This window comes from Streptosporangium sp. H16 (genome assembly GCF_051918855.1).
In the GTDB taxonomy this organism is placed as follows: Bacteria; Actinomycetota; Actinomycetes; order Streptosporangiales; family Streptosporangiaceae; genus Streptosporangium.
Genome location: NZ_JBPXMD010000005.1, coordinates 113,670 through 170,695 on the forward strand (window position 1 = coordinate 113,670; position 57,026 = coordinate 170,695).

The following is a 57,026-nucleotide window of genomic DNA, read 5'->3' on the forward strand; positions in this document are numbered from 1 at the left end:
AGGCCCGTGCGGCCCTGCGCGCGATCCTCGGTGCCGAGAAGACGGCGCGCTACTTTCTCGGCCTGCTCCGGAACAGGTTCGCCCAGGAGCTCACCGAGGAGAACGTCAACGGCTGCCCCGGTCTGGTGAGTCATGTCAACGGCGAGGTCAACGGCCTCCTGGCCTTCGCCGTCCGCGGCGGCCGCATCACCCAGATCTGGGTGATGGTGAATCCGGACAAACTCCATGCCTGGCGGGAATCCGGCCGCTGAAGGTCACGACCCTCCGCGAGCCGCCGGCGGTTCGAGCCCGGTACGACCGAACGCCCTGTTTGAAGAACAATCCACCCGGATTATCACATTCGCCCGACCTATCTCGTCTTGATAGCAAGACGTGGTCAAGGCAAAGGTGGAAAGACGATGAGGACGGACTCGCTGGCGCGAGCACTCGACGAGAGGGTCGGTGGGGCCGGCTTCGCGAAGAAGGCCATGCGGAAGGTCTTCCCCGATCACTGGACCTTCCTGCTCGGGGAGATCGCGCTGTACTCCTTCGTGATCGTCCTGGTCACCGGCGTCTTCCTCACGCTGTTCTTCAAGCCCTCGATGCATGAGGTCGTCTACGAGGGCGTCTACGTGCCGCTGCGCGGGGTGACGATGAGCCAGGCGTACGCCTCCACCCTGGAGATCAGCTTCGAGGTGCGCGGCGGTCTGATAATGCGGCAGATGCACCACTGGGCCACCCTGCTCTTCCTGGCCTCCATCGTGGTTCACCTGCTGCGCCACTTCTTCACCGGCGCCTTCCGCAAGCCGCGTGAGCTGAACTGGCTGATCGGCGTGGCGCTTTTCGCACTGGTGATGCTGAACGGACTGTTCGGCTACTCGCTGCCCGACGACCTGCTGTCGGGCGCCGGGTTGCGCATCCTGCACGGCGTGATGATCTCCATACCGCTCGTGGGGACGTACCTGGCGACCTTCCTGTTCGGTGGCGAGTTCCCCGGCCACGACATCGTCTCCCGCCTCTACAGCCTGCACGTGCTGCTCATCCCCGGCCTGCTGCTCGTGCTCATCCCGCTGCACGCGGTGGTGATCACCTGGCGGCAGACGCACACCCAGTTTCGCGCCAAGGGGTTGAACGACCGAGTGGTGCGCGGCGCGCCGTTCTTCCCCACGTTCATCGGCAAGACGACGGCGTTCTTCCTGTGGGTGGTGGGCGTGGTGGCGCTGCTGGCCACCTTCTTCCAGATCAACCCCGTCTGGCTGTACGGGCCGTACGTGTCGAGCGCGGTGAGCGCGGGCTCCCAGCCCGACTGGTACATGGGTTTCCTGGAGGGCGCACTGCGGATCATGCCGCCGTGGGAGCTCACGGTCTTCGGCCACACGGTGTCGATGAGCGTGCTGCTCCCCGCGCTGGGCGCGCCCGGGCTGCTCTTCACCGCCATCGCCCTCTACCCGTTCGCCGAACGGTGGATCACTCGTGACCGTGCCGTGCACCACCTGCTCGACCGGCCGCGCGACGTGCCCACCCGCACCGCGCTCGGCGTGGCCGGCATCGTCTACTACGGGGTGCTGTGGCTGGCGGGCGGCAACGACCTGATCGCCGTGCACTTCCAGATCTCGTTGTACGCCACGACCTGGATCTTCCGTGTCGCGATCGTGGCCGGGCCGGTACTGGGGTTCGTCGTCACCCGGTGGATCTGTCTGGGCCTGCAGGCGCGTGACCGGCACACCGCCGAGCACGGCGTGGAGACCGGCGTGATCGTGCGTGATCCCGAAGGCGGGTTCGCCGAGATCGAGCGACCGGCCACGGAGGAGGAGACGGCCGTACTCGTGCCGCCGGCCTCCCCGGCGCCCCCACCGCTGCCGCCGGCCGGTGGCGCCCCGCCCACGGTCGCGCGCCGGGTTCGCGACGAGTTGCAGCGCTCCTGGCACCGCTGACCGGCATGCGGCGGCCGGATCACGCCTCGTCGAAGGCCTGTCTGCCCGAAGGGCCTGCGCGGCCGGCCGTCCTCTGGCGGCGAACCGCCACAGCGGTGCTGAAAATCCATGGCGACGGCTACCTGGGTGCGGTCGATCCGCTCGCGGCTAAATCATTCTGTCCCGCGTCGGCTCTTTTCGGGCTTCGTAAACGGCGACGCGTTCGGAGAGTATGTCTCCGACGATTCAGCGAGACGAAATGTGAGGTCCGGCGACTATGAGATATGACCTACTGACCGGCTAAGGGAAATGGTCAGTCATTTCCTATACTGAAGACATGAACACTGAAAACAACCGGCGCGTGCTAATCGTCGGAATGGGAATCAGCGGTATGGCGGCGGCGATACGGTTGCGGCAAATCGGCTGGGAGCCCGTCATCGTCGAACGGGCGCCGCAGCGCAGAAAGGGCGGCTATTTCGTGCTGCTGTGGGGAGCGGGACGCGCCAGCGCGGAGCGGCTGGGGCTGGGACCCGGCGTAACGGATCACACCTCTCCCAATACCATCCACTACGAAGTCGACCGGCACGGTAACAGGACCAGCATGGCCATTCTCGGCAATCTCCCGGACGGTCCGCGCATGATGCGCCGGGGCGAGGTCGAGGACGCCGCGTTCGAGGCGCTGCCCGGCGACGTCGAGATTCGCTTCTCCACCGTCCCGACCGAAATCGCACAGGACGGCGACGGCGTCGACGTGACCCTGCACAACACCTTGAGCGACGAGACCGTGACCGAACGGTTCGGACTGGTCGTCGGCGCGGACGGGCTGCGGTCGACCGTACGCAGGCTGGTGTTCGGCCCGCACGAGCGGTACATGCACCCGATGGGCGGGATCACCTGTGCGTTCCAGCTGTCGAAACCCCTGCCCGGCCTCGCGCAGGAGGACACCGCCGTGCAGTTCGACCCGGACCGTGGCCGCGCGATGTGGGTGTTCGGGTTCCGGGACATCATCCCCACGGTGATGCTCACGTACCGCACCGACGACATCGACGCCGAGTTCCGGCTGCCTCCGGCGAAGCGACTGCGCCAGGTTTTCGGTGACCAGCCGACGGGCAAGCTGCTCGGCGCCGTCCTCGACGAGGCCGACACCGTGGAGGACATCCTCTTCGACTCGGCCGAACAGGTGCGGATGGACTCCTGGCACCGGGGCCGGGTGGTCCTGATCGGTGATTCGGCATGGTGCGTCACCCTCTACGCCGGGATGGGCGTCTCGGCGGGGCTGGCCGGATCGGACCTGCTCGGCACCATGTTGCAGCGGCATCCGGACGACCTCGCAACGGCGATGACCGAGTGGGAGCGCAAACTGCGGCCGGTCATCAACGAATGGCAGGAATCGGCCGAACCGATGCGGCAGTGGTTCAATCCCTCGGGCCGCCGCGAGGCTCTCGTGCGCCACTTCTGGACCCGAGGCGAGGAATGGCCGGTCGTCGGCCACTACGTCCGGCAGTTCTTCATGCGCGGCAGGATCGCGAAGAACGCGGACATCGCCGCGGCCTGAGCTTGACCCCGAGCCTGAAGGAGTCGCGGTGACCGAGCTCGTGCGGCACGACCCGGCCAAGGTCGCACGCATCCTCAAGGTGACGCGGGAGCTGGTGCTCCGCCACGGAGTGCGGAGCATCAGCATCTCGGAGATCACCCGGCTGGCGCACATCGGGAAGGGAACGCTCTACCTGTACTGGCGGACCAAGGAAGACCTGATCGCCGAGCTGATCGTCCGTGACTTCCTCGACGCGGCCGAGCACCTCTCCGATCTCGGCACCGACGTCGACGCCGTGTGGCCGCACCGGCTGTGCTGGGGGATGATGCGGACCACCCTGCTGGGTCACCCGTTCGTGCGTGCGGTGCAGGAGGCCGACGTGCACATGATCGGACTGCTCACGGAGCGGGAGGAGACCCGGCGCCTGCTCGACCTGCTCGGGCCCGGTGTCCTGTCCCGTGACCTGCTCGAAGTGTGGCGTGCCCACGGCCTGGCGAGGGACGACTGGACTTTCGCGCATCAGACGTACGCCATGCGTGCGCTGGTGGGCGGCTTCTTCGCACTGATGACGGGGGCCGACGCGGAGGCGCTCGACGATCGGCGGGAAGTGTTCGAGGCGAGCGTACGCGCTCTGCTCTACCCGCCCGGCCGGACCGGGGCCGATGTTCCCGATGTCGCCGATGTCCCAGCCGCGGCGGCCGCGGCGCTCCGGCTGCTGAACGAGCGCCGCGCCTTCGTGCGGCGCCTGCTACCCCCGGACCGGTGACGCGTGAAGACCGTGCCGACGCGGACTATCGCCGGAGAGTACGTGGAACAGGTCGGCGGCGCGCAGCCGGTCGGTCTCGATCGCGTGGCGGGCCTGAGGCACGCGCCTATGCTCCCCTGCGAGGCTCACAGCGGCCACCCGGGCAGCGGGCCGCTGTGGCGGTAATCACATCGCGATCCTGTCACAAACGGAGGCTCGATTTCTTCATACCTGTGACGCACCGACCCCGACGACAAGGAACGGCCAATGACGAACACCCGGACCGCGCTGCTTCGCGACCTGCACAGATCCGGCGACCCGCTCATCCTGCCGAACGTGTGGGACGCGGCCTCCGCCACCGTGGTGGCCGAGGCGGGAAACCCCGCCCTGGCGACCGCCAGCGCGTCCATCTCGGCCATGCTGGGGTACGACGACCACGAGGGCGCCCCCGTGGACGAGATGCTGGACATCGCGGCCAAGATCATCCGTGCGGTGGACGTACCGGTGACCGTGGACGCCGAGGCCGGATACGGCCTGCCGCCCGCGGAGCTCGTCGAGCGGCTCACCGCCATCGGCGCGGCCGGGTTCAACTTCGAGGAGAGCGACCATCGCGCGGGCGGCCTGCTCGACGTGGACACGCAGGCCGCCCGCATCGCGGCGCTGCGGGCGGCGAGCCCCGACCTGGTGATCAACGCCCGGATCGATCTCTTCCTGACCGGTTCGGCCTCGGTGGAGGAGGTCGCCGAACGCGGCCGCCGCTACCTCGAAGCCGGCGCCGACTGCGTCTTCCCCATCCTGGCACCCTCGGAGGAGGTGATCGCCGACCTCGTCAAGGCCATCCCCGGTCCGGTCAACGTGACCTTCCTGCCCGGCATGGATCTGGGCAGGCTGGCCGCGCTCGGCGTGGCACGGGTGTCGTTCGGCCCGATGACCTACCTCACGGCGCTGGAGGCCCTCAGGTCCATGACCGGCCGGATCCTCTCGGGCCAGGACCCCTACAACGCCTGACGGCCACACGAGACGCCCTCGCGGACGCGGCCCGGCCTCCGCCGGCCGCCATGGCCGACCTCGCGTTCGCCGGGGCGATGGTGGGCCCGGCCAAGAGACCGGCGAGCGGCCCGCTATCGTCCGACGACGTGCTGGAAGAGGAGAACAAGCAGCTCAAGGCCCGGATCCGGGAGCTGGAGCTGGAGCGCGACATCCTGCGCCGGGCGGCCAAGTATTTCGCGGGCGAGACGAACTGGTTACGGGCCGTCCCCGCTGACTGAGGGATGCCGGGGAAGTCGCGCTGTCCCACGACACACAGCCCGTCCCAGCGTTCGGTCGTCGCGTCCGACGTACGATGACCGACCTGCTCATCCGCGCTCATCCGGTCACCGCCGAGACGATCATGTCGGCCGTGTTGTCCGCCTCGGCCCAGACCCACTCGCCGCGCCGCCAGAGCACCGACCGCCAGGGACGCCAGACGAAGGCCCAGCCACAGGCACGGCGGGTGACCTGAATCCGGACCCGCACTTCGGCGGCGGACATGACCTCCAGGACGGGTGGTCCGGTGGCGGAGATGACGAACGAGGTGGACACCCCGAGAACCCGCAGGTCCCAGCCGAGTCGTACGAGATGGATGTACTGCTCTTGTTGCGGATCACGTGGCCCATGACTCACCCTTCCGGTCGAAATTAGTGCTCATTGCCCCTGGGAGAGATTTAATGGCTTGTCCGTTCGCAGTCGGGGTGGCGGATGAGATATTGCTTTTGACCTTTATGGTGATCAGCCCTGCGCTGTGTCGGAGAGGCACGCTTCAGCTACGGTGATCAGCTCTGAGCGGTCTCGTCGTGGTGGCTTCAGCGGCGGCGGGGTCGATGAGCGGCCGGAGAGTGAGCGGCTACGGTCCGCGCGGGGTACGGCGGGGCGGAAGGCGCGGAGGTGGGCGGGTGCTCCGGCCGGCTTATGAAAATCCGTAACCATCGCGCCCGCCAGGCCGGAGGTCTGACTGACGAGACGGTCACTGAGACGGCCGGCCGGAGCACCCGCCCACCGGAGCGCGCACGGACAGCGCAACGCGCACGGACAGCGTGGTCGCCACAGTCGGACCGCGCGAGTTCGTACGGGGTCCGGACCCGTCCAGCCTGGAGATGTGCGACATCCCGCCCGTAATCCGGCAGACGCCCTAGGTAAGGTGCCTTCTATTGATTTGGTGCTGACGTAAGGGGCTTCCGTGGGTGTTTCCGTGGCGTACGTGACCTTCGCCGACCCGGACGGGGTCGACGACGAGAAGGAGGTCGCCGTCGCGGCGTGGGCCGAGGAGGGGATCACCGGGCGGATCGCGCGCTGGGACGATCCCGAGGTCGACTGGGCCGCGTTCGACGCCGTCGTGGTCCGTACGCCCTGGGACTACGTGGAGCGGCGGGCGGAGTTCCTCGCGTGGGCCCACCGGACGGAGTTGGTCACGCGGCTGCTCAATCCGGCGGCCGTGCTGGAGCGCAACACCGACAAGACCTACCTGCGGGAGCTGAGCGTGCCGTCCATCCCGACCTACTGGGTCGGGCCGGGGGAGGCCGTGGACTTTCCCGTCCTGGGCGAGTACGTGGTCAAGCCCTCGATCTCGGCGGGGGCCCGCGACACAATCAGGACCGGGGACCGGCAGGAGGCCGAGGTCCACGCGGCCCGGCTGGCCGCCGGGGGCGGACCGCGATGATCCAGCCGTACCTGGACATGGTCGAGACCGAGGGGGAGACCTCGCTGCTGTACTTCGGCGGCCGGTTCAGTCACGCCGTCCGGCGCAACGCGATGCTGGTGGAGGGCGCGGGCGAGCCGGAACAGGGCAACGACCACGGGGAGCTCCGTGTCCCCGAACCCGACCAGCTCGCCCTCGCCGAGCGGGTGCTGGGCGAGTTTCCCGAGGTGCTCTACGCCCGGGTGGACCTGGTCCGCCTGGCCGACGGGGCCCCGGCTCTCATCGAGGTCGAGCTCACCGAGCCGTACCTGTTCCTGCGGTACGCGCCCGGCGCCGCCGCCGACCTGGCCCGTGCCCTGGCCGGGGCGCTCTGAGCGTCCCCTGCGAAATTCCCGCGAAACGCGACGGCGCGCGTCCCGGGGAAGAGGACGCGCGCCGCATCGTTGCCGGAACGTGTTACTGCGGCATCACCACCGCGAGCGGGGAGACCCCGGCGGTACGCAGGGCGCCGGGGAGCTTGCGGGCCCAGGAGTGTTCGTGCAGGTCGAGCTCCTCGGGGTTGGCGACCGTGAACCGGACGGCCCCGCCGGTGGCGGGCTGCTCGGTCCAGGTGGCGCCGAAGCCCTTCAGCGCCGCGGCGACCTTGTCGCGGTCGGCCGCGGGGACCGTGACGCGGATCGGCGACCCGCGGTCCGGGATGGCCGCGGCGGCCCGCGAGGCCTCGGGAGCGGGGGCGAGCGCCCGCGCCCGCGCGGAGGCGGACGGCAGGTCGGCGGTGATCGCGTTGGACACGATCTTCGCCGTGCCGTCGGTGAAGGCGCGGAAGTTCGGCTCGGCGGCGAACAGCACCGCGTGACCGTTGCCCACCGGCTCGTCGACCGCGGCCGCCGTCCCGCCGAGCTCCTCGGCGCCCAGCGCGAAACCGGACCGGAACCAGTCGGGCGAGTTCGCGGCCGGGTAGGAGGACACCACGTGTGCGGGGTCGGCGGCGCGCATGACCAGGTCGTACGCGTAGAACTGCATGACGCTCGACCCGACGTCCTCACTCAGCGGACCGGCGGCCAGGGTGGTCCTGAAGAGCGAGCCGGGGATGTCCGAGGTCGGCTCGGACAGCGTCACGCCGGAGATCCCGGCCAGGACGGCCAGCTGGGTGCCGCCCGCCCAGCCGACGTAGCGCCCGCCGCCGCCGACCCAGTCGCGCAGCGCCGCGCGCCCGGCGTCGCCGAGGGCGGTGTTCGCCGCGTTGGCCGAGCCGTCCGGCACGAGCACCACGTCCAGCCCGGTCAGCTTGCCCGCGGCGACGTCGGCCGGGGTGAGCACCGTGTAGGGCAGCTTCCAGTCGCGGTCGAGGCGGTGCCGGAGCCAGCCGGAGGACTCGGCGGCGTTCTGCGCCGTGCCGCCGGACAGCTGCAGGACCCCGATCTTGCGGGAGGTGGTCACCTTGGCCGACGGGGCGCCCACCGGCCGGACCGGCGTCGCGAGGGGCAGCAGCACCTGGCCGGAGGACCCGCCGGAGACGTTGCCGAGCAGCGGCAGGCTCCACGCGGTCACGTCGTAGAAGTACGGGAACGGCGTGTAGGTGTCCTCGTTCAGCATGGCCTGGATCCAGTGCTTCTGGCCCTGGGCCATCGGGATCCAGTAGGTGCCCCTGGGCAGGGTGGTCCTCGCCTCGGGCCTGCCGTAGGCCTTGAAGTCCTTGACCGTGAGCGGCAGGGCCAGCTTGAACACCTGGACGTCCATGCGCTGGAGCCGCCGCACGATCAGCTCGGTCTCCGCCTTCTTGGCCGGGTCGTCGGCGCGCAGGAAGTAGTGGCGGACCTTGCGGTCGGGAACCTGGGTGATGACCTCGTTGCCCGGGTTGTAGACCTGGTTCGGCTCCAGCTTGCCGTCGAGGCCCTGCTTGAGCGCGTCGGCGTACATGCGGTGCCAGGTGGTGAGGATCTCGGTCTTCTTGGCCGCCGCCGCGGAGAGCGAGACCCACTGGGTCAGCCACTGCTCGAAGGCCCGGGCGGCGATCGGGGAGGCGTTCCCCTTCTCGAACGTCATGCCCGCCGCGTTGAACCCGGTCGTCGGGACCGTGTCGCCATAGCCCATGTAGAACATGTCGTAGACGTCGCGGTTGAAGAACGGGATGCCGCGCCCGGTGAACTCGTCGATCATCGCGGCGCCGTAGGTGTTGTTGATCCAGTCGATCGTCGGCTCGGCGATGTCGTGGTAGAACGGGTCGGCGTTCGGCGGGAAGAAGTATTCGGTGCCGCCCATCTCGTGGGCGTCGATGAAGAGCTGCGGCGGATACTTGCGCATCAGCTCGATCTTGCCGTCGGTCTCCGGCTGGGTCCGCGCGAACCAGTCGCGGTTCATGTCGAACGAGTAGGCGTTGCGCCGGGTGTCGGCCTCGCGGCCGTCGGGGTTCTGCGTCGGCAGGATCACCACGACGGCGTTGTCCAGGATCCTCCTGGCCGCGCAGTCGTCCCGCCCGGCCAGGTCGTGCAGGGTCCTCAGCGCCGCGTCGGTGCCGCTCTCCTCGCCGCCGTGCACGTTTCCGGCGATCCACAGGATCGCGGGCGTGTTCCTGGCGAGGACCTTCGCCGCGGAGGCGGGGGTGAGGGGGTTGCGCAGCAGCTTGATCGAGGTCTCGATCGCGTGCAGGTTCCTGATGTTGTGCGAGGTGCCGACGATCGCGTACTTCAGCGGGCGTCCCTCGGCGCTCGTGGCCAGGGTGCCGGAGACGACCCGGTCGCTGGCCCTGTCGATCGCGGTGAGCAGGGTGTCCGACTCGGCCGAGGTGACCTCCCGCTCGCCGAGCTCGAAGCCGAGAACGCTCTTCGGCGTCGGCACCTTGCCGTTGTACGCGGGGGGAGTCCGGGTGGCGTCACAGGTGGTCACGGGGGGTGCGGCCGGAGTGGGTTCCGCCTGGGCGGCTCCGGCGGGGAGGGCGATGGCGACGGCCAGTACGGCCGGTGCCATCACCTTGAAACGCTTCAGCATGAAGTAAAGCTGTCATCTGAAAGAAATGACGGCAAGGGGGGAAATTTTACACTTGTGTTACGGGTGGAGCTTTTGGGGCTTTTGTGGTTGAAAGTAATGTTGAGAGGCTTATAGGGGAAAAGTCCTCTTCTGCCGGAGCGTCTTCCGGGCCGCCGGAGCCTCCTCCCGCCGGTGGAGACCTCCCCGCCGCCGGGGAGCCTACGCGTGGCCGGAGATGCCGCCGTCGACCGGGATCACGGCCCCGGTGAGGTAGGCGCCGGCGCGCGAGGACAGGAAGATCGCGGTGCCCGCCATGTCCTCGGGGCTGCCGATCCTGCCCATCGGGACGTGGGAGGCGACCGCCGCGCGCATTTCCGGGTCGTCGAGCGCGAAGGCCATCATCTTCGACTCGAACGGCCCCGGGGCGATCGCGTTGACCGTGATCGACTCCCTGGCGAGCCGCTGGGACAGGTGTCGGGTGAGCATGTGCACGGCCGCCTTGGCCGCCGAGTAGGCGTAGTTCTCCATCGTCGGCACCCGGAGGCCGTCCACCGAGCCGATGTTGATCACCCTGGCCGGGTCCTCCGGGCTCGCGGCGGCGCGCAGCAGCGGCAGGAACCGCTGGGTCAGGTAGAACACGCCCTTGACGTTGATCCCCCAGAGCTTGTCGAAGGCCTGCTCGGGATACTCCTCCAGCGGCGCGCCCCAGGTCGCCCCGGCATTGTTCACCAGCACGTCGAGCCGGGACTCGCGCTCCGCGACGGCCTCGAACAGCGCGGACACCCCGTCCTCGGTGGACAGGTCGGCGGGTATCGCGGTGCACCCCAGCTCGGCGGCCGTCTTGCCGACCTCGGCCGCCTTCCGCGAGGAGATGTAAACCGTGGCCCCCGCGTCGACGAACCCGGCCGCGATCATCCGGCCGATTCCCCGGGACCCGCCTGTGACGACGACGGTCTTGCCTTCCACCGAGAACAGAGTCATGTTCTGTAGCATGCCGCACCCCCGGCGACCCCGTCCATACCAACCGGTCGGTTCCGCGCGCTGGGCATCCCATTTCTGATTTACAGTCCCTTTTATGGCGATTTGTCGGGAAGACTTGAAAAATAATGTCGCCAAATAAAACGAGAGTGAAACAATCTTCCACCCCTCGTTGACACGCGCCGTTCATATGGTGTGCCTTCGTTGTCAGGGAGTCACCGATCCGGAAGTGGGGTACGGCATGCTCAGAACGGGTGCGCGCCTGGCGGTGCTGGGCCTGGGACTGTCGATGGCGCTGTCGGCGACGACACTTCCCGTGGCGCACGCGTCACCTCCGGGACGTTCCGTGCCTCCCGTGCCTCCCGCGCCTCCCGGGGTTCTCGCGCTTCCGGCCTCTCCCGTCCGGCACGTCCCGGCCGCGCGGGCGCCCCAGCCCGCGAAGAAGATCGTCCGGCTGGGCGCGACGCAGAGCATGGACTCGATGAACCCGTTCCTGGCGGTCCGGCTGATCTCGACGTCGATCCACCGCTGGACGTACGGCTATCTCACGGCGTCCGACTCGAAGACCCTGAAGCCCAGCCCCGACCTCGCCGAATCGTGGAAGACGTCACCGGACAAGCTGACCTGGACCTTCACGATCCGGTCCGGGGCGACCTGGTCGGACGGCAGGCCGGTCACCGCGGGGGACGCCGCGTGGACCTTCAACAAGATCATGACGGACGACGCGGCCAAGACGGCGAACGGCCCCGCCGTCGAGAACTTCGAGACCGTGACGGCGCCCGACGACCGGACCCTGATCATCAAGACCAGGAAGCCGCAGGCCTCGATGCTGGAGCTGCCGATCCCGATCGTGCCCAAGCACGTGTGGGAGGGCGTGCCCGACGTCGGCACCTTCGAGAACGAGACCTACCCCGCCGTCGGCAGCGGCCCCTACATTCCCGTCGAGCACAGCAAGAACAACTACGTGAAGCTCAAGGCCAACCCGTCGTACTGGCGCGGCGCCCCCAAGATCGACGAGCTGCACGTCATCTTCTACGAGAACGCCGAGGCGGCCATCGCCGGGGTGAGGAAGGGCGACATCGACTGGATCGGGCGGCTGGCGCCCCCGCAGTTCCAGGCCCTGGCGGGTGATCCCAACCTCGTGCAGTGGAACACCCAGGGCCGCCGCGCCGGCTACCTGCAGCTCAACCCGGGCGCCGAGACGGCGGGCGGCGAGCCGATCGGCGACGGGCACCCCGCGCTGAAGGACGCCAGGGTGCGCAGGGCGATCCATCACGCGATCGACAAGAAGACCCTCGTCGCGCAGGTGCAGAACGGGCTCGCCGTCCCGGCCGACGGCTCGATCATCCCGCCGATGTACCGGGAGTTCTTCTGGAGGGCCGAGGGCGACAAGGCCGTCACCTTCGACCAGGCCGAGGCCAACCGCATCCTCGACGAGGCCGGATACGCCAAGGGCGCCGACGGGATCCGGACCATGCCCGGCGGAGGCCGCAAGCTGGAGATGCGCTTCAGCATCCACACCGAGGACCCCGTCGAGGACAAGCTCGCCCAGTTCGTCACCGGCTGGCTCAAGGACATCGGCATCCAGATCACCACCCGCAAGCTCGACGCCAACAAGTTCACCGAGGAGACGGGCGGCACCGCTCTCTACGACATCGCGATCAGCGGCTGGTCGGTCAACCCGGACCCCGAGGAGATCCTGGCCACCCACCTGTGCAGCCGCCGGCCCACCGCGAGCGGCGAGGGCGGCGGGACCGAGTCGTTCTTCTGCGACGAGGAGTTCGAGCGGCTCTACCAGGCGCAGCTGGCCGAACTCGACCGGGCCGCGCGGGTCGGCCTGATCAAGCGGATGCAGGAGCGGCTCTACACCGAGGCCCCCGTCATCGCGCTCTACTATCCCAACAACCTGGAGGTCTACCGCAAGGACCGGATCGCCTCCATCACCCCGATCCCGGAGGACAAGGGCATCCTGTACGGCGGGAGCGGCTACTGGCCCGTCTACTCCCTGCGGGCGGTGGAGCGCGCGGCCCCGGCCGGCGACGACTCCACGGGGGGCGTCATCCTGGCCGTCGCGGCGGGTGCGGCCGTGCTCGCCGGGGCCGGGATCTTCCTCTTCACCAGGCGGCGCCGCGCCACCGCCGACGACCGCGAGTAGCGGCCGATGAGCACCCTGCCGGACGAGCTGACGAAGGCGTCGCCGGACGACGGTCGAAACGGTGCCCGCCGGAGCGTGGCGCGCTACGCGCTGGTCAAGCTCGGCGGGGCGCTGCTCGGCATCGGGCTGGTGGTCGTCGCGACGTTCTTCCTGTTCCGCCTGATCCCCGGCGACCCCACCATCGCCTACACCCGCGACGTGCCGGTCACCCCGGAGCAGCTCGCCCTGCTCAGGCGGCAGATGGGCCTGGACCGGCCGCTGGGCGAGCAGTTCCTGGACTTCGTGCTGCGAACCCTGCGGCTGGACCTCGGCACCTCGTACGAGTACCGCAGGCCGGTCGCCGAGCTCATCGGCGACCGGGTGGGCCCCACGCTGCTGCTGGTGGGCACCGGGCTGGCCGTCGCGGTCGGCCTGGGCATGTGGCAGGGCACCAGGGCCGCCTGGCGCCACGGCGGCCGGTTCGACCGCTTCTCCACGGGGACCGCGCTGACCCTGTGGTCGGTGCCGACCTTCTGGCTGGGACTGCTGCTGCTCATGGTCCTCGCGGCGGGGATGGGGCCGATACCCGGCATGTTCCCCACCCGGGGCATGCAGGACGTCGACGCGCCGGACGGGCCGCTCTACCTCCTGCACGTCGCCCACCACCTGGTGCTGCCGTGCCTCACCCTGGTCGCCGTCGTCTACGCGCAGTACCTGCTGGTCATGCGCTCCTCGCTGCTCGACGAGATCGGCCAGGACTACGTGACCACCGCCCGCGCCAAGGGCCTGCGCGACGACGACGTCCGGCGCCGCCACGCGGTGCCGAACGCGCTGCTGCCGACGGTGACCCTGGTCTTCATGCAGATCGGCTTCGTGGTCGGCGGCGCGGTCTCGGTGGAGTTCGTCTACTCCTGGCCCGGCCTCGGCCTGCTGTTCGTCGAGGCGATCAAGGGACCCGACTACGCGGTCATGCAGGGGGCCTTCATGCTCATCTGCGTCGCGGTGATCCTCATGAACACGCTGGCCGACGTGGTCTACCACGTCCTGGATCCGAGGGTGAGGTCGGCGTGAGCACGAAGGAGGAGGGCACGAGGCAGGAGGGCCCGGGGAAAGGGGAGGCGACCGGCGGCGGCGCCGGAACTCCGGGCGCGGCCGGCGACGGCACCGGGACGCCGCCCGCGGCCGGCGGTGGCGCAGGGACGCCGCGCGCGATCGCCCGGACGCGCCGCCGCGCCGCGCTCGTGCGGTTCTGCCGCGCGTACGCCGGGAACAGGGCCGGGCTGTACGGCGCGGCGATCCTGCTGGCCGCCGTCCTGGCGGCCCTCGTCACGCCGCTGGTCACCGACCCGTCCGGGATGGACGTGACCAGGGCGACGGGCGCCAAGATGGCACCGCCGAGCGCGGACTTCCCGCTCGGCACCGACGAGTCCGGCCGCTCGGTCCTGCTCATGCTCCTGTGGGGCGCGCGGGTCTCGCTGCTCATCGGGTTCATGTCGGCACTGCTCAGCATGGTGATCGGTACGGTCTTCGGCATCGCGGCCGGGCACTTCCGCGGCTGGGCCTCGGCCGTGCTGATGCGCGTCACCGACTGGTTCCTGGTACTGCCCGCCCTGGTCCTGGCCCTGGTCCTCGCGGCCGTCCTCGGCGGCGGCGCGTCCACGATCATCCTGGCGATCGGGGTGACCTCCTGGGCCTCCACGGCGAGGCTGATCAGGGCCCAGACGCTGGCGGTCGAGGCCAGGCCCTACATCGAGAGGTCCAGGGCGCTGGGCGCGGGGCACTGGCACGTCATGACCCGGCACGTGCTGCCGAACGTCGCCCCGCTGGTCCTGGCCAACACCACCCTCACGGTGGCCAGCGCCATCGTCACCGAGTCCACCCTCGCCTTCCTGGGCGCCGACTCGGGCCAGGTGTCGTGGGGCGGCATGCTGCGCGGCTCCTACGACTGGGGCGCGGCCATCTCGGGCGCCTGGTGGTACGTGCTGCCGCCCGGCCTGTGCATCATCCTGGTCGTCCTGGCGTTCACCCTCTGCGGGCGCGCCCTGGAGACCGTACTCAACCCACGCCTTCGGGGGGTCTCGTGACCGTGCTCGATCCACACCCGGGGGAGGACTCGTGACCGCACTCGACCCGCGGCCTCCGGGGACCCCGGCCGTGTCCGGCCCGTGGCCTCGGGAGGTCTCGTGACCCTGCTCGAACTGCGCGACGTGGCGGTGACCTACCGGAGCGCGGCCGGGGACGTCCCCGCCGTGCGGGGCGTCTCGCTCGCCCTGGCGGAGGGCGAGGCCCTCGGAGTGGCGGGGGAGTCGGGGTCGGGCAAGTCGACGCTGGCCATGTCGCTGCTGCGGCTGCTGCCCAGGGACGCGCTGGTGTCCGGGGAGATCCTGCTGGACGGCGAGGACGTCCTCACGATGAGCTGGGGGCGGCTGCGCGCGGTCCGCTGGGCGTCGGCCTCCCTGGTCTTCCAGGGCGCCCAGCACGCCCTGAACCCGGTGCGCAGGATCGGCGACCAGATCGCCGAGCCGCTGCGGGTGCACGGCATGGCGACCGGCGCGGCGGCGCGGCGCAGGACGGCGGAGCTGCTGGAGCAGGTCGGCCTGCCCGCCTGGCGGGCGCGCGGCTACCCGCACGAGCTGTCCGGCGGGCAGCGCCAGCGCGTGATGATCGCGATGGCGCTCGCCTGTTCCCCGCGCCTGATCGTCGCCGACGAGCCGACCACCGCGCTGGACGTGATGATCCAGGCGCAGGTGCTCTCGCTGATCCGCTCGCTCATCGCCGAGCACGGGATCGGCCTGATCATGATCTCTCACGACCTGTCGGTCCTGGCCGCGACGTGCGACCGGCTGGCGGTCATGTACGCGGGCCGCGTGGTCGAGTCCGGTCCCTCGCGCGAGGTCTTCCGGGACGCCAGGCACCCCTACGGCAGGGCGCTGGCCGGGGCCTTCCCCACCGTCGGCGACCCCGCCTCCAGGATGGCGCCCAGCGGGCTGGGCGGCGACCCTCCCGATCCGGCCCGGCTGCCCACGGGGTGCTCCTTCCATCCCCGCTGCCCGGTGTCGCTCGTCTCGTGCGCGTCGGAGCCGGTCGAGCTCTGGCCCGTGGGCCGTGCCGGTGACCGTACTGAAACGGGCCGGAGCGGGGCGGGCCGCGCCGAGGCACCGCACACCGCCGCGTGCGTCCACGTCCGCGTCCCCGAGGAGACCCGATGACCCTGCTCGAAGCGCGGGACCTGCGGGTGGAGTTCGTCTCGCGCGGGCGCCGCGCCCGCGCGGTGGACAGGGTGAATCTCGTCGTGGGCCAGGGAGAGATCGTCGCGCTGGTCGGCGAGTCCGGCTGCGGCAAGACGACGCTGGCCCGTACCCTGCTCGGCCTGGAGCGGCCCGCCGCGGGATCGGTCCTGTACGGCGGGGTCCCGCTGGCCTACTCCTCGCGCGCGCTGCGGGCTCACCGGCGCGAGGTGCAGCTCGTGCTCCAGGACCCCACGGGATCGCTCAACCCCCGGCACACCGTCTACGAGGCGGTGGCCGAGGGGCCGCGCATCCACCGCCTGCCCGCGGAGGAGGAACGGGTCGCGTCGGCGCTGTCGCGCGCCGGGCTGCGGCCCCCCGAGCGGTTCTTCAACCGCTACCCGCACGAGCTGTCCGGCGGCCAGCGCCAGCGCGTCGTCATCGCCGGGGCCCTCGCGCTCGACCCCCGGGTGCTGGTCGCCGACGAGCCGGTGGCCTCGCTGGACGCGTCGGTGCGCGGCGAGATCCTCGCGCTGCTGCTCCGCCTCCGCGACGAGCTGGGCCTGTCGGCGCTGGTCGTCACCCACGACCTCGGGCTGGCCTGGAACATCGCCGACCGCGTCGCGGTGATGTATCTCGGCAGGATCGTCGAGTCGGGGCCGGTGGAGCGGATCCTCACCGCGCCGTCGCATCCGTACACCCAGGCGCTGCTGTCGGTCCTGCCGGAGTCGCCGTCGCCCGTGGTGCTGGGCGGCGAGCCGCCGGACCCGACCCGGATCCCGCGGGGCTGCCGCTTCCACCCGCGCTGCCAGGTCCTGGCCTCGGGCGCGGCGGCCGAGACGGGGGTCGACGGGCTGTGCGTGTCACGGCCGCTGCCCGTCCTGCCGTCATCGGCCGCCGCCCAGGTCGCCTGCCACCACGCCGAGGCCCGCTCCGCCTCCGCCCGGGGCGAGGTCGAGGCGGAGCGGCACTGACCGGCACTGAGCGGCACTGAAATGCGGGCGGACGGCGTGCCCGCTCCGGAGAGGTGTCTCGCGGAGGCCGGGACGGCCGGGGTCAGAGGCCGGGCAGGCGGCCGTTCCTGAACAGGTCGACGAAGAGCCCGTGGTCGGCCCTGGCCCGTGCCCCGTAGGCGTGGGCGAAGTCGACGAGAGTGCGGGTGAAGCCCTCGGTGTCGCCGCCGATCACGGCCACGATCGCGTCCTCGGTGGAGAAGTCGACCAGGTCGTGGCTGGACTCGTCGTCGGCCACCGAGTGCATCCTGGCCACGGCCCGGCCCAGGTCGCGGACGACCGAGGCCAGCTCGTCCGGCTCGTTGACGTCGCCCCAGTTCAGATCGGCGGAGTAGGGGGAGACCTCGGCGACCAGCTGGCCGACGCCGTTCAGCGTGGTGTGGCCGAGCCACGGGTCGGCGTACGCCTGCAGGGCCCGCTGCGACTCGGCGGTGCGGTGGCCCTGGTGTTTGAAGTAACCGTGCACCTTCTCGTCGGTGATGTGCCGCGCCACGGCCGGCACCTGGGCCTGTTTCATGTAGAGGATGACGTCGTTCTCCAGGGCCTGGGTGTGGCCCTCGAGGAGCATGTTGTACGAGGGCAGCCCGGCCGAGCCGATCCCGATGCCGGTGCGCAGCGCGAAGTCCTTGATCTTGTGCTCGACGGCGGAGACCGTGGGAAGGGTCGTCAGGTAGTCGCGGAAGGCCACCTCCACCGCCTCGCGGGTCTCCTGGTCCACCGGATGGCGGCCGTCCATGACGGCGAACCTGCGGTCGAAGTTCTCGACGGTCGTCTCCAGGTCCAGCAGCGCCACCCGGGTGTTCAGCCGGGCGAGCTGCAGCACCCGGTGGAGCACGCCGCTCGTGGTGTCCAGGGTCAGCGAGCCGATCGCGTCGTCCCCGCCCTCCGAGATGCCGTGCAGCTCGGAGAGATAGGAGCGGGCGAATTCGGTCACCAGCTCGCCGATGACGTCGTCCGACAGCGCCTTGGCGTACCCGATGAGCGCGACGCTGGCCGCGAACCGCCGCAGGTCCCAGATGTACGGGCCGACGTAGGCCTCGTCGAAGTCGTTGACGTTGAACACCAGGACGCCCGAGGCGTTCATGTAGGTGCCGAAGTTCTCGGCGTGCAGGTCACCGTGGATCCAGACGCGCCGCGTCTGCTCGTCCAGGAAGGCGTCGTCGGCGAACGCGCCGGTCATGTCCGCGTAGAACAGGCAGGCGCTGCCCCGGTAGAAGGCGAAGGGCGAGGCGGCCATCTTCCGGAACTTGCGCCGGAAGGCCGCGGGGTCACGCTTGATGGAATCACCGAACTCGGTGATCAGGACGTCGAGAATGTGCGCCGAGCGCCCATCGGTGGTCATGGTGGGCAGGTTAGGTCGCGGGACCGGGACTCCGCCATATCCGCGGCATCACGGATGTGGAACGTACCAATGAGCCCGTCCTGTTCCGGCCCGGTTCGGAGCGGGGGCGCATGGCGTCGCGGGAGGGCGGAAAGGCGTCGACAACCGCGCCGGTCGATCATAGGTTCGGCGGTGGGACCCGGAACCGCGGGAGGCAGGGGGGACCGCGAGCGCGGCGGGTGCGGCGGGTGCGGCGGGTGCGGGGCCCGGCGCCGTGGACACGGGGTCAGAAGGACGGCTGGAGAGCTCACGGGAGAGGCACGGAGGTCGGCATGGCGGTGCTGGAGGGCAGGACGGCGGTGGTCACCGGGGGGTCGCGGGGCATCGGCCGGGCGATCGTGGAGCGTCTCGCCCGTGACGGGGCGAACGTCCTGTTCACCTACGCGAACGCCGCCGCGTCCGCGGGCGAGGTGGAGCAGGCGGTCAAGGAGGCGGGCGGGAGCGCCCGCGCCGTCCAGGTCGACCTCGGCAAGCGGGGCGCCGCGGAGTGGCTGATGGAGAGCGCCGAGGAGTTTCTCGGCGGCCTCGACATCCTGGTCAACAACGCCGCGCTGAGCTTCACCCCGATCTCCCTCGCGGAGACCACCGAGAAGCTGTACGACCGCGCCATGGCGGTCAACGCCAAGGCCGCCTTCCTGACCATCCGCTACGCCGCCAGGCACATGCGCGACGGCGGCCGTATCGTCAACATCTCCACTCTCAACACCGTCCGCCCCGCGGCCGGCATCGCCCCCTACGCGGCGAGCAAGGGCGCCCTCGAACAGCTGACCGCGGTCGCGGCCCGCGAGCTCGGCGAGCGGGGCATCACCGTCAACACGGTCTCCCCGGGCGCCACGGACACCGACCTGCTGCGCGGCACCAACCCTGAGGCGGTGCTGGCCCAGGTGGCCGCCATGACCCCGCTCGCCCGCCTCGGCGAGCCCTCGGACATCGCGGACGTCGTGGCCTTCCTGGCAGGTCCCGACGGGCGCTGGATCACCGGCCAGAACCTCCAGGCCAACGGGGGTCTCAGCTGAGTCGCCTCCCCGGTGGTCGGTGGTCTTGGCCGGCCACGGCGCGGGCGGTTCCCGAGCTGTCCGGGCGTGGGCCGTGACCGGCGTCAGGTCAGCCGCCGGGTGCCGGTGAACAGGCCGCTGTAGGCGTTCAGCGCCGGCTGGCCGCCCAGGTGCGCGTACAGGACGGTGGCGTCGCGGGGGATCTCCCCGCCGGTGACGAGGTCGATCAGAGCGGCCATCGACTTGCCCTCGTAGACCGGGTCGATGATCATTCCCTCGAGCTCGCCGGTGAGCCGGATCGCGTCCAGGGTCGACCGCACCGGGATCCCGTACAGGTCGCCGGCCCACCCGTCCAGGATCGTGATCTCGTCGTCCCGCAGGGGCCGGCCGACGCCGATGAGCTCGGCCGTGGCCCTCGCTATCCGGGCGACCTGGTCGCGGGTCTCCTCGAGCTTCGCGCTGGCGTCGATCCCGATCACCCGGCGCGGCCGGCCGCCGGCCTCCTCGAGTGCGGCGAAGCCGGCGATCATGCCGGCCTGGGTCGAGCCGGTGACCGCGCAGACCACGACGGTGTCGAAGAAGACGCCCAGCTCGCGTTCCTGCCGCGCCACCTCGTACGCCCAGTTCGCGAACCCGAGCCCGCCGAGCCGGTGGTCGGAGGCGCCCGCCGGGATGGGGTACGGCGTGCCGCCGCGCTCCCTCACGTCCTCGATCGCCCGGTTCCACGAGTCCTTGAAGCCGATGCCGAAACCGGCCGGGTCGAGCCTGACCTCGGCGCCCATGATCCGGCTCAGCATGATGTTGCCGACCCGGTCGTTGACGCAGTCCGGCCAGTCGACCCAGTTCTCCTGCACCAGCACCGCCTTCAACCCCAGCGACGCGGCGACGGCGGCGACCTGGCGGGTGTGGTTGGACTGGTACCCGCCGATCGACACCAGTGTGTCCGCGCCCTGCGCGAGCGCGTCCGGGACGATGTACTCGAGCTTGCGGGTCTTGTTGCCGCCGTACGCGAGCCCTGAGTTGCAGTCCTCGCGCTTCGCCCAGATCGAGGCTCCGTCGAGGTGCCGGGTGAGTCGCGGCAGCGGGTGGACGGGGCTCGGCCCGAAGGTCAGCGGGTGGCGGGGGAAGTCGGACAGGGTCATGCTCACTCCTCGGTGGCCGGCAGCGTGCGCCAGGTGTCGAAGGCGACCGCCGCCGCCTGGTCCGCGTCTCCGGCTGCACAGAGCCGGATCAGGTTGTCGTGCCGGGCGAGGGACGCGCGCCCGCCCAGCGACGAGAAGCGCAGCCGCTCGGCGCGGCGCAGTACCGGCGTGAACTGGTCGAGGACCGAGGTGAGGGCCCGGTTGGAGGCCACTCGCACGGGGATGCCGTGCAGCTCGTCGTCGGCGCGCAGGGCCGCCTCGACGTCGCCCTTCTCGATCGCCGCGCGGAACCGGTTGTTGGCCTGGCGCATCGTGTCGAGGTCGGCCTCGGTGAGGGCGCCCACCGCCTCGCGGACGGCGAGTTCGTGCATCGCCGCCACCACGTCGCGGGCCTCGCGGACGTCGCGCAGGTTCAGCGAGCTCACCGTCGTGGAGCGTCCCGGCTGGGCCACGACCAGCCCGGCCTCCGCGAGACGCAGCAGCGCCTCACGGACCGGGGTGCGGCTGACCCCGAGCCAGGCCGCCAGCTCGACGTCGCGTAACTGTTCGCCGGGCGCGAGGCTGCCGTCGACGATGGCGTCGCGCAGGCGTTGGTAGACGTTGTCGCGCAGGAGGTGCCGGTCGATGGCGGGCGTGTTTTGCGGGATGGGCATGCAATATATTGCACACACCGAGCGGGAAACTTCAACCGGACCGTGTTGTTGACAGTGCTAGCAATATATTGCATATTTCATTCCGGGACGGCGGCCGCCGCTCCCGTACCGAGAGGAAGATCCCGATGAGCATCCCGTCCCACGAGCCCGCCGCGGCGGGAACCCCCACCGTCGTCCTGGTCCACGGCGCCTTCGCCGAGTCCGCGAGCTGGAACGGTGTGGTGGGCGACCTCAAACGGCGCGGTTACCCGGTCATCGCCGTCGCCAACCCGCTGCGCGGACTGCGGGAGGACGCCGGGTACCTGCGCAGCGTGCTCGACAGCCTGACCGGTCCGATCGTGATCGCCGGCCACTCGTACGGCGGGTCGGTGATGAGCGAGGCCGCCGACGGTGCCGCCGGCGTCGTCGCGCTCGTCTACATCGCCAGCTTCAACCTCGAGGTCGGCGAGAGCACCGGCGACCTGGCGGGCAGGTTCCCCGGCGGCGAGCTCGGCCCCGCCCTCAACCCGGTGCCGTACCCGGCGGCCGGGGGCGGCACGGGGACCGACCTGTACATCCGGCAGGACATGTTCCGCGCGGTGTTCGCCGCCGACGTCGCCCCGGAGACGGCCGAGCTGATGGCGGCCACGCAGCGGCCCATCGAGGCGACCGCGCTGGCGGACAAGGCGACCAGGGCGGCCTGGAAGACCATCCCGTCCTGGACCATGGTCACCACCCAGGACCTGGCCATCCCCGCCGAAGCCATGCGCTTCATGGCCAAGAGGGCGGGGTCGACGACCGTCGAGATCGACGCCTCCCACGCCGTCACCGTCTCCCGCCCGGACGCCGTCGCCGAGCTCATCGACGCCGCGGCCCGCGCCACCACCCGCTGATCACACCTCCGCAGAACGGAAGGGAAGTTCCATGAATCTCAGGCCGAACCTCAAGCGCGCAGCCGCCGCCTCCGGTGTGCTCGTCGCCGCGCTCCTCTCCAGCGGTGTCGCCACCGCCGACGCGGGTTCGATCAAGCCCACGGTCGTCCTGGTCCACGGGGCCTTCGCCGACTCCTCCAGCTGGAACGGGGTGATCGCCGACCTCAAGCGCAAGGGCTACCCGGTCATCGCCCCGGCCAACCCGCTCCGCGGCCTGCGCCACGACGCGCAGTACCTCCGCAGCGTCCTGAACAGCGTGAACGGCCCGATCGTCCTCGCCGGCCATTCGTACGGAGGCACCGTGCTGAGCGAGGCCGCCGACGGTGACCGCGACGTGAAGGCCCTCGTCTACATCGCCAGCTTCCAGCCCGAGGTCGGCGAGAGCACCGCCGAGCTGGCGGCCAGGTTCCCCGGCGGCGAGCTCGGCCCCGCCCTCAAAACCGTCCCGTTCCCCACCGCGGACGGTGGCACGGCGGACGACCTGTACATCCGGCAGGACAAGTTCCGCGCGGTGTTCGCCGCCGACGTGCCGCGCCGGACCACCGACCTGATGGCCGTCACCCAGCGCCCCATCGCCGCCGGCGCCCTTGAGGACAGGGCCACCGAGACCGCGTGGAAGACCATCAAGTCCTGGAGCATGATCACCAAGCAGGACCTCGCCATCCCCGCCGAAGCCATGCGCTTCATGTCCAAGAGGGCGAAGTCCACGACCGTCGAGATCGACGCCTCCCACGCCGTCACCGTCTCCGAACCCGGCGCGGTGGCCAACCTCATCCACAGGGCCGCCCGCGCCACCACCTGACGCCGCACGGTTCTGAGCGGTTCGCGCCGGTAGGGCGATCCGCGTGACCGATGGCACGGTCGCGGCCGGGATCGACGCGGTCGGGGGGTCTGACGGGCCTGAACGCGTGGGAAGCGGTCATGGATCCGCTGCGGCACCTCTCGGGGAGCTCGCGGCGGATCCGACCCTGTCCGCTTCGCCGGCGGGTCCTCCCGGCCCATGCTTTTGACCGACTCCGGCCGTGCCCTTCGGCTTCCGTGGAGGGCGACCTGGCAGAGTGGATCTGGTTACGGGCGGGCCCGGTCGGACGGCCTTCGCGGAGCTTTTTGGAGCCCGGGCACGCCGCACCACCCTCTATCCGCAAGGGATTTCCACATGTCTGCCACCAGCCCCGCCGGCGAGCGGTTCTCCGTTCGCGTCTTCGGAGGGCCGACCGCCCTCTTCGAGTACGGCGGCCTGCGCTTCCTCGTCGACCCGACCTTCGACGCCCCCGGCGACTACCAGACGCCGGGTGGCCCGCTCCTGGTCAAGACCGCCCCCTCCACCGCCACCCCCGCCGAGCTGGGCCGTATCGACGTGGTCCTGCTCTCCCACGACGAGCACCCCGACAACCTCGACATCTCCGGCCGGACCCTGCTCGCCGACGTCCCCCTCACCCTCACCACCCCCGACGGCGGGCGGCGCCTGGGGAACGGAGCCAGGGGCCTGGCCGACTGGGAGTCGGTCGAGCTGGACCGCCCCGGCGGCGGCACCGTCACCGTCACCGGCGTTCCCGCTCTCCACGGCCCCGGACCGCGCGAGGAGGTCGAGGCGATCCTCGGCCAGGTGGTCGGCTTCGTCCTGACCGGCGAGGGAACGCCCACCGTCTACGTCAGCGGCGACAACGCCTCCCTCGGCCTGGTCGAGGAGATCGCCGCACGCTTCGGCCCCGTGGACACCGCCGTCCTCTTCGCCGGAGCTCCCCGCTTCCCCGTCCTCTTCGACGGCGAAACGATCGTCCTGGACAGCGCGCAGGCCGCCGAGGCCGCCAGGATCCTCGGCGCCCGCCGGGTGGTCCCCGTCCACTACGACAGCTGGGCCCACTTCACCGAGGGCCGCGACGAGCTGGTCGCCGCCTTCACCGCCGCCGGCCTGGCCGACCGCCTGGACCTCGGCGACCGGGACTGACCGGCCCGTTCCGCGCCCCCGGGCGCGCGTCTCGTTCAAGGTTCCCCGCGAACGAGGGCGTTCGCCGGTGGCGCGAGGTTCGGCCGGGTCAACGCTCGTAGTCCTTCAGGGTGATGGCGTTCGCCGTCCGCCGGATGCTCCTGGCGATCAGTCCCTTCCACGGCACGTAGGGCAGGAGCCTGCGGTTCTGGTTGACGAACCAGGCCATGAACCGGCTCTCGGGAACCATCCACCTGCCCACCCCGTCGCCCGACTTCTGGCATCCCGCCGCGTACGCGCGCATGGCCTCCTCGTAGCCGGCGAGGCCCGCGCGGTGGTCGCCACCCGCGGCGGCCAGTTCCCCGGCGAGGACGTAGGCACCGATCATGGCCAGGCCGGTGCCCATGCCCGACAGCGGCGAGGCGCAGCAGGCGGCGTCCCCGAGCAGCGTGACCCGGCCGGCCGACCAGCTGTCCATGTGGACCTGGCTGATCGAGTCGAAGTAGAAGTCCTGGGCGTCCCACATCGCGTCCAGCAGCCGGGGGCCTCCCAGCCGACGCCGGCGAACGCCTCGGCGAGGAGCTTCTTCTGCTGCCCGGTGTCGCGGCGGTCGTAGCTCAGCGGCGGGGAGCCGAAGTAGAACGCCGCCTTCGCCTCGGTGTTCCCCCGGGCGCTGTACATGCCGACGAGCTTGCCGGGGGTGTTGTAGAGCTGCCCGGTGTGGTCGAGCCCGAGGTGGTTGGCGGTGGTGAAGATCGCGCAGTACAGGCCCATCTCCTTCACGAACCGCGACTCCGGCCCGAACGCGAGCGCCCGGACGTTGGAGTGCAGCCCGTCGGCCCCGACGACCAGGTCGAACCGGCGCGGCCCACCACGCTCGAAGGCGACCCGCACACCCTGGGGGTCCTCGGTGAGTGAGGTGATGGAGTCGTCGAAGACGTACTCGACGTGGTGGCGGGTGTGCTCGTACAGGATGCACGCCAGGTCGCCGCGCAGGATCCCGAACCGCATGAGGGCAATTGTCTTCCCTCGTGCGGTCTCACGTCTTCCGTCCCCGGCGGGCCGCTCGCCGCCGGAGGCGGGGGTGGGCAGGCGAGCGGTCACGCCTTGGCGGGTCCCGTCCCGTGGACGCGTTCCCGCGATGGGAATCGCGCCCTGGCGGGCGTGGGGGACCCGCCAGGACGCGTTCCGCCCCGGGCGCGGCGGCGGAGGACCCCGGCGAGGGATGGGGTCCTCGGCCTGCTAGTCGCGCTCGGAGTCTGTGGTGAGGGCGCGGACCGGCTGGTCCGCTCCCTCCTCGGAGAGGTCGTCGTCGGGGGCGGGCCGCCGGTAGTGCCGTGAGATGAGGCGGGCCGCTCCCACCGGGTCGTCGGCCGGGTGGGACGACTCGACGCCGTCCTCGTTCCAGACGAACAGCCCGTTCTTGCACCAGACAGTCAGGTCGGTCAGCACCGAGAGCACGGACATGCCGTTTCCGTTGCTCTGGTAGGTGTGCGTGAATCCCTGGCGGTGCAACGCGTAACGCAGTAAACGTGTTGCCTCGCGGGGATCGCGCCAGGGCAGGTACGGCGTATCCGTGCGGACCGACAGCACCGGCCTCCACCCCCTCGCTGACCTTTCGATGGATTTGTACCAACGATTGGATGATGCGGGTCTTGGGAGGTTGGGTCAAGGGGCTGTTCCCCGCTAGAACCAGATCGTCTAGTTTTGTTGGCACAAAGGGGACTTAATGGCACGGTCAACGCTGTATCAACAGGTGGCCTCCGACCTACGGAGGATCATCTACTCCGGTGCGCTCGGACCGGGGGATCAGCTGCCGACCGAGGCGGAACTCATGCTCGCCCACCAGGTCAGCCGCAACACCGTGCGGCTGGCCCTCGGCGAGCTCGTGAACGAGGGCCTGGTCACCCGCACCCCCCGCAGGGGAACCGTCGTCAGGGAACGCCGCCCGCTGCTCATGCACCCCCAGCGCGAGCTGCAGCCGCGGCGCGAGGAGACCCTGGAGGCCTTCGCCTGGGCCGTCTCCCGCGAGGGACGCGCGCCGAGCCAGGAGATCGAGGTCTCGATCGTGCAACCGGCCGAGGAGATCGCCAGCAGGCTGGAGCTCTCCGACGACGAGCTCGCCGTGGTCCGCCGCCGGCTGCGCTTCGTGGACGGCCAGCCGTACAACACCAACGACTCCTACTTCCCCCTGGCCCTGGTCGCCGACTCCGAGATCACCCGGCCCGGCGACATCGTGCGCGGGGCCAACAAGGTCCTGGAGGAACTCGGCCACCGGCAGGTGCGGGTGGTCGACGACATCTGGGCGCGGATGCCCAACAGCGCGGAGACCGAGCGGCTCCAGCTCCAACTCGGCACGCCGGTCGTCGTCTACATCCGGGTCGGCTACGACGAGGACGACACCCCCGTACGCGTGGCGGTGTCGGTCCTGCCCGCCGACAAGCACCTGATCCGGTACGAGCTGGAAAGCCGTTGACGTCTCCGTGACCGCCCTGACGGGCCGGCCCTCGTTCCGCCCGCGCCGCGGGCGAGCACCGGGCCGCGTCCGCCGGGTGGCTAGACGCCCCTCTTCCCGCTTCTCCGCGCTTTTCGCCCCGGCGGGCCGCTCTCCGCTGCTCCCGCCGGCGCCTTCCGTTCCGGCGTGCCCCGCCCCGCCGCCTCTCCCGATCGCGGTCTCACCGCTCGCCTCAGGCCCCTAGGCATCCGCCTAGCCCGGCATGGACGCCGTGCGCCATCACATGGACACGCTCCGTGTCATCTCGTGTACCGAAAGCAACGAAGGGATGAACCATGCACTCGAACACCGCCAGTCCCACCGCCACGCGCCCGTTCACGCTGCGCAGGGCCACCGAGGGTGACCTCGACGGGGTGCTCGCGCTCCTCGCCGAGACCGCCGGGTGGCTGAACCGCCGCGGCGTGCGGCAGTGGCCCGCCGACGGGTTCCCCGCCGGGCGCATCACCCCCCTGATCGGCGAGGGTGTCCTGTACCTGCTGGACAGGGAGGACGGGCCGGGCCGGTCGGCCGGGCCCGTCGCCACCGTCGCCCTGGACGGCCACGCCGACCCCGAGTTCTGGACCCGGGGGGACGACCCCGGTTCGGCGCTCTACGTTCACAAGCTGGCCGTGGCGCGCGACCACGCGGGCACGGGGCTGGGGGAGGCGCTCCTGGACTGGGCGGGCCTGCGGGTCCTCACCCTGGGGAAAAGATGGCTTCGGCTTGACTGCTCCAAGGACAACCCGGGGTTGCAGGGCTACTATCGGAGGCAGCGTTTCACGCATCTCCGCACGGTCGACCTGCCGCATCGTGCCTCCGGTGCCCTGTTCCAGCGGCCGGGAGGCCTGCGCGCTCGCGCGTCCGGCCTCGCGCTGCCCATCTCGGACCGGCGTGGGTCGTCCGTCCCCGAGCATGTCTGAACCACGGCGATCCCAGGACAAAGCCATCCGATAGCCTCCATTCATGACCGGATCCTTGCTTGAGGTGATCACGCTCGACGTGCGCGACGCCGTCGCCGCGGAGGCGGGCGGCGCCGATCGCCTGGAGGTCGTCGCCGACATGGCCTCCGACGGGCTCACCCCGGCACCGGAAACGGTCGCGGCGATCTCCAAGGAGTGCGCGCTGCCGCAGATGGTGATGTTGCGCGGCGAGGCCTCGTTCCTGGCCACGCCCGAGTCGCTGAAGGCCCTGAGCCGCGATGCCAGGGCCCTCGCCGACGCGGGCGCGGCCGGGTTCGTGTTCGGTTTCCTCGACGAGGCGGGAGCGGTCGACCTGGCCGCCACCGAGGCGCTCATCCACGCGGTCGCGCCGCTGCCCTGGACCTTCCACCGGGCGGTGGACCACGCGGCCGACACTCAGGCGAGCTGGCGTGCCGTCCGCCTCCTGCCCAACCTCGCCACCGTGCTCACCTCGGGTGCGCCCGGTGGCGTGTCGGACGGGCTGCCGCTGCTCAAGACCCGGTGCGAGGCCGGGGACGGCCCGCTGATCATGGCCGGCGGCGGGCTGCGGCCCGGCCACGTCGGGGTGCTGATGGAGTACGGCGTGCGGGCCTTCCACGTCGGCAGCGCCGTGCGGGCGTCCTGGTCGGACCCGGTCGACGCCCGCCGGGTCCGTGAGTGGCGCGCTCTGATCGACTGAGATCCGCTGAGGCCCTGATGTCCTGAGGCCCTGAGGTCCGCTGAGGGCTCATCGAGGCTCGCGGGCACGGAGGCCCCGCGGGAGGCTTCCTGAGCGCCGGAGGTCTCGACGACCGGCCCGGGGCTCCGGCCGTGTCGGCCGTGCCGGCCGGACCGGGCGTTCCCCCGGCGGGGTGGGCGACCGGAGTCAGACCGGTCGTTCTGTGTGGTCGGCGGGGTCGGTGTGGTCGGTGCCCAGCGCCAGGCCCGCGCGGCGGAGGGCGGCGGCCATGGTCTTGACCGTGGCGGGCTCGTCCATCACGCCCTCCCCGGCGTCGCGCCGCTCCTCCCAGGCGCGCACCCGGCGGGCGTACTCCCCGTACCGGGACAGGTGGAAGGCGTACACCGCCGCGTACCGGCTGACCAGGTGGGAGGGGTGCATGTCCCAGCCCTGGTAGAAGCCGTGGGTCAGCGAGCGCCCGACCAGCTCCGCGTGGCGCCGCCACAGGGCCCGCACGTCACGCCCGTCGTCCGAGGCGGGGGAGGCGGCCAGCGAGCCGTCCGACAGCTCGACCCCGGTCCCGGCGAAGACCGTCTGCATGACGTGCCTGGCGTGGTCGCAGGCGGGGTGGTCCAGCCGCTGCTCGTGCGGGGGAAGGCCACAGCTCGCCGTGTAGTCGAAGACGCCGAAGTGCGCCGCCGCCAGCCTCCCCCGCAGGGAGGTCGTCAGGCCCGCGTGGAGCATCGTCACCGTCTGCGGCGCCTCCACCTGGAGCTCGAACCTCAGCGTGTTCGGGCCGAGGCCCAGCCCGTCCTCCAGCGTGTCGAGGAAGTCGACGAACTGGTGCAGGTATTCCCTCATCAACACCTTCGGGAAGGTGACGACGAACCCGTCCGGCAGGTGCCCGGCACGCTCGGTCACGCCGGCGAGGAAACCGTCCAGGGTCCGCAGGGCGCGGACCGGGTCGCCGTCGGAGAACGACTTCACCCGCAACCCCCAGCGCCGGGGGAGCGTCCCGGCCGCGTGCATGGTCACGACCGCCTTGGCGGCGGCGGAGACGTGGCCGTCCTCCTCCTCGGGACGCGTCCCGTAACCGTCCTCGAAGTCGATCCGGAGGTCCTCGACGGGCTCCCGGGCGAGCTTGGCGGCCACCCTCCCGTGCACGGCCCCGGCGAGGTCCTCGCCCGCGCCTGGGGACACGCCGGGAGTCGTGCCGAGGATCGCGGCCAGGTCGCCTTCTGACAGGTGCCGCCGGAACGACTCCAGCGCGGCGTCACCCCACTCCCGCGTCGTCCCGGCGTCGAACCGGTCGGCCGGGACGTAGACCGTGTGCACGGGCTGCCACTCGACCGGCCGGTACGGGTACAGCAGGATCTGATCGTCATGGGTCTCCTGGAAACCCGGGATCAGGGCGGACGGGTCGGCGAACGTGACGCGCATGCTGGTGCTCCTCCTGGACGTGCTGGTTCGGGTGGGGGCCGGTTCGGGCTGGACGCGCGGGCTCGGAGGGGCACGCCGGTGCGGACGCGTCCTGGTCACCGGCCGTCCCCGACGTCCGGCCGGTCCAGTTGGTTCGGCCGGTTCAGCCGGTCTCCAGGTCGCTTCCCGGCCGTGGTTCCCGATCGCAGGCGGTGAGCATGGCGGCGAGGCCGAGGAGCTTCACCCGCTCGCCCCGGTCGAGGGATCTGGCCAGGGCCTCCTCCGCCGCCTCGATGGACAGCCAGTGCTCGTAGGTGATCGGCGAGACTCCCCGGGCGGCGAGAAGGTCGTCCAGGTCCGCGCGGCGTACCGGATCGCGACCGGCCAGGTCGGCGAGGAGGGTGCGGACCGTCTCCGCGGCGTCGGACTTGTTGGTGCCGATCACACCGGTGGGGCCCCGTTTGAGCCAGCCCGCCACGTACTCGCGGTCGCGGACCCGGCCGGCCTCGTTCGGCACGGTCATGCTGGTCTCGGAGAAGGGAACGCCGGGCAGCGGCACGCTCTGGTAGCCGACCGAGCGCAGCACCATGCCGGCCGGGAGGGTCTCGAACTCGCCGGTGCCGACGACCCGGCCGTCCACCAGCCGGGTGCGCTCCAGCCTGAGCGCCTCCACCCGATCCTCGCCGAGGATCTCCACCGGGCGCATCCAGAACCGCACGTCCAGCCGCCGGGGGCGGCCCACGGGGGCGCGGGTGGTCCAGCTCCGCAGGACCTCGACGTTCCCCCGGACCTGACGGGACGCCGTCGTGACGTCCGCCACGCACTCCTCGGGCCGTACGCGCACGTCCGCGTTGGTCAGCTCGCCCAGCTCCCTGAGCTCCTTCAGCGTGAACTTGGCGTGCTCGGGGCCCCGGCGGCCGATCATGTGGATGGTCTTCACCTCGCTGGCGGCCAGCCGGGTCAGCACCTCCTCGGGCACGTCCGTGGCGCGCAGCTCCTCGGCGGTCTTGGCCAGGACGCGCACCACGTCGACCGCCACGTTGCCCACGCCGATCACCGCGACCTCGGGACTGTCGAGGACGAAGCGCTCGGCGGGCATGTCGGGGTGGCCGCAGTACCAGTTGACGAAGTCGGTGGCGGCCACGCTGCCCGGCAGGTCCTCGCCGGGAATGCCCATCCGCCGGTCCACCATCGCGCCGGTGCAGTAGACCACGGCGTCGTAGCAGTCGAGCAGGTCGGCGACGTCGACGTCCTTGCCCAGCTCGACCCCACCGAGGAACCGCACCTCGGGAAGCTCCAGCACGCCGCGCAGGTAGCCCGCTATCGACTTGATCGAGGTGTGGTCGGGAGCCACCCCGTAACGCACCAGCCCGTACGGCGTCGGCAGGCGCTCCAGGACGTCCACCCTGAGCGGCACGGTGGCCTGTCTCGTCAGGGCCTCGGCGGTGTAGATCCCGGCGGGTCCTGACCCCACGATCGCGACTCGCAGTGACATGTCGCCTCCCCGGCGTTGGATGTCATGAACGCGATGCCCTGCTTGATTCTGTATCACCCCGGGGCAACCTGCCAGACTCACGCGCCGACATGATCGATTCACCCGCCGTTCCCGCCGTTCCCGCCGGCGGGAACGTGATTCAAATGTCATTCGGCGTCGGCTTGATCATCACGTTCGCGACCTTCCTCGTTCATCGGGCGAGAGCAGGATCGCTGCTGCGTCACCGCCTGTGATCACTCCTGTGTACATGGCCGGTGTCGCGTCACCGCTTGTGATCACTCCTGCGTACGCAGGCGGTCCAGTTCCGTGACGAGAGGCCGACCGCACCATGCTCTCCCCGTACGCCGGCGCGCCCACGGACGCGTACGGCACCCCGCTGATCGACGCCACGGGCCTCGTCCCCGGAGCCCGCATCCTGATCAAGGACGAGAGCCGGTACGCCTCCGGCAGCCACAAGGAGCCGGCGGCCCGCGCGGTGGTGGCCCGCGCCGCCGCCGACGGGTACCGGCGCGTGGTGATCGCGACCTGCGGCAACTACGGTCGCGCGATGGCGATGGCGTGCCACGCCGCCGGTATGGCCTGCACGGTCGTCCTGCCGGAGGGCTGGAGCGACGGCGGCGCGTGGATGCGCGACGCGGGGGCCCACGTCGTCACGGTGCGCGGCGGCTACGAGGAGGCGGTGGACGCGTCCCGCAGGCTGGCCGAGGCGGAGGACGCGGTCGACGGCAACGTGGACGGTCCGTACGTGGACGCGGTGTTCGAGGGACACGGCGTGGTGGTGGCCGCGTTGCGTGAGGCGCTCGACGCGCCGCTCGCGGCGTTGTGGATTCCGGTGGGCAACGGCACCACGACCATCGCCGTCCATCGCCGGATGCGAGCGCTCGGCTGGCCCAGCGTGATCAACGGCGTGTGCTCCGCCGGCAACAACCCGGTGGTGACCAGCTGGCCGGGTGAGTACCGGACGCTGCCGCCGGACGCCGTCACGACATCCGATCACAACCAGCCGCTGGTCAACTGGCATGCCCTGCAGGGGCCCGAGGCGATGGCGGCCATCGCCGACACCGGCGGCGAGGTGTTCGGAGTGGGGGACGAGGAGTTGATCGAGGCCAGGGCCGCGCTCGTCCCGTACGGCGCGAACCCCACCGCGGCCGGGGCCGTCGCCCTCGCCGGGTTGCTCGCGCACGCCCGCGTGACGGGCTCGCTGTCCGGAACCCACGTCGTATTGCTCAGCGGACGTTGACCAACCCCGACGACCGCACCTGATCGAGGAAATGATGACCGCAACCACCGAAGGCGGCCCCGCGCTGCTCTTCGCACGCACCAAGGTGAACCGGGACGACCAGCAAATCTTCGTCGCCAAGCTCGTCGCGCTGGCGGTGCTGACCTCCGTGGGGACGGTCCTCGCGCTGCGCCCGGAGCCACCGTTGATCGTCTTCGGCGTGGTGATCCTCGCCGCCGCGTACACGCACGCCGTCGAGTTGCAGCACCAGTGCCTGCACCACTCGGCGTTCCGCGGGTCCTGGCCGCACCGGCTGACGGGCGTCCCGCTGGGCATTCCCCTGTTCGTCGTCTACAGCCACTACCGTCTGCGTCACCTGCAACATCATCGTCATCTCGGGACCCCCCAGGACACCGAGTTCTTCGGCTTCGACACGCGGACCCCGCTGACCGTGTCGCACCTGGTACGCGGGCTGTTCGACTACCGGCGGCTCGGCACGGTCCTGTGGGAGGTCGCGCTCGCCGCCACGGGACGCTGGACGTACGGGTTCGGGCCGGTCAGTCCCACCATGCGCCGCCGCATCGTCGTCGATCACCTCGTCATGGGCGGTGCCGTCCTGGTCGCGCTCTGCGTCACCGTGGCCGGGTACGGCGAGTACCCGCTGCGACTGTGGGTGCTGCCGCTCCTCCTCGCCGTTCCGATGCACTTCCTCGTGGAACTGCCCGAGCACATCCTCTGCGACACCGAGAGCACCGACGTGCTGCGCAACACCCGGTCCATCAGGGGAAGCAGGCTGAGCACCTGGTTCACCAACGGCAACAACCTGCACATCGAGCACCACGCCGCGATGAGCGTGCCGATCAACCGGCTACCCCTGCGGCACGAGGAGACCCGGCTCCACGCCGTCCACGTCGAGCGCACCTACCTGGACTTCTACCGCACCCTCTGGGCGGCCCTCCGCAGGCGGGAGGGCAAGGCATGAGTGACATGCGCATCGCCGGCCCGACGGCGGCGGAACGACCTTCCGATCTCGCCACCGCGTCGCAGGGCCCGCCCTTCGACGTGCTCGCCGCCATCGGGGAACAGGCGCGCAGAGCGCCCGACGCGCCGGCGCTGATCGACGCGACCGGCCAGGCGACGTACGCGGAACTGGTCGCCGAGGTGGACCGCATGGCCGGCGCGCTGGCCGGCTCCGGGGTCGAACCCGGCGATCTGGTCGGGCTGTGCCTGCCACGCGGACGAGCGGCGGTGACCGCGATGCTGGCGGTGCTGCGTGCCGGTGCCGGCTACGTGCCGCTCGATCCCGGCTATCCGGCGGCGCGGCTGGCCCTGATGCTGGAGGACACCCGGCCCCGGGTCGTGCTGGTGCCGATGGACGCCGATCCGCCCCTGCCCACCGGCACGCCGGTGCTGCGCCTGGGAGAGGCGGGCCCGGCCACCGCCCCGCCGCCGGTCGACGCCGCTTCCCCGGACGGCACCGCCTACGTCATCTTCACCTCCGGCTCCACCGGCCGTCCCAAGGGCGTCGTGGTGCCCCGGCGCGGCTGGTCGCACTTCTGCCGGGCCGCCCGGGACGAGTACGGCATCACGCGGGACGACCGCGTGCTCCAGTTCGCCTCGCTCAGCTTCGACGCGAGCGTTCAGGAGATCTTTCCCGCGCTGACCGCGGGCGCGGCCGTCCTCGTACGCGACGACGACATGATCAGCCGGCCCGACCTGTTCCTGGACCGCTGTGCCGACCTGGGCGTCACCGTGCTCCCCATGGCCACGGCTTACTGGAGGGAGCTCGTCTCCTCGATCGACAGGGGAGAGGCGGCGCTGCCGGCGAGCGTTCGCATGGTGATCATCGGCGGGGAGGCCGCACACGCGCGGACCGTCGAGCGCTGGCACGCGCGCGTCCGCCGGCACGTGCGGCTGCTCAACACCTACGGCCCGACCGAGGCGATCGTCACGGCGACCGCCGCCGATCTGACGTCCTGGCGCGGCGACGACCCGGTGCCGATCGGCTTCCCGCTGCCGGGGGTGACCTGCCGGGTCGTCACGCCGCACGGCGCCGAGGCCGCCGACGGCCGGCCGGGCGAGCTGTACATCGGCGGCGCCGCCCTGGCCACCGGCTACCTGCACCGGCCCGAGCTGACCGCGGAGCGGTTCGTCTCCGGGCCGGGAGGAGCGCCCGAGTACCGCACCGGCGACCGCGTGCGACGGCTTCCCGACGGGACGCTGGAGTATCTGGGCCGGTTCGACCGGCAGGTGAAGATCCGCGGCTTCCGGGTGGAGCCCGCCGAGGTGGAGGCCGCGCTGCGCGGGATTCCCGGCATCGCCGACGCGGTGGTGCTGGTCGACGAGAGCGACGGGCAGGCGCGGCTGGTGGGCCACCTGGTCGCGGACGCCGGCGGCCCGGACGCGACCGAGGTGCGGCGGCGCCTGCGTGAGGAGGTGCCGCACTATCTCGTGCCGGCCGTGATCTCCCTGCACGCCTCCTTCCCTCTCAACATCCAGGGGAAGGTCGACAGGGCCGCGCTGGCGGCCGTACCGCTCACCTCCGACGGCGGGGCAGGCCGGGAGGCCGGTCCGCGGGACACGGTCGAGGCACGCGTCCGCGCACTGTGGGAGAGCCTGCTCGGCATCACCGGCATCGGTCCCGCCGAGGACTTCTTCGCGCTCGGAGCAGACTCGCTCCACGCCATCCGCATGATCAGCAGGCTTCGCCACGAGCACGGGGCGGAGCTGGCGCTCAGCGAGCTGTACGCCGCCCCGACGTTCGCCGAAGTGGTGGCCGCGGTCCGTGCGGCCGAGGTGCCGCGGGATCCCCGCGTCGCCTTGGACACGCCGGAGCGGGGATCGGCCGAGGGCACTCGGGTGCTGCCGCTCACGGGGCTGCAGCGGACGTTCTGGATGACCGAGCAGTTGAGCGCCGAACTGCCGGCGTACACCCTCGGCATCCGGTACGGATGGGACGGCGCGGCACGGGCGGACCTGATCGAGGCGTGCCTGGCGGAGCTGGTCCGCCGGCACCCCGCGCTGCGGGCCCGCTTCCCGTTCCAGGACGGGGAACCCGTCATGGTCGTCGACCCCACGGGCACCGTGCCCCTGACAGAGATCGATCTGCGGGACCTGCCGCGGGAGGAGCGGGCGTCGGGCGCCGAGCGGGTGCGCCGCCAGGCCGTGCGGGAGCCGATGGACCTCGCGGAGGGCCCGTCGGCCCGCATGCTGCTGCTGCGAACCGGCGGCGACGACGAACTGTTCCTCGTCGTCCACCACCTCTGCTTCGACGGCTGGTCGGCCGGCGTGCTCGCGGACGAGCTGGCGGAGCTGTACCACGACCTGGCGGAAGGCCGCGAGCCGGTCGAGACCCCGCCGGACAGGCTGCCGGAGCTCGGTCTCCGCAAGGAGTCAAGGGCGGCCGACCCCTCGCTCGCCGCCTACTGGCAGGACCGGTTCGCCGACGCCGACCTGGACATGGAGCTCCCGGCGGACCGGCCGGCCCCCGCCGTGCGGTCCTTCGCGGCCGAGCGGATTTCCCGCGAGCTCTCGCCCGATCTGCTCGACCGGCTCCGCTCCTGCGGGCGGGAACACCACGCCAGCCTCTTCATGGTGCTGCTGGCCGGAGTGCAGGCCGTGATCGGCAGGTACACCGGGCGCGGTGACGTGACGGTGCTGGCACCGGTCGCCGGGCGCGACGACGTCGACCTGGAGAACCTGGTGGGCGCCGCCCTCAACATCCTGCCGCTGCGCGGTGACGTCGCAGGAGATCCCACCTTCGCCGACCTGCTCTCCCGGGTCATGGAGTCCGTCGTACGGGACCTGGAGCACCAGGACCTGCCGCTGCCGGACATTATGGCGGCGATCGGCCAGGCGCGGGCGGGCACCACCCGGGCGGGCAAGGTCAACCGGCTCAGCGGAATCAGCGTGACCGTGCACAACACCCCCGCCCCGCGCCGCCCGCTCATGAGGTACGCCGGTGACGAGCCGCCGGCCGCGATGATGGTGGATCTCGCGTTCGGCCTGCACTTCCCGCTGGACGGCCCGGTCCTCACCGTCGACTACGCCACCGAGCTCTTCGACGCCGAACGCGTCGACGCCCTGGTCGACCACCTGCTCACCCTGCTGCGGGCGGCGGCCGGGGCACCGGCCACGCCGGTGAGTCAGCTGCCCCTGCTCACCCCCGTCGAGCAGCACCGGATCCTGCGGGAGTGGAACGACGGCGCGATCCGGCCGCCGGTGGCGGACACCGTTCACGAGCTGTTCGAGCGATGCGCGGCGTCGGCCCCCGGCGCACCGGCGCTCACCTCCGGCCCGGCGACCGTGAGCTACCGAGAGCTGAACGAGCGAGCGAACCGGCTCGCGCGGACGCTGCGCCGGCACGGAGTGCGCCCCGGTGTACGCGTGGCGATCTGTCTTGACCGGGGCATCGAACTCTTCGCCGCGATGTGGGCCGTGCTCAAGGCGGGCGGCGCGTACGTCCCCCTCGACCCCGCCTACCCGACGGACCGGCTCGCCTACATGGTGGAGGACAGCGGCGCGACCGCGCTCGTCACCAGGATCGACCTGCCCGCCGCGCCCTCGCCGCAGGGCGTGGCGATCGTCGCCCTGGACCGGGAGGCGGAGCGGATCCTCGCCGAGAGCGGCGAGGATCTGGAGGCGGCGGCGGGACCGGCCGACCCCGCCTACGTCATCTACACCTCCGGTTCCACGGGCCGGCCCAAGGGAGTGGTCGTCACCCACGCCAACCTCGTCCACGCGGTGGCCATGTGGCAGGACGCCTACGCCCTTGAGCCGGGCTGGACGTACCAGCAGGCCGCCAGTTTCTCCTTCGACATGTTCGTGGGCGAGACGCTGCGCGCGCTGTGCACCGGCGGCAGGCTCGTGGTCGTGCCGCGCGAGGTGCTGCTCGACCCGGCGGAGCTGTACGCGCTGATGCGCAGGGAGCAGGTCGACTCCACGGAGCTGGTGCCCGCCGTGCTGCGAAACCTGCTCGCGCACGTCGAGGCGGCCGGGGAGAGCCTGGACTTCGTCCGGCTGCTGATCGGCGGGGGTGAGAAGTGGCAGGTGCGGGAGTACCGGCAGGCGCGGCGGCTGGTGGGTCCCGGCAACCGGGTGGTGAACGCCTACGGCGTGACCGAGGTGACGGTGGACAACGTCTACTTCGACGGCGACGCCGCCGGCCTCTCGCCTGACGCGCCGCTGCCGATCGGCCGGCCGTTCCCCGGCAACCGCGTCTACATCCTGGACGCGCACGGCAGGCCCCTCCCTCCCGGCGTGGTCGGCGAGTTGTACCTCGGCGGAGCGGGCGTCGCCCTCGGCTACCACGAGCGGCCCGAACTGACCGCCGAGCGGTTCGTCCCCGACCCGTTCGGCGAAGAACCGGACGCCCGGATGTACCGGACCGGGGACAGCGCCCGCTACCACCGGGACGGGAACGTCGACTTCCTCGGCCGCCTGGACGACCAGGTCAAGGTCAACGGCTACCGGATCGAGCTGGGCGAGGTGGAGACCGCACTCGCCGGGCTGCCGGAGGTGCTCGCCGCCGCCGCCGCGGTGCACCCGCTGCCCTCGGGGATCGCCCAGCTCGTGGGGTACGTGGTGCCGCGGCCGGGGGGTGAGGTCACCGAGGCCGCGGTCCGCGAGACCCTGTCCGCGAGCCTGCCGGTCCACATGGTCCCCACCCGGCTGGTCGTGCTGCCCCGGTTGCCCCTCACTCCCAACGGCAAACTCGACCGGCGGGCGCTGCCGGCGCCGCCGGTCTCGGAGGCGACCTCCGCCGGCACCGCCCCGAGGACGGCCACCGAGCGTCGCGTCGCGGCCATCTGGTCGGAGACGCTGGGCATCGACGATTTCGGCATCGACGACTCCTTCTTCTCCCTGGGGGGCGACTCGTTCAGCGCGCTGCGGCTCGTCCGGCGCGTCGACCCCTCCCTGGCACTGGTGGAGCTGTACCGGCAGCCCACCGTACGCGGCCTCGCGACCCTGCTCGACGAGCGGCCGGCGGAGCCCGACGCGGGACCGCGGCGACTGCTGCACCGGTTGACCTCGTCCGACGCCGATCAGGCGGCGGGTGGTGTGACGGTGGTGGCGATCCCCTACTCCGGCGGGAGCGCGATCTCCTACCGGCCCCTGGCGGAGGCGCTTCCCGCTCACTGGTCCCTCTACGCGGTCGAACTTCCCGGCCACGACCAGAGCCGGCCGGACGAGCCCCTGCTGCCCGCCGCCGACGTGGCCGAACTCATGCTCGGCGAGCTCCGGTCGCTGTCCGGACCGGTGCTGCTGTACGGTCACTGCCTCGGCAGCGCGATCACTATCGAGGCCGCCCGGCGGGCCGAGGAGGCCGGCGTCGAGGTGGTCGGTGTCGGTCTCGGCGCGAGCTTCCCCACCGCCCGGCTGCCCGGACGGTTCTTCGACTGGTTCCACAGACTGGTCCCGACCGACCGGTTCACCTCCGACCGGGAGTACGCCTCCTTCCTCCGTGCGCGTGGCGGCTTCACCGATCTGGACAGCCCCGAGCAGGAACAGTTCGTGCTGCGTAACGTCCGGCACGACGCCCGGGACGCCGAGGAGTACTTCACCGCCGCCTACCGGGGTGCCGGGCAGGCGCGGCTGCGGGCACCGGTGCTCAGTGTCGTCGGCTCCCGGGACCGCGTCACGGAGCTGTACGAGGAACGCCACCACGAGTGGCGGCACTTCGCCGACGCCGTCGAGCTGGCGGTGCTGCCCCGGGCCGGCCACTTCTTCGTGAAGACCCATGCGGAGCCGCTGGCCCGGGCCCTGGTCGAGCACGCCGAACGCCGGCTGGGCGAAGACGCGCCGCGGCGGGAGGTCCGACGGGAGCCCGTGGATCCGCCACCGGTCCGCGGCCGCGTGCCCCATCGAACGGCGCCCGGCCTGTCCCGGTTCGCGCTGGTGGCGCTCGGCCAGTTCGTTTCGATGATCGGCAGCAGCCTCAGCACGCTTGTCCTGAGCATCTGGGTCTACCAGCAAACCGGCTCACTCACGGAATTCACGCTGATCAGCGCGATCGGCATCCTGCCGGGAATCGTCGCCGGGCCGGTGGCGGGTGCGGTGGCCGACCGATGGGATCGCCGGCGCGTCATGCTGATCAGCGACTCCGCGGCGGCCCTGGCGATGGGAGTCCTCGGCCTGCTGGTGTTCGCCGGCGGACTACGGATGTGGCACATCTACCTCGTCGTGTCGGTCGCCTCGGTCGCCGGCGCCTTCCAGCGTCCGGCCTACGTGGCCGCGGTGGCGCAGCTGGTGCCGAAACGCTATCTGGGCCACGCCAACGGGATCACCCATCTCGGCATGGGCCTGGGAGCGGTGATCGCACCGATGGTCGGCGCGGGCCTGATCGGGGTCATCGGCATCGAGGGCGTCGTCGCGCTGGACGTGCTCAGTTTCCTCGTGGGGGCCTCGGCCCTGCTCGCGGTCCGGTTCCCCGACATGCTCTTTCGCCACCGCGACGAGAGCTTCCTCAAGGAGATCACGAACGGCTGGCGTTACATCGCCCGGCGGCCGCCCCTGCTCCGCGCCATGCGGTTCTTCGTCGTCCACCACGTCCTTTACATGATCGGCTTCTCCGTCATCGTCCCGATGCTGCTGACCGAGCAGTCCACCGGGATGCTCGGCGTGACGCTGGCGGCGGGCGGTCTGGGAGCCCTGTGCGGCAGCCTGGCCATGGGCCTGTGGGGCGGCACTCCCCGCAGGGCCACCGGACTGATCGTCGCCCTGGGCGTGTCCGGCGTGGGAATGTTCGTCACCGGCATCCAGAACCCGTACCTCCCCTCGATCGGCCTGTTCACCATCTGGTTCTGTGACTCGATCGCCGAAGGACACTGGCTGGCGGTGGTGCAGGCGAAGGTCGGCCTGGAACTGCAGGGCCGGGTGCTGTCCCTCTTCATGATGACGATGATGATGACGATGCCGCTCGGTTACCTGGTCATGGGGCCCCTGGCCGAGCGTCACGTCCAGCCGCTGCTCGAACCCGGTGGAGCCCTCGCCGCCACGGTCGGCTCCGTGATCGGCACCGGGCCGGGCCGTGGCCTGGCGCTGCTGGTCGTCATCAGCGGCCTGCTGCAACTGGTCTGGGTGATCCTCGGTTGGCGTGACCGCCGGCTGCGCTTCATGGAGGGGCAACTGCCGGACGCCGTGCCGCCCGCGGATCTCGGCGATCTGGACGACCTGCAGCGGGAGGCCGACGCCCAGTTCACCGCCCGGCCGGTGCGTGCCGCCTCCTCGGCCCGCGTCGGCGACGACCGGTCGGCCCGCCCCATGGCATGAGGCCAGGTACCGGATCAGTACTTGCGGGGACAAGCCCGGCGGATCACAGTTGGTTCTCGTGAGTTCAGGAGCGGAGAAGCGCCGCAAAGCGAACGCCCGGCGTCCGAAGGACAGTCCGCTTCAGGACACGAGAGGACCGCGCCGGACAGGACGCGCTCCCGCCCCCTCCGGCTCCCCGGGTGCTCCCGGTGCTCCTGGCGTTCCCGGCATGCCCGGGACGTCCGGTGGGGACCGGCCTTCGTGCGGGCTCCGGTACGAGGCGTTCGGGCGGGTGATGGCCGCGCTCGCCGGGGAATCGGAGCTCATGGAGTCCTGCCGCGACCTGACCTGGTGGCGCGGGGCCGACCACGGCTGGCACATCGAGTGGCGCGACGGCCCGGGCGCGGCCGACATCGCCGCCGTCCTGGCCAGGCATGTCCGCGATCCGGGCTGTCCCGGCGCGCTGGTCACCCGCTCCGGTCCCGCCACGGCGGGTGACGCCACCCTGGACGTCATGGGCGTCCCGTTCGTCCTGCGCGCCGTCGACCCCGTGCACCGCGAGCGCTTCCGCGGCAGGGCCGGTCTGCGCCGCCTCGGCGAGGCGCTCGACACCACCCGCAGGACTACCTCCCGCCACCCCTGGGAGATCCTTCTCGGCGGCTGACGCCCCGGAGCGGCCGGGCCGCCGGCGTCGTCTCGCGAGGGTCACAGCCCGGGCGGCGGGCGAGGCTCGCTCATCCGGGCGGCGGCCGGTACGGCGAACCGGCCGCGGGAGTCCGGACGCCCGGCGAGAAAGGGGCGGACGGCGTCGCGGAGATCCGGCCGCCCCCGGAGAAGGCGCTGAGAAGGATCATGGCAACGGCTTGGTCGAGTGCTCGTCCACTTCGTCGTCATCAAGCGCTCGCTTGCTTTGCAAACTTGACGTGTTCGAGATGTTTCCCCAGGTCAGATACACTGCTGATAGCCACTAGCAAATGTGATCGGGGGATCAGTGGCTTTGGTAGAACGTAATTACACGCTTGACTTCGTCGCCGGAGACCGCCAGGATCGCGCCATTCTCCGGCACATGGTCCTCTCCCTTTTCGTGGGGATGCTGCTCGGAGGCGTCGGCGCGCTGCTGGCCTACGGGCCCGAGCTGCTGTACGCGCTTTACAATCCGTACGCCTACCTCCTCTTTGTCGTCGTCATGGGGCGGACGGCGGCCGGCTTCGGCTGGGCGGTCCTCTCCAGCATGCTGGCCGCGCTCGGCCCGATCCTCTCGCTGCTGGTCGCCACGATCTTCGAGAAGAACGCCTGGCTTCTGAGCCTCGGCGGCGACGGCGCCTCGATGAACCTCCTGATCGCGAACCTCGTCGCCGTCGGCGTCCTCTCCTACCTCGCCAAGCGCTATGACCGCTGGGGGGACATCGCGGCCGGGGGCGCGGCCGGGCTGGCCCTGTTCGACGGGATCGACAAGGCGATGCCCGGCGGGCCCGAGCACGTCTCCGGCTTCTGGCCGTGGGGCGTCGCGGTGGTGATCGCGATCGTGCTGGGGACGCTGATCTCGCTGGGACGCGGGTGCGACCGGGCCTGCTCCGCGCTGATCGCACTGGTCCTCGGGGCCTCGTACTTCGTCTTCCTCACCGGGATCTGAGCCCTCACCCCCGGGCTCGGAAGCGGTCGACCACCGACAATCGGCTTGCGAGACTCGATAGCCTGTAGGGCATCGAACCTCGCCAACTAGGAGTAGCCGTGCTGCTGCGCATGTCGTCGCTGTTTCTTCGAACACTGAGGGACGACCCGGCAGATGCGGAAGTCCCGAGCCACAAGCTGCTCGTCCGCGCCGGTTACGTCCGCCGTGTCGCCCCCGGCGTCTACTCCTGGCTGCCGCTCGGCAAGACGGTCCTGGAGAACGTCACGCGCGTCGTGCGCGAGGAGATGAACCGGATGGGCGGCCAGGAGGTGCTCTTCCCCGCCCTGCTGCCCCGCGAGTACTACGAGGCGACCGGCCGCTGGACCGAGTATGGCGACACGCTCTTCCGCCTCAAGGACCGCAAGGGGGCCGACTACCTGCTCGGTCCCACCCACGAGGAGATGTTCACCGACATGGTCAAGGGGGAGTACGCCTCCTACAAGGACTATCCGGTGACCCTCTACCAGATCCAGACCAAGTATCGCGACGAGGCCCGTCCCCGGGCCGGCATCCTGCGCGGGCGCGAGTTCATCATGAAGGACTCCTACTCCTTCGACCTCGACGACGACGGCCTCAAGCGCTCCTACGAGCGCCACCGCGAGACCTACATCAAGACCTTCGACCGGCTCGGCATCACGTACAAGATCTGCTTCGCCACGTCGGGCGCGATGGGCGGCTCTGCCTCCGAGGAGTTCCTCGCCCCCGCGGAAACCGGCGAGGACACCTTCGTGGCCTGCCACAACTGCGGCTACGCGGCCAACGCGGAGGCCGTCGTCACCACCGCGCCGGCCGCGATCACCGGCGAGCGGCCCGCGACGCGGGTGCTCGACACCCCCGACACCCCGACCATCGAGTCACTGGTCGACCACGTCAACGAGCACCACGGCCTCGGTATCACCGCCGCACAGACGCTCAAGAACATCGTGGTCAAGGTGACCGTCCCCGGCTCGGGCAAGACCGAGACCGTGATCATCGGCGTGCCCGGGGACCGCGAGGTCGACTTCAAGCGGCTGGAGGCCTCCCTCGCCCCCGGCGAGCCCGCCATCTTCGAGGCCGAGGACTTCGCGAAGCACCCCGGCCTGGTCCGCGGCTACATCGGTCCCCAGGTCCTCAAGGACCTCGGCATCCGCTATCTCGTCGACCCCCGCGTGGTCGACGGCAGCGCCTGGGTGACCGGCGCCAACGAGCCCGGCAAGCACGCCGCGGACGTCGTCGCCGGCCGTGACTTCGTCGCCGACGGCACCATCGAGGCCGCCGAGGTCCGCGCGGGCGACGCCTGCCCGGTCTGCGGCTCCGGCCTGTCCATCGACCGCGGCATCGAGATCGGCCACATCTTCCAGCTCGGCCGCAAGTACGCCGACGCCGCGAAGCTCGACGCCCTCGGCCCCGACGGCAAGCCGGTCCGCGTCACCATGGGCTCCTACGGCATCGGGGTCTCCCGGGCCGTGGCGGTGCTGGCCGAGCAGAGGCACGACGAGCTCGGGCTGGTCTGGCCCCGCGAGGTCGCCCCCGCCGACGTCCACATCGTGGGCACCGGCAAGGACGGCCAGGTCGAGGCCGCCACCCGGATCGCCGAGGAGCTGGAGGGCCGCGGGCTGCGCGTCCTGGTGGACGACCGCCCCGGCGTCTCGCCGGGAGTGAAGTTCAAGGACGCGGAGCTGCTCGGCATGCCGACGATCCTGATCGTCGGCAGGGGGCTCACCCAGGGCGTCGCGGAGCTGCGCGACCGCGCCACCGGCGCCAAGGAGGAGATCCCGCTCGCCGAGGCCGTGGAGCGCGTCGTGGCGGCCTGCCGGGAATGACCCTGCGGCCGTCGCGGCCCCGGCGACCGGCGGACGCCGGCGGGCGGTCCACCCCCGAGATCCGCCCCTGAAAGACGGGTCACCCGGAACGCGCGAGAGCGGCCCACCCCTTGGGAAAGGGATGGGCCGCTCTCTCAGATACATGCAGGTATATGGCCCCGCGTCAGTAGTGGTAGTGCCGGTGACGCCGGGAGCTCCGGCCGATCGCCTTGCCCACGTGGAACCCGCCCGGCAGGTTGACGGTCACGTACTTGCGGCCGTCAGGAGTTCTGCTGACGTGGAATCGGCGGTTGCCGAAGCTGTGGCCGACCCCTCGCGGGGACAGGTCGATCCTGAAGGGACCGACTTTGATCGACTTCCTGTATCCCCAGCCCATTGCCTTCTCCCCGGACTCCCCGAAATCTCGCGTCGTGTCATGAGAACGAGCGGCGTTCGCGAACGGTTCCCGGGTAATGCCCATCAGCGACGGCTGCCGTTACCGCTGAGCGTCTTGCGCCAGTGGAAACCGCCGGGAAGGTTGACGCTCAGAGTGCGGCGCCCGTCGGCCGTCTTGGTGACCCTGAAGGCGCGGTTTCCCCAGCTGTGGCCCACTCCACTCCGCGAAAGGTTAAGACGGAACGGACCGAACTTCATGGATTTCCGGTATCCCCAGCCCATTGCTTCCTCCTTAGGCGTATTTCGCGAGATTCAGCTACCCGGCAGACGTGGTGCAAACATGTTTGAAAGCGGGTTCGAATCGTGGCTCGCGAATCCGGGGCCTCCGGCCAGAGATCGTTTTCCACGCTGACCAGTCCGGTTCCGGCCTTTCTGCCGGGCGGCGGTCACCCGGGAAAAACGGCGGGAAACGTCACCGGGACGGGGTCACCGTGGGGGTGGCGGCGGGTTCGGGCGCCGTCCGGGGCGGCATGCCGGGGAAGGCCTCGATCTCGGGGCGCAGGCTGTAGGAGCGGACGGCGCACTCCTGCACGGCCAGCGCGGCCATCCTGCGCAGGGCCGGGTCCGGGGACGCCGCCAGCTCCAGGTAGGCGCCGGTCACCCCCCGCTCGACCAGCACGGCCAGCTCCACCGCCTGCGCCGCGCTCGACGGCGTGACCGGGAGCTCGTAGACCGCCTTCGGCTCGGCGGGCGCGCCGCCCGCGGCGACGGTCATGGTGCGGAGCTGGTCGCGGCGGGCGCGGTGGGCGTTGTAGGCGGTCGTCATCGCCACGCGGAGCCTGCCCGTGGTCCTGGCCGCGAGGACCCCGTAGGCGTACACGGCGGCGTGCTCGGCCGCCAGCGCCGCGCCGAGCCCCTGATCGGCCCTGACCCCGGTCCCCCGAGCGCCGCTCACAGCGCCGCTCACAGGGACCTCGACAGGGCCACGGCGTGCGCGGCCTCGCAGGCGCCGATGGAGGCGAGCAACTGGGCCAGCGGGGGCGAGACCCCCTCGATCTGGCGGGTACGCAGCGCCGCGGCCCTGCGCTCCAGGTCCCGCAGGGTCCGTACCGAGGGGCTGCCGCCCTGGGCCGCGCTCCCGGAGGGCGAAGGGGTGGGCGCCGGGGTCGCGGACGTGGCGGCCGGAGCGGGCGGCGCGGGTGGGAGACGGCGGCGGAGCTCGGCCAGATGGGCCTCGTGCCGCTGCCTGAAGGGCTCCAGCCGGGCCGAGGCCGCCGAGGCGTACAGGGCGACGGTCCGCTCCTTGCCCGCGATCAGCTCACGCAGGAGCAGGGTCTCGGGGTCGGGCGGCGCGGCCGCGGGAGGCACCCGCTCCTCGGTGGCGCATCCCGTGACCGTCACGGCCGCGACCCCGAGAGCGCCGCCCCGCAGCAGGGCGCGCCGGGAGACGGAACGCACGACGACCTCCGGTTCTGTGTCGGCAGCTGACGCACTTAGCATCGTACGGGCTTGGAATAATGGCACTCACCTCGCTTCTCGGACGGCTCCGCCACACCGAGTGGCGCTGTTTCCACGCCCTGGTGTGGATAGGCTGGTTAATCGCATGGGCGAGGTCCGCCCGGCTGAGATCGTGACAATGGGAGGTCGGCATGGGCAGCGCCACATCCCGCGACCGCCTGATAGAGCTTCTGGAACCTGTCGTCGGAGCCGAAGGGCTCGACTTGGAGGACGTCACGGTCACCCCCGCGGGCAAGCGGCGGCTGCTGCGTGTCGTGGTCGATCGTGACGGAGGCGTGAGCCTCGACGACGTCGCGGAGGTCAGCCACGCCGTCTCCGCGACGCTGGACGCCGACGAGGCGATGGGGGCCACCCCGTACGTGCTCGAGGTCTCCTCTCCGGGAGTCGACCGCCCCCTCACCGAGCCGCGCCACTGGCGCCGCGCGGTGAAGAGGCTGGTCAAGGCCGACCTGAGGGACGGCAGCGCCGTGGAGGGCCGGATCGTCGCCACCGACGAGACCGGCGTGGAGCTGGACGTCGACGGCGCGCCGCGCCGCATCGACTATGAGGACCTGACCCGAGGACGGGTGCAGGTGGAATTCCGCCGGCTCGACGACGCCGAAGACGACGGCGAAGACGGCGACGAGGGCTAAGGGGGAAGCCTCGTGGACATCGACATGAGCGTCCTGCGCAGCCTGGAGCGGGAGAAGGACATCTCCTTCGACCTGGTCGTCAAGGCGATCGAGGACGCGCTGCTGATCGCATATTTCCGGAGCGAGGGCGCGGCGGCCAAGGCGCGCGCCGAGCTCGACCGCAAGTCCGGGCACGTGACGATCTTCGCCGCCGAGCTCGACGACGAGAGCGGGGAGGTGCTCAGGGAGTTCGACGACACCCCGGGCAACTTCAGCCGCATCGCCGCGACCACGGCCAAGCAGGTCATCCTGCAACAGCTCCGCGACGCCGAGGACGAGATCAACTTCGGTGAGTTCGCCAGCCGCGAGGGCGAGCTGGTGGCGGGAGTCATCCAGCAGGGCAAGGACCCGAGGGTCGTCCTGGTCGACCTGGGCAAGATCGAGGCGGTGCTGCCGCACAGCGAGCAGGTCCCGGGCGAGGAGTACGTCCACGGCGACCGCATCCGCTGCTACGTCGTGCAGGTCAAGAAGGGCCACAAGGGCCCCTCGGTGACCCTGTCGCGCACCCACCCCGGCCTGGTGAAGAAGCTCTTCGCGCTGGAGGTGCCCGAGATCGCCGACGGCACGGTCGAGATCGCCGCCGTCGCCCGCGAGGCCGGTCACCGCACCAAGCTCGCGGTCAGGTCGCGGCGCCCGGGGGTGAACGCCAAGGGCGCCTGCATCGGCCCGATGGGCTCACGGGTACGCAACGTGATGACGGAGCTGCACGGCGAGAAGATCGACATCATCGACTGGTCGGAGGATCCCGCGGATTTCGTGGGGAATGCGCTGTCTCCGGCCCGCGTTTCCCACGTAGAGGTGATCGACTTCGAGGGCCGCGCCGCGCGCGTGACCGTGCCGGACTACCAGCTCTCCCTCGCCATCGGCAAGGAGGGCCAGAACGCCCGGCTGGCCGCCCGCCTCACCGGCTGGCGGATCGACATCCGTCCCGACACCCAGCCGGGGGACGCGGCCGGTCCCGCAGATGCGCCCACACGGTAAGCTGGAATATGGTGGCCAGGCTGCCCCACTGAGAACATGTGTGGGGTGCCGGGTTCGCACGGTTTCCTCCGAGCTGCTCCGCCTGGTGGTGGTCGAGGGCGTTATCGTCCCTGACCTGCGAAGACGGCTCCAAGGTCGTGGTGCTTCACTGCATCCCACCTTGAGCTGTCTCGAACTCGCAGAGCGTCGCCGAGCGTTTCCGCGTGCTTTTCGCGTCGCGGAATCACTCGACCTGTCGCGGCTGCGTGGCCACCTGGAAGAGCAACACGATGAAAGGATCGGGTGAAGTGGTTACCGACTGTCATGTAGGACGCCGATTTGATGGGCTGGTCAGATAGCTATGAGCGCCTGATGAGCATGCGGCGATGAGTACGTCAACGTAACGACGGTCCGGCGGCACCGCCTCCCGGGCCGAGACAAGGGAGTGCAGTGGCGAAGGTCCGGGTATACGAGCTCGCCAAGGAGTTCGGTGTGGAGAGCAAGGTCGTCATGGCCAAGCTCCAGGAGATGGGCGAGTTCGTGCGTTCGGCGTCCTCGACTATCGAAGCACCGGTAGTCCGCAGGCTCACGGAAGCTTTGGGCGGCCCCAGTAAGGGCTCGTCCGACAGGGGCAGAGGCCCCAGGCCGCCTCAGGCGGCCCCTCGGCCGGGAGACGGCCAGCCCAACGGCGCCTCCACGGCGTCGACATCAATCCCCAAGCCGGGACCGGCCCCCAGGCCGGGTCCTCGTCCGGGTCCCGCACCGGCTCGTCCCGCGGCCCCCGCGCCGCAGGCGGCCCCGCCGGTCGTCCCCCCGGCTCCGCCGGTCCAGCCCCCGCAGCCGCCGCGTCAGCAGCCGCCGCAGGTGCAGGCCCCGCGGTTCGAGGCACCCCGCACCGACAGCGCACGTCCGGCGGCCTCCGGCCCCGGTCCCAAGCCGGGTCCCAGGCCCGCTCCGCGTCCGGGTCCCGCCCAGCGCCCCGAGGCGCGTCCCGAGGGCGGTCGTCCGGCGGGCGGTCCGGGTGGTGGAGCGCCTTCGGGCCCCAGGCCCGGTGCCGGTGCCCCCGGCGCCGGTGCGCCCAAGCCCGGTCCGCGTCCGGGCCCGCGTGGCCCGCGCCCCGGCAACAACCCGTTCTCGTCGAACGCCAGCGGCATGGGCCAGGCCCGTCCGCCGCGCGCCGGCGGCCCCGGTGGTCCCGGTGGCCCCGGCCGTGACGGCGGTCCCGGCGACAGGGGTCCGCGTCCCGGTCCCCGCGAGGACCGCGGTCCTCGCGGGGACCGCGACAACGCCGGTCCCCGTCCGCCCGGCGCCCGTTCGGGCCCGCCCGGATCCGGTGGCCCGCGTCCGGGTCCCGGTGCCGGTGGCCCGCGTCCCGGCGGCGGTGCGGGCGGCCCCGGTGGCCCGCGTCCCGGTGGTCCGCGTCCCAGCCCGATGATGATGCCCCAGGGCCGGCCCGCCGGTCCCGGTGGCGGCGGTGGCGGCGCCGGCCGTCCCGGCGGCGGTGCGGGTGCCGGTCGTCCCGGCGGCGGCGCCGGTCGTCCCGGCGGTGGCGGCGGTCGTCCCGGTGGCGGCGGCGGTTTCGCCGGCCGTCCGGGTGGCGGTGGCGGCGCAGGTCGTCCCGGCACCGGAACCGGTGGTCCCGGTGGCGGTGGCGGCGGTTTCGCCGGTCGTCCCGGCGGCGGTGGCCGTGGTCGCGGTGGAGGCACCGCGGGCGCGTTCGGCCGTCCCGGAGGACGCCCGACCCGCGGTCGCAAGTCCAAGCGCCAGCGGCGTCAAGAGTTCGACAACATGCAGGCCCCGGCGATCGGCGGCGTGCAGGCCCCTCGCGGCAACGGGCAGACGATCCGCCTGTCGCGCGGCGCCTCCCTGTCGGACTTCGCCGACAAGATCGGCGCGATCCCGGCGTCCCTGGTGCAGATCATGCTGCACCTGGGCGAGATGGTGACCGCCACGCAGTCGGTCAACGAGGAGACGCTCCAGCTTCTGGCCGCCGAGCTCGACTACAACCTGCTTGTGGTCAGCCCGGAGGAGGAGGACCGCGAGCTCCTGGAGACCTTCGACATCGAGTTCGGCGAGGACGAGGGCGACGAGTCCGACCTGGTCGCGCGCCCGCCGGTGGTGACCGTGATGGGTCACGTCGACCACGGTAAGACCAAGCTGCTCGACGCCATCCGCAACACCAACGAGGTGGCGCGGGAGGCCGGTGGTATCACCCAGCACATCGGTGCCTACCAGATCGGCACCGTGCACGAGGGCGAAGACCGGAAGATCACCTTCATCGACACCCCGGGTCACGAGGCGTTCACCGCCATGCGTGCCCGAGGCGCCAAGGTGACCGACATCGCCGTCCTGGTCGTCGCGGCCGACGACGGTGTGAAGCCGCAGACCGTCGAGGCGCTCAACCACGCCCAGGCGGCCGACGTGCCGATCGTCGTCGCGGTCAACAAGGTCGACAAGGAGGGCGCCGACCCGGGCAAGGTCCGGGCCCAGCTCACCGAGTACGGCCTGGTCGCCGAGGAGTACGGCGGCACCACGATGTTCGTCGACATCTCCGCCAAGAACGGGATCGGCATCGAGAACCTGCTCGAGGCCATCCTGCTCACCGCGGACGCCGAGCTCGACCTGCGGGCCAATGCCACGATGGACGCCCAGGGCGTCGCCATCGAGGCGCACCTCGACAAGGGGCGCGGCCCGGTCGCGACCGTGCTGGTCCAGCGCGGCACGCTCCGCGTCGGCGACTCGATCGTCTGTGGCGAGGCCTTCGGCCGCGTCCGGGCGATGCTCGACGACAAGGGCGAGGCGATCCAGGAGGCCGACCCGTCCCGTCCCGTGATGGTCCTGGGTCTGACCGCGACGCCCGGAGCCGGTGACAACTTCATCGTCGTCACCGACGACCGGATGGCGCGCCAGATCGCCCAGCAGCGCGCCGCGCGCAAGCGCATCGCGGACATGGCCAAGTCCGGCCGTCGCCGCACCCTCGAAGAGCTCTTCAGCGAGATGGAGAAGGGCCAGGTCGACGAGCTCAAGCTCATCATCAAGGGCGACGTCTCCGGTTCCGTCGAGGCTCTGGAGGACGCGCTGCTCAAGATCGATGTCGGCGACGAGGTGCGCCTGCGGGTGCTCCACCGCGCCGTCGGTGCGATCACCGAGTACGACGTCAACCTGGCGGTCGCCGACGACAACGCCGTCATCATCGGCTTCAACGTGCGCCCCGAGGTCAGGGCGCGCGACCTGGCCGAGCGCGAGGGCGTCGACATCCGCTACTACTCGGTCATCTACCAGGCGATCGAGGAGATCGAGGCGGCCCTCAAGGGCATGCTCAAGCCGGAGTTCGAAGAGGTCCAGATGGGCACCGCCGAAGTCCGCGAGGTCTTCAAGGTGCCGAAGATCGGCAACATCGCCGGTGCTCTGGTCCGCTCGGGCACGATCGTCCGCAACAGCAAGGCCCGGATCATCCGCGGCGGGGTCGTCATCTCCGACAACCTCACCGTCTCCTCGCTGCGCCGTTTCAAGGACGACGCGACCGAGGTCCGTGAAGGGTTCGAGTGCGGTATCGGTGTCGGCTACAGCGACATCAAGATCGATGACGTCATCGAGACCTTCGAGATGCGGGAGAAGCCGCGAGCCTGATGCCTCGACAGGCGAAGGAACCGTTCCGCCGGCCGTGCCACCCGAGTGCCCCTCGGGTGCGCGGCCGGTGGGCGGGGCCCGCGCCCCGTGGCACGGTGCCGACCGTGGCGAGTGACCCACTATGTATGTAGGTGCCCTGACATTGGACATCCTGCTCGGCGACGTCCACTCGCTGAAGCAGAAGCGCTCGGTGGTGCGTCCCATCGTCGCCGAGGTGCAGCGACGGTTCCCGGGTGTGGCCGTCGCGGAGACCGGCCATCTTGATCTGCATCGCCGTACCGAGATCGGGATCGCGGTCGTCTCCTCCACCGCCGCCAACTGCGGCGCGGTGCTGGACGACTGCGAGCGACTGATCGCCTTCCACCCGGAGATCGAGCTGCTGTCCGCCAGGCACCGGCTCTACAACGAGGACGAGGACTAGATACGGAGACGGCCGGTCGCGGACCCCTACCGCACCGGCCTTCCCCGTGAGAAGGGGGGAGCTATGGACGCCGCACGCGCACGCAAGATCGCCGATCGGATCCAGCAGATCGTGGCGGAGATGCTGGAGCGCCGCATCAAGGACCCCAGGCTGGGGTTCGTGACCGTGACGGACACGCGCATCACCAACGACCTGGGCGAGGCCACGGTGTTCTACACCGTGTTCGGCTCCGAGGCCGAGCGGGCCGACTCCGCCGTGGCCCTGGAGAGCGCCAAGGGGCTCATCCGCTCGGAGGTGGGCCGCCAGACGGGCCTACGCCACACCCCGACGCTGACGTTCACCCACGACCCGCTTCCCGACACCGCCCGCCACCTGGAGGACCTGCTCGCCGAGGCGAAGGCCAGGGACGTGGAGATCGCCAAGCGGGCCGAGGGAGCCTCGCACGCCGGGGACGCCGACCCCTACCGCAAGCCCGAGGACCGGGAAGACGGCGACGACTCCGGGGACGAAGAAGACGAATCCTCGGAACGCGCGGGACGCTCCGCGACGTGACGCCCGACCTGCGTGACGACGACTCGGCGGGCCCGGTGTCCGGTCAGGACTGGGCCCGGGCCGTCGAGCTCATCTCCGCCGCGGACGAGATCGCGCTGGCCTGCCACGTCTCGCCCGACGGCGACGCGCTCGGCTCCATGCTGGGCGTCGGGCTCGCGCTGCGCGCGGCGGGCAAGCGGGTCACCGCCTCCTTCGGCGACCGGCGTTTCACGGTGCCCAGGCTGCTGCGCTTCCTGCCGGGGCAGGATCTGCTCGCCGATCCCGCGCACTACCCGGCCGCGCCCGAGGTGATGGTCACCTTCGACGTTCCCGCCGTCGGGCGTCTCGGCGTGCTGACCGGCAACACGGCCAAGGCACACGAGCTGGTCGTGCTGGACCACCACCCGTCCAACACCGGGTTCGGCACCCTCAACCTGGTCGACCCCGACGCCGCGGCCACCGCCGTGCTCGCCGAGGAGCTGATCCACCGGCTTGGCCTGCCGGTCGACAAGGACATCGCGACCTGCCTGTACGTCGGGCTCGTCACCGACACCGGCTCCTTCAGGCACTCCTCCACCACTCCCGACGCGCACGCCATGGCCGCCCGGCTGCTGGCCACCGGGCTCGACCCCGAGAAGATCGCCCGTGAGCTGTGGGACCGCTCCCCGTTCGGCTACCTGAAGGTGCTCGGCGCCGTGCTCGACAGGGTGCGGCTGGAGCCCGAGGTGGGCGGTGGCCTGGTATGGACGTTCGTCACCCGCGCCGACCGCGCCGCGTACGGGCTGCCGTACGACGAGATCGAGGGGATCATCGACGTGATCCGGCGCACCGACCAGGCGGACGTCGCCGCCATCCTCAAGGAGGACGACGAAGGCGTCTGGCAGGTCTCCATGCGCTCCAAGGGCGGGGTGGACGTCTCGCGCGTCAGCGCCGCGCTGGGGGGCGGCGGGCACGCCAAGGCGGCGGGTTTCACCTCCCACCAGCCCGTCGAGGAGACGATCGCGAGTCTCCGGGCCCTGCTGTAAAACCCTTCCCGGCACGCCTGTAAGGACCGAAATGAGTACGGCTCGCGCCAAGCGCACCCCGCCGCCGAGCGGGCTGATCATCGTTGACAAGCCCGCCGAGTGGACCTCGCACGATGTCGTGGCCAAGCTCCGCGGCATCGCGGGCACCCGCAAGGTCGGCCACGCGGGCACCCTCGACCCGATGGCTACCGGCGTGCTGGTGGTCGGCGTCGAGAAGGCCACCCGCCTGCTCGGCCACCTCGCGCTCACCGAGAAGGGCTACGACGCCACGATCCGCCTCGGCCAGACCACCAACACCGACGACGCCGAGGGCGAGATCATCGCCACGGCGTCGGCGGCACAGGTCGCCGAGGAGGAGATCAGGAAGGGCGTCGCCACGCTGACCGGCACGATCATGCAGATCCCGCCGCAGGTCAGCGCCATCAAGGTGAACGGCGAGCGGGCCTACAAGCGGGCCAGGGCGGGCGAGGAGGTCGAGCTCAAGGCTCGCCCGGTGACCGTGTCGGGCTTCGAGATCACCGCCGTACGCCGGCACGGCGACCTCGTCGACGTCGACGCCTCGGTGTCCTGTTCCAGCGGCACCTACATCCGCGCGCTCGCCCGTGATCTGGGCGCCGGCCTGGGGGTCGGCGGCCATCTGACCGCCCTGCGCCGTACCCGGGTGGGCCCCTACGACCTGTCGGCGGCCCACACCCTGGAGCGGCTCGCCGCCGAGTGCGTGATCCTGCCGATGGCCGACGCGGTCGCGGCGGCTTTTCCTCGCCGGGACGTGACCGCCGAGGAGGCGGCCTCCGTCGCGCACGGCGGGCGGTTGCCCGCGCTGGGCCTGGGAAGCGGGCCGATCGGGGTGTTCGGCCCCGACGGAACCCTGGTGGCGCTGGTCGAGGAGCACGGCCAGATCGCCAAGTCCCTGGCGGTCTTCGTCTCCTGACGGGCTTCCTGCCATCGCCTGTCATCGCCTGTCCTGTTCGTCCTGCGATGCCCGTGGAAAGTCCGTGGAAAGTCCTCCGAAGTTCTTCGACGTTCTCCGAGGTCCCGCGTGGCCGGCGGCGGGTCGCGGCCAAGGGGCTCCCCGATTGGGGAGAAGGACCGAGAGCATGGCAGTCTTTAGGGGTTCATCCGCTACGAGGGAACTACGAGGGAAGAGGCTGCGGTGCGAGGCTGGCACGGATTGGACGACGTGCCCGAAGACTGGGGCAGGTCCGTCATCACCATCGGCGTCTTCGACGGCGTTCATCGCGGGCACCAGCAGATGGTGACCCGTGCCGTCGCGATGGCCGCGCGTCTCGGGGTGTCCTCGGTGGTGGTGACCTTCGACCCGCATCCGGAGGAGGTCGTGCGGCCCGGCACGCACCCGCCGAGGCTGACGACGGCCAGGCACCGCACCGAGCTCCTCGCGGGGCTGGGGGTCGACGCGGTGTGCGTCCTGCCGTTCACGCTGGAGTTCTCCCGGATGAGCCCGGACGAGTTCGTGCAGACCGTGCTCGTCGACCGGTTGCACGCCGCCGGGGTCGTGGTGGGGGAGAACTTCCGCTTCGGGCACAAGGCCTCCGGTGACGTGGAGACGCTGCGCACCCTCGGGGAGAAGTACGACTTCGTGGCCGAGGCGGTCCCGCTGGTCAGCGAGGGGGAGACGATCTCCTCCACCCGGATCCGCGAGCAGATCACCGCCGGGGACATGGAGGCGGTCACGCGGACGCTCGGCCGTCCCCACCGGGTCGAGGGCGTGGTGGTCCGCGGTTACCAGCGCGGCCGGCAACTCGGTTTCCCGACGGCCAACCTGGAGTCGCCGGAGTTCACCGCGATCCCCGCCGACGGCGTCTACGCCGGCTGGCTGCAGGGGGTCTCGACCGGAAACCTGCCCGCCGTCTACGGCGGCGAGCGCTGGCCCGCGGCGATCTCGGTGGGCACCAACCCGACCTTCGAGGGAGTGCCCCGCACGGTCGAGGCGTACGCGCTCGACCGCGACGACCTCGACCTCTACGGCGCGCACGTGGCCGTGGACTTCGGGCCGAGGCTGCGCGGCAACACCAGGTTCGACTCGATCGAGGCGCTCGTCGCGCAGATCCACGCCGACGTGGACGAGGTGCGGCGCTTGACGAGCTGACCTTTCCCGCCCGCCACCGCCCGCCACCGCCCGGTCCCGCCCGGCCCTCGTGTCACACGGACCTCGCGCCACGCGGCACCTTCGGCCCCGCTCTCCCGGTCCCGCCGGGGTTTCCGGACAGGGCTCGCCGGTGCTTTCGTACGATGTGCGAGGGCGTTGCAGCCGGTGGTAACCTGGCATGTCAGCTCTGTAACCGGTGGTCGATGATCCCGGTGCTGATCTCGCCACGGCGACTGTAGGCACGCACGGTCGTTCGGGGAGCCGGAATTGCGCGTGCCCGCAGAGGTTCAAGGAGAAAAGTGTCGCTCGACACCGCAGCAAAGAAGCAGATCATCGGTGACTACGCCAAGGGTGAGACCGACACCGGTTCCCCCGAGGTGCAGATCGCGCTGCTCAGCAAGCGCATCAGCGAGCTCACCGAGCACCTGAAGGTGCACAAGCACGACCACCACAGCCGTCGTGGCCTGCTGCTGCTCGTCGGCCGCCGTCGCCGGCTGCTGAAGTACCTGCAGAGCAAGGACATCGCGCGCTACCGCTCGCTCATCGAGCGGCTCGGCCTGCGCCGATAGTGTTGTGAGGGAGTGGCGTTCGCGCCGCTCCCTCATATCTCATACGGGGTGGTGTCGGCGCGTCGCGCCACGAAGACGCCGCCCCGGTGAGCAAACTGAATAGCCGAGACAGTGCCCCGCGTCCGCAAGCAAGCGCGCCCCACGGCGTCGGAGGGCCGGTCCTCGGTAGTGGCCCCCGGTCATCATGGCACAAGCCATACGGAACCGGGCGCTTCGATCGAAGACCGGCGCTGCACCTACGGGGAGCCGGCAACACGACGAACCAGGCGCGACACGTGCGTCTGGCCGGACGCGGGCGACCGACCCACAAGGAGGTCCCCCGTGGAGGGTGTCCACAGCAGCGAAGCCGTTATCGACAACGGCTCATTCGGCACGCGTACCATCCGGTTCGAGACCGGGCGGCTCGCGCGCCAGGCGGCGGGTTCCGCCGTCGTCTATCTCGACGACGACACGATGGTCCTCTCCGCGACCACCGCGTCCAAGAATCCCAAGGAGAACCTCGACTTCTTCCCCCTCACGGTGGACGTCGAGGAGCGAATGTACGCCGCGGGCCGCATCCCCGGCTCGTTCTTCCGGCGTGAGGGCCGTCCCTCCGAGGACGCCATCCTCACCTGCCGCCTGATCGACCGGCCGCTGCGCCCCTCGTTCGTCAAGGGCCTGCGCAACGAGATCCAGGTCGTCGCCACCATCATGGCGCTGCACCCCGAGCACCTGTACGACGTCGTGGCGATCAACGCCGCGTCCCTGTCCACCCAGCTCGCCGGGCTGCCGTTCTCCGGCCCGATCGGCGGCGTCCGCGTCGCGCTGATCGAGGGCCAGTGGGTCGCCTTCCCGACCAACACCGAGCTGGCCAGTGCCACCTTCGACATGGTGGTCGCGGGCCGCGTCCTGGGCGACGGCGACGTCGCGATCATGATGGTCGAGGCCGAGTCCACCCGCGACACGCTCAAGCTGGTCGCCGAGGGTGCCGTGGCGCCGACCGAGGAGACCGTGGCCCAGGGCCTCGAGGCCGCCAAGTCGTTCATCAAGGTGCTGTGCGAGGCGCAGGCCAAGGTCGCGAAGGTCGCCGCCAAGGAGA

Annotated in this window: 51 protein-coding genes and 1 pseudogene (2 of these 52 cut by a window edge); 37 read left to right on the forward strand and 15 right to left on the reverse strand. The window is 71.1% G+C overall.

All coding sequences use genetic code 11. From position 1 onward, the window contains the following. The 6 genes and pseudogenes from sigJ to ACTOQ2_RS10550 all read left to right on the forward strand — a co-directional run. On the forward strand, positions 1–251 hold the 3' portion of the coding sequence (gene sigJ, locus ACTOQ2_RS10525; RefSeq protein WP_440099463.1) for an RNA polymerase sigma factor SigJ. It extends 700 nt beyond the left edge of the window; 251 of the gene's 951 nt are visible here — the last part of the coding sequence; its start codon lies beyond the left edge, outside the window; the stop codon is at positions 249–251. A gap of 147 nt (positions 252–398) precedes the next feature. After that, entirely contained in the window at positions 399–1,913 is a 1,515-nt protein-coding gene (gene qcrB, locus ACTOQ2_RS10530; protein ID WP_440099464.1) for a cytochrome bc1 complex cytochrome b subunit, read from the forward strand. 316 nt (positions 1,914–2,229) lie between these two features. Then, the gene (locus tag ACTOQ2_RS10535; RefSeq protein ID WP_440099465.1) at positions 2,230–3,447 is read left to right on the forward strand and encodes an FAD-dependent monooxygenase; all 1,218 of its coding nucleotides are present in this window, start codon (positions 2,230–2,232) and stop codon (positions 3,445–3,447) included. Positions 3,448–3,475: 28 nt separating this feature from the next. Further along, a complete protein-coding gene (locus tag ACTOQ2_RS10540) occupies positions 3,476–4,192 on the forward strand; it encodes a TetR/AcrR family transcriptional regulator (RefSeq protein WP_440099466.1) in 717 nt (238 codons plus the stop codon). A 246-nt stretch (positions 4,193–4,438) separates the two neighbouring features. Beyond that, on the forward strand, positions 4,439–5,179 hold the full coding sequence (locus tag ACTOQ2_RS10545; protein ID WP_440099467.1) for an isocitrate lyase/PEP mutase family protein: 741 nt from the start codon (positions 4,439–4,441) through the stop codon (positions 5,177–5,179). 89 nt (positions 5,180–5,268) lie between these two features. Continuing rightward, positions 5,269–5,420 (forward strand): annotated as a pseudogene (locus ACTOQ2_RS10550) (IS3-like element ISRhosp5 family transposase); the annotation flags it as partial. A 116-nt stretch (positions 5,421–5,536) separates the two neighbouring features. On the opposite strand, the gene ACTOQ2_RS10555 reads toward ACTOQ2_RS10550, so the two are convergent. Continuing rightward, positions 5,537–5,833: a hypothetical protein gene (locus tag ACTOQ2_RS10555; protein WP_440099468.1), complete on the reverse strand. Its 297-nt coding sequence runs from the start codon at positions 5,831–5,833 to the stop codon at positions 5,537–5,539. A 553-nt stretch (positions 5,834–6,386) separates the two neighbouring features. On the opposite strand from ACTOQ2_RS10555, the gene ACTOQ2_RS10560 reads away from it, so the two are divergent. Beyond that, positions 6,387–6,866 (forward strand): hypothetical protein, encoded by a 480-nt coding sequence (locus ACTOQ2_RS10560; protein ID WP_440099469.1) that lies wholly within the window; start codon positions 6,387–6,389, stop codon positions 6,864–6,866. Next, positions 6,863–7,219 carry a hypothetical protein gene (locus ACTOQ2_RS10565; RefSeq protein WP_440099470.1) on the forward strand — a complete coding sequence of 119 codons (357 nt, stop codon included), beginning with the start codon at positions 6,863–6,865 and terminating at the stop codon, positions 7,217–7,219. The genes ACTOQ2_RS10560 and ACTOQ2_RS10565 overlap by 4 nt, the downstream gene beginning before the upstream one ends. An 82-nt stretch (positions 7,220–7,301) precedes the next feature. Here the strand turns inward: ACTOQ2_RS10565 and ACTOQ2_RS10570 are convergent, their stop codons facing one another. Then, the gene (locus ACTOQ2_RS10570) at positions 7,302–9,833 is read right to left on the reverse strand and encodes a M14 family zinc carboxypeptidase (protein WP_440099471.1); all 2,532 of its coding nucleotides are present in this window, start codon (positions 9,831–9,833) and stop codon (positions 7,302–7,304) included. A gap of 198 nt (positions 9,834–10,031) precedes the next feature. After that, positions 10,032–10,793, reverse strand: a complete 762-nt coding sequence (locus ACTOQ2_RS10575) for an SDR family oxidoreductase (protein ID WP_362677700.1) — start codon at positions 10,791–10,793, stop codon at positions 10,032–10,034. Between the two features lie 238 nt (positions 10,794–11,031). Between ACTOQ2_RS10575 and ACTOQ2_RS10580 the strand changes: the two genes are divergently transcribed. The 5 genes from ACTOQ2_RS10580 to ACTOQ2_RS10600 all read left to right on the forward strand — a co-directional run bounded on the left by ACTOQ2_RS10580 (position 11,032) and on the right by ACTOQ2_RS10600 (position 17,125). Continuing rightward, positions 11,032–12,945, forward strand: coding sequence for an ABC transporter substrate-binding protein (locus ACTOQ2_RS10580; RefSeq protein WP_440099472.1), 1,914 nt, complete (start codon positions 11,032–11,034; stop codon positions 12,943–12,945). A 6-nt stretch (positions 12,946–12,951) separates the two neighbouring features. Then, entirely contained in the window at positions 12,952–13,995 is a 1,044-nt protein-coding gene (locus ACTOQ2_RS10585) for an ABC transporter permease (RefSeq protein ID WP_440099473.1), read from the forward strand. A 140-nt stretch (positions 13,996–14,135) separates the two neighbouring features. Further along, positions 14,136–15,008, forward strand: a complete 873-nt coding sequence (locus ACTOQ2_RS10590) for an ABC transporter permease (RefSeq protein WP_440099676.1) — start codon at positions 14,136–14,138, stop codon at positions 15,006–15,008. A 99-nt stretch (positions 15,009–15,107) separates the two neighbouring features. Then, the gene (locus ACTOQ2_RS10595; protein ID WP_440099474.1) at positions 15,108–16,133 is read left to right on the forward strand and encodes an ABC transporter ATP-binding protein; all 1,026 of its coding nucleotides are present in this window, start codon (positions 15,108–15,110) and stop codon (positions 16,131–16,133) included. Continuing rightward, the gene (locus tag ACTOQ2_RS10600) at positions 16,130–17,125 is read left to right on the forward strand and encodes an ABC transporter ATP-binding protein (RefSeq protein WP_440099475.1); all 996 of its coding nucleotides are present in this window, start codon (positions 16,130–16,132) and stop codon (positions 17,123–17,125) included. Before ACTOQ2_RS10595 ends, ACTOQ2_RS10600 begins: the two co-directional genes overlap by 4 nt. Positions 17,126–17,207: 82 nt before the next feature. Here the strand turns inward: ACTOQ2_RS10600 and ACTOQ2_RS10605 are convergent, their stop codons facing one another. Beyond that, entirely contained in the window at positions 17,208–18,506 is a 1,299-nt protein-coding gene (locus tag ACTOQ2_RS10605; protein ID WP_440099476.1) for a DUF2252 domain-containing protein, read from the reverse strand. Between the two features lie 311 nt (positions 18,507–18,817). On the opposite strand from ACTOQ2_RS10605, the gene ACTOQ2_RS10610 reads away from it, so the two are divergent. Beyond that, positions 18,818–19,561: an SDR family oxidoreductase gene (locus tag ACTOQ2_RS10610; protein WP_440099477.1), complete on the forward strand. Its 744-nt coding sequence runs from the start codon at positions 18,818–18,820 to the stop codon at positions 19,559–19,561. An 83-nt stretch (positions 19,562–19,644) separates the two neighbouring features. Here the strand turns inward: ACTOQ2_RS10610 and ACTOQ2_RS10615 are convergent, their stop codons facing one another. Both ACTOQ2_RS10615 and ACTOQ2_RS10620 read right to left on the reverse strand, forming a co-directional pair. After that, positions 19,645–20,682 (reverse strand): 1-aminocyclopropane-1-carboxylate deaminase, encoded by a 1,038-nt coding sequence (locus tag ACTOQ2_RS10615; RefSeq protein ID WP_440071099.1) that lies wholly within the window; start codon positions 20,680–20,682, stop codon positions 19,645–19,647. A 2-nt stretch (positions 20,683–20,684) separates the two neighbouring features. After that, a complete protein-coding gene (locus ACTOQ2_RS10620; protein WP_440099478.1) occupies positions 20,685–21,335 on the reverse strand; it encodes a GntR family transcriptional regulator in 651 nt (216 codons plus the stop codon). Between the two features lie 125 nt (positions 21,336–21,460). On the opposite strand from ACTOQ2_RS10620, the gene ACTOQ2_RS10625 reads away from it, so the two are divergent. The 3 genes from ACTOQ2_RS10625 to ACTOQ2_RS10635 all read left to right on the forward strand — a co-directional run bounded on the left by ACTOQ2_RS10625 (position 21,461) and on the right by ACTOQ2_RS10635 (position 24,194). Beyond that, positions 21,461–22,207, forward strand: a complete 747-nt coding sequence (locus ACTOQ2_RS10625) for an alpha/beta hydrolase (protein ID WP_440099479.1) — start codon at positions 21,461–21,463, stop codon at positions 22,205–22,207. 31 nt (positions 22,208–22,238) lie between these two features. Beyond that, positions 22,239–23,048 (forward strand): alpha/beta fold hydrolase, encoded by an 810-nt coding sequence (locus ACTOQ2_RS10630; protein ID WP_440099480.1) that lies wholly within the window; start codon positions 22,239–22,241, stop codon positions 23,046–23,048. Between the two features lie 354 nt (positions 23,049–23,402). Further along, positions 23,403–24,194: an MBL fold metallo-hydrolase gene (locus ACTOQ2_RS10635; protein ID WP_440099481.1), complete on the forward strand. Its 792-nt coding sequence runs from the start codon at positions 23,403–23,405 to the stop codon at positions 24,192–24,194. An 88-nt stretch (positions 24,195–24,282) separates the two neighbouring features. On the opposite strand, the gene ACTOQ2_RS10640 is transcribed toward ACTOQ2_RS10635, so the two are convergent. From ACTOQ2_RS10640 to ACTOQ2_RS10650, 3 genes are all read right to left on the reverse strand, one after another. Next, positions 24,283–24,651: an FAD-dependent monooxygenase gene (locus ACTOQ2_RS10640; RefSeq protein ID WP_440099482.1), complete on the reverse strand. Its 369-nt coding sequence runs from the start codon at positions 24,649–24,651 to the stop codon at positions 24,283–24,285. Beyond that, positions 24,558–25,184 (reverse strand): hypothetical protein, encoded by a 627-nt coding sequence (locus tag ACTOQ2_RS10645; RefSeq protein ID WP_440099483.1) that lies wholly within the window; start codon positions 25,182–25,184, stop codon positions 24,558–24,560. The genes ACTOQ2_RS10640 and ACTOQ2_RS10645 overlap by 94 nt, the downstream gene beginning before the upstream one ends. Positions 25,185–25,415: 231 nt before the next feature. Then, positions 25,416–25,766: a hypothetical protein gene (locus tag ACTOQ2_RS10650; protein ID WP_440099484.1), complete on the reverse strand. Its 351-nt coding sequence runs from the start codon at positions 25,764–25,766 to the stop codon at positions 25,416–25,418. Between the two features lie 136 nt (positions 25,767–25,902). Between ACTOQ2_RS10650 and ACTOQ2_RS10655 the strand changes: the two genes are divergently transcribed. The 3 genes from ACTOQ2_RS10655 (at position 25,903) to ACTOQ2_RS10665 (ending at position 28,305) form a co-directional block, all read left to right on the forward strand. Further along, entirely contained in the window at positions 25,903–26,649 is a 747-nt protein-coding gene (locus ACTOQ2_RS10655; RefSeq protein ID WP_362834392.1) for a GntR family transcriptional regulator, read from the forward strand. Between the two features lie 314 nt (positions 26,650–26,963). Then, positions 26,964–27,587 carry a GNAT family N-acetyltransferase gene (locus tag ACTOQ2_RS10660; protein WP_440099485.1) on the forward strand — a complete coding sequence of 208 codons (624 nt, stop codon included), beginning with the start codon at positions 26,964–26,966 and terminating at the stop codon, positions 27,585–27,587. 43 nt (positions 27,588–27,630) lie between these two features. Further along, on the forward strand, positions 27,631–28,305 hold the full coding sequence (locus ACTOQ2_RS10665) for a copper homeostasis protein CutC (protein ID WP_440071107.1): 675 nt from the start codon (positions 27,631–27,633) through the stop codon (positions 28,303–28,305). Between the two features lie 186 nt (positions 28,306–28,491). Here ACTOQ2_RS10665 and ACTOQ2_RS10670 read toward each other — a convergent pair whose 3' ends face one another. Further along, a complete protein-coding gene (locus tag ACTOQ2_RS10670) occupies positions 28,492–29,724 on the reverse strand; it encodes a DUF6986 family protein (protein WP_440099486.1) in 1,233 nt (410 codons plus the stop codon). Positions 29,725–29,866: 142 nt separating this feature from the next. After that, on the reverse strand, positions 29,867–31,198 hold the full coding sequence (locus ACTOQ2_RS10675) for an FAD-dependent oxidoreductase (RefSeq protein WP_440099487.1): 1,332 nt from the start codon (positions 31,196–31,198) through the stop codon (positions 29,867–29,869). A 328-nt stretch (positions 31,199–31,526) separates the two neighbouring features. On the opposite strand from ACTOQ2_RS10675, the gene ACTOQ2_RS10680 reads away from it, so the two are divergent. The 6 genes from ACTOQ2_RS10680 (at position 31,527) to ACTOQ2_RS10705 (ending at position 44,141) form a co-directional block, all read left to right on the forward strand. After that, complete coding sequence (locus ACTOQ2_RS10680; RefSeq protein WP_440099488.1) at positions 31,527–32,438, forward strand: pyridoxal-phosphate dependent enzyme; 912 nt, start codon at positions 31,527–31,529, stop codon at positions 32,436–32,438. 34 nt (positions 32,439–32,472) lie between these two features. Continuing rightward, positions 32,473–33,399 (forward strand): fatty acid desaturase family protein, encoded by a 927-nt coding sequence (locus ACTOQ2_RS10685; protein WP_440099489.1) that lies wholly within the window; start codon positions 32,473–32,475, stop codon positions 33,397–33,399. Then, positions 33,396–40,688, forward strand: coding sequence for an amino acid adenylation domain-containing protein (locus ACTOQ2_RS10690; protein WP_440099490.1), 7,293 nt, complete (start codon positions 33,396–33,398; stop codon positions 40,686–40,688). Before ACTOQ2_RS10685 ends, ACTOQ2_RS10690 begins: the two co-directional genes overlap by 4 nt. Before the next feature lie 208 nt (positions 40,689–40,896). Then, positions 40,897–41,331 (forward strand): hypothetical protein, encoded by a 435-nt coding sequence (locus tag ACTOQ2_RS10695; protein WP_440099491.1) that lies wholly within the window; start codon positions 40,897–40,899, stop codon positions 41,329–41,331. Positions 41,332–41,733: 402 nt separating this feature from the next. Then, positions 41,734–42,300 carry a hypothetical protein gene (locus ACTOQ2_RS10700; protein WP_440071114.1) on the forward strand — a complete coding sequence of 189 codons (567 nt, stop codon included), beginning with the start codon at positions 41,734–41,736 and terminating at the stop codon, positions 42,298–42,300. A gap of 98 nt (positions 42,301–42,398) precedes the next feature. Further along, positions 42,399–44,141 (forward strand): proline--tRNA ligase, encoded by a 1,743-nt coding sequence (locus ACTOQ2_RS10705; protein ID WP_440099492.1) that lies wholly within the window; start codon positions 42,399–42,401, stop codon positions 44,139–44,141. A gap of 163 nt (positions 44,142–44,304) precedes the next feature. On the opposite strand, the gene ACTOQ2_RS10710 is transcribed toward ACTOQ2_RS10705, so the two are convergent. The 4 genes from ACTOQ2_RS10710 to ACTOQ2_RS10725 form a co-directional block, all read right to left on the reverse strand. Beyond that, positions 44,305–44,517: a DUF4236 domain-containing protein gene (locus ACTOQ2_RS10710; protein ID WP_440071116.1), complete on the reverse strand. Its 213-nt coding sequence runs from the start codon at positions 44,515–44,517 to the stop codon at positions 44,305–44,307. 83 nt (positions 44,518–44,600) lie between these two features. Then, positions 44,601–44,798, reverse strand: coding sequence for a DUF4236 domain-containing protein (locus tag ACTOQ2_RS10715; protein ID WP_329091724.1), 198 nt, complete (start codon positions 44,796–44,798; stop codon positions 44,601–44,603). Positions 44,799–44,988: 190 nt separating this feature from the next. Further along, the gene (locus tag ACTOQ2_RS10720; RefSeq protein ID WP_440099493.1) at positions 44,989–45,471 is read right to left on the reverse strand and encodes a ferritin-like domain-containing protein; all 483 of its coding nucleotides are present in this window, start codon (positions 45,469–45,471) and stop codon (positions 44,989–44,991) included. An 8-nt stretch (positions 45,472–45,479) separates the two neighbouring features. Next, positions 45,480–45,974 carry a hypothetical protein gene (locus ACTOQ2_RS10725; RefSeq protein ID WP_440099494.1) on the reverse strand — a complete coding sequence of 165 codons (495 nt, stop codon included), beginning with the start codon at positions 45,972–45,974 and terminating at the stop codon, positions 45,480–45,482. A gap of 191 nt (positions 45,975–46,165) precedes the next feature. On the opposite strand from ACTOQ2_RS10725, the gene rimP reads away from it, so the two are divergent. From rimP to ACTOQ2_RS10780, 11 genes are all read left to right on the forward strand, one after another. Then, positions 46,166–46,666, forward strand: a complete 501-nt coding sequence (rimP, locus tag ACTOQ2_RS10730; protein ID WP_350972788.1) for a ribosome maturation factor RimP — start codon at positions 46,166–46,168, stop codon at positions 46,664–46,666. A 24-nt stretch (positions 46,667–46,690) separates the two neighbouring features. Further along, the gene (gene nusA / locus ACTOQ2_RS10735; protein WP_440071150.1) at positions 46,691–47,686 is read left to right on the forward strand and encodes a transcription termination factor NusA; all 996 of its coding nucleotides are present in this window, start codon (positions 46,691–46,693) and stop codon (positions 47,684–47,686) included. Continuing rightward, on the forward strand, positions 47,670–47,972 hold the full coding sequence (locus tag ACTOQ2_RS10740; protein ID WP_362677636.1) for a YlxR family protein: 303 nt from the start codon (positions 47,670–47,672) through the stop codon (positions 47,970–47,972). The genes nusA and ACTOQ2_RS10740 overlap by 17 nt, the downstream gene beginning before the upstream one ends. A gap of 143 nt (positions 47,973–48,115) precedes the next feature. Then, positions 48,116–51,295, forward strand: coding sequence for a translation initiation factor IF-2 (infB, locus tag ACTOQ2_RS10745; protein ID WP_440099495.1), 3,180 nt, complete (start codon positions 48,116–48,118; stop codon positions 51,293–51,295). Between the two features lie 121 nt (positions 51,296–51,416). Further along, entirely contained in the window at positions 51,417–51,716 is a 300-nt protein-coding gene (locus ACTOQ2_RS10750; protein ID WP_329091737.1) for a DUF503 domain-containing protein, read from the forward strand. A 63-nt stretch (positions 51,717–51,779) separates the two neighbouring features. Then, the gene (gene rbfA, locus ACTOQ2_RS10755) at positions 51,780–52,268 is read left to right on the forward strand and encodes a 30S ribosome-binding factor RbfA (RefSeq protein WP_440099496.1); all 489 of its coding nucleotides are present in this window, start codon (positions 51,780–51,782) and stop codon (positions 52,266–52,268) included. Then, on the forward strand, positions 52,265–53,272 hold the full coding sequence (locus ACTOQ2_RS10760; protein WP_440099497.1) for a DHH family phosphoesterase: 1,008 nt from the start codon (positions 52,265–52,267) through the stop codon (positions 53,270–53,272). Before rbfA ends, ACTOQ2_RS10760 begins: the two co-directional genes overlap by 4 nt. A gap of 31 nt (positions 53,273–53,303) precedes the next feature. Then, complete coding sequence (truB, locus tag ACTOQ2_RS10765; RefSeq protein WP_440099498.1) at positions 53,304–54,203, forward strand: tRNA pseudouridine(55) synthase TruB; 900 nt, start codon at positions 53,304–53,306, stop codon at positions 54,201–54,203. Positions 54,204–54,425: 222 nt separating this feature from the next. Beyond that, positions 54,426–55,379 (forward strand): bifunctional riboflavin kinase/FAD synthetase, encoded by a 954-nt coding sequence (locus ACTOQ2_RS10770; RefSeq protein ID WP_440099499.1) that lies wholly within the window; start codon positions 54,426–54,428, stop codon positions 55,377–55,379. Between the two features lie 299 nt (positions 55,380–55,678). After that, entirely contained in the window at positions 55,679–55,948 is a 270-nt protein-coding gene (gene rpsO / locus ACTOQ2_RS10775) for a 30S ribosomal protein S15 (protein WP_030904195.1), read from the forward strand. 321 nt (positions 55,949–56,269) lie between these two features. Beyond that, a protein-coding gene (locus tag ACTOQ2_RS10780) for a polyribonucleotide nucleotidyltransferase (protein ID WP_440099500.1) crosses the window boundary here: on the forward strand, positions 56,270–57,026 show its 5' portion. It continues 1,595 nt past the right edge of the window; 757 of the gene's 2,352 nt are visible here — the first part of the coding sequence; its start codon is at positions 56,270–56,272; its stop codon lies beyond the right edge, outside the window.

Coding starts and splice junctions, on each gene's coding strand:
- ACTOQ2_RS10610 (WP_440099477.1), top strand. CDS start 18,818: ATGGCGGTGCTGGAGGGCAGGACGGCGGTGGTCACCGGGGGGTCGCGG.
- ACTOQ2_RS10665 (WP_440071107.1), top strand. CDS start 27,631: ATGACCGGATCCTTGCTTGAGGTGATCACGCTCGACGTGCGCGACGCC.
- qcrB (WP_440099464.1), top strand. CDS start 399: ATGAGGACGGACTCGCTGGCGCGAGCACTCGACGAGAGGGTCGGTGGG.
- ACTOQ2_RS10715 (WP_329091724.1), bottom strand. CDS start 44,798: ATGGGCTGGGGATACCGGAAATCCATGAAGTTCGGTCCGTTCCGTCTT.
- ACTOQ2_RS10670 (WP_440099486.1), bottom strand. CDS start 29,724: ATGCGCGTCACGTTCGCCGACCCGTCCGCCCTGATCCCGGGTTTCCAG.
- ACTOQ2_RS10640 (WP_440099482.1), bottom strand. CDS start 24,651: ATGGACAGCTGGTCGGCCGGCCGGGTCACGCTGCTCGGGGACGCCGCC.
- ACTOQ2_RS10630 (WP_440099480.1), top strand. CDS start 22,239: ATGAATCTCAGGCCGAACCTCAAGCGCGCAGCCGCCGCCTCCGGTGTG.
- ACTOQ2_RS10575 (WP_362677700.1), bottom strand. CDS start 10,793: ATGACTCTGTTCTCGGTGGAAGGCAAGACCGTCGTCGTCACAGGCGGG.
- ACTOQ2_RS10635 (WP_440099481.1), top strand. CDS start 23,403: ATGTCTGCCACCAGCCCCGCCGGCGAGCGGTTCTCCGTTCGCGTCTTC.
- ACTOQ2_RS10700 (WP_440071114.1), top strand. CDS start 41,734: ATGGTCCTCTCCCTTTTCGTGGGGATGCTGCTCGGAGGCGTCGGCGCG.
- ACTOQ2_RS10565 (WP_440099470.1), top strand. CDS start 6,863: ATGATCCAGCCGTACCTGGACATGGTCGAGACCGAGGGGGAGACCTCG.
- rimP (WP_350972788.1), top strand. CDS start 46,166: ATGGGCAGCGCCACATCCCGCGACCGCCTGATAGAGCTTCTGGAACCT.
- rbfA (WP_440099496.1), top strand. CDS start 51,780: ATGGACGCCGCACGCGCACGCAAGATCGCCGATCGGATCCAGCAGATC.
- ACTOQ2_RS10675 (WP_440099487.1), bottom strand. CDS start 31,198: ATGTCACTGCGAGTCGCGATCGTGGGGTCAGGACCCGCCGGGATCTAC.
- ACTOQ2_RS10690 (WP_440099490.1), top strand. CDS start 33,396: ATGAGTGACATGCGCATCGCCGGCCCGACGGCGGCGGAACGACCTTCC.
- ACTOQ2_RS10740 (WP_362677636.1), top strand. CDS start 47,670: ATGCGCCCACACGGTAAGCTGGAATATGGTGGCCAGGCTGCCCCACTG.
- ACTOQ2_RS10600 (WP_440099475.1), top strand. CDS start 16,130: ATGACCCTGCTCGAAGCGCGGGACCTGCGGGTGGAGTTCGTCTCGCGC.
- ACTOQ2_RS10680 (WP_440099488.1), top strand. CDS start 31,527: ATGCTCTCCCCGTACGCCGGCGCGCCCACGGACGCGTACGGCACCCCG.
- truB (WP_440099498.1), top strand. CDS start 53,304: ATGAGTACGGCTCGCGCCAAGCGCACCCCGCCGCCGAGCGGGCTGATC.
- nusA (WP_440071150.1), top strand. CDS start 46,691: ATGAGCGTCCTGCGCAGCCTGGAGCGGGAGAAGGACATCTCCTTCGAC.
- ACTOQ2_RS10645 (WP_440099483.1), bottom strand. CDS start 25,184: ATGCGGTTCGGGATCCTGCGCGGCGACCTGGCGTGCATCCTGTACGAG.
- ACTOQ2_RS10585 (WP_440099473.1), top strand. CDS start 12,952: ATGAGCACCCTGCCGGACGAGCTGACGAAGGCGTCGCCGGACGACGGT.
- ACTOQ2_RS10535 (WP_440099465.1), top strand. CDS start 2,230: ATGAACACTGAAAACAACCGGCGCGTGCTAATCGTCGGAATGGGAATC.
- ACTOQ2_RS10695 (WP_440099491.1), top strand. CDS start 40,897: ATGCCCGGGACGTCCGGTGGGGACCGGCCTTCGTGCGGGCTCCGGTAC.
- ACTOQ2_RS10655 (WP_362834392.1), top strand. CDS start 25,903: ATGGCACGGTCAACGCTGTATCAACAGGTGGCCTCCGACCTACGGAGG.
- ACTOQ2_RS10570 (WP_440099471.1), bottom strand. CDS start 9,833: ATGCTGAAGCGTTTCAAGGTGATGGCACCGGCCGTACTGGCCGTCGCC.
- ACTOQ2_RS10580 (WP_440099472.1), top strand. CDS start 11,032: ATGCTCAGAACGGGTGCGCGCCTGGCGGTGCTGGGCCTGGGACTGTCG.
- ACTOQ2_RS10625 (WP_440099479.1), top strand. CDS start 21,461: ATGAGCATCCCGTCCCACGAGCCCGCCGCGGCGGGAACCCCCACCGTC.
- ACTOQ2_RS10615 (WP_440071099.1), bottom strand. CDS start 20,682: ATGACCCTGTCCGACTTCCCCCGCCACCCGCTGACCTTCGGGCCGAGC.
- ACTOQ2_RS10620 (WP_440099478.1), bottom strand. CDS start 21,335: ATGCCCATCCCGCAAAACACGCCCGCCATCGACCGGCACCTCCTGCGC.
- ACTOQ2_RS10750 (WP_329091737.1), top strand. CDS start 51,417: ATGTATGTAGGTGCCCTGACATTGGACATCCTGCTCGGCGACGTCCAC.
- ACTOQ2_RS10605 (WP_440099476.1), bottom strand. CDS start 18,506: ATGACCACCGATGGGCGCTCGGCGCACATTCTCGACGTCCTGATCACC.
- ACTOQ2_RS10660 (WP_440099485.1), top strand. CDS start 26,964: ATGCACTCGAACACCGCCAGTCCCACCGCCACGCGCCCGTTCACGCTG.
- ACTOQ2_RS10710 (WP_440071116.1), bottom strand. CDS start 44,517: ATGGGCTGGGGATACAGGAAGTCGATCAAAGTCGGTCCCTTCAGGATC.
- ACTOQ2_RS10545 (WP_440099467.1), top strand. CDS start 4,439: ATGACGAACACCCGGACCGCGCTGCTTCGCGACCTGCACAGATCCGGC.
- ACTOQ2_RS10685 (WP_440099489.1), top strand. CDS start 32,473: ATGACCGCAACCACCGAAGGCGGCCCCGCGCTGCTCTTCGCACGCACC.